The sequence below is a fragment of the Nonomuraea guangzhouensis genome (assembly GCF_019396345.1).
Lineage (GTDB): Bacteria > Actinomycetota > Actinomycetes > Streptosporangiales > Streptosporangiaceae > Nonomuraea > Nonomuraea guangzhouensis.
In genome coordinates this window covers 1-53907 of the sequence record NZ_JAHKRM010000031.1, presented here as the reverse complement: position 1 = coordinate 53907, position 53907 = coordinate 1, and the positions used below count along the sequence as shown (strand labels likewise).

The following is a 53907-nucleotide window of genomic DNA, read 5'->3' as shown; positions in this document are numbered from 1 at the left end:
TGGCCGACGAGATCGCCGACACCGCCACCTCCGGCCAGCCGGGGCTCAGCGGCATCGTCACCCAGCTGGTTGATTACAACTGGGGCGAGGACGAACCCGCACCGAAGATCGTCGTTCAGGATGTCGGCTCCCGCCAGGAAGTGACGGCGGAAGCGCTCGACCAGCTCATCCGCTCGGGCGCCATCAGCCCGGACCCGGAGCTTGAGGCGTACGTCCGCAAGATGTGGCGGCTCCCTGAACGCTCCCAGACGGCGCTTCCGACCCCTCCCGTCCCGGAGGCCGACCCGCAGCCGGTAGCCGCTCAGGCGCGCAAGCGGCGCCGTACAGCCCGAGCACGGCAGGCGCGCGCCGCAGCCACCGAGGAGGGCGTCCGACGGCAGCTCACGCTCGCCGAGAACGACTCCGGCATGGACCCGGCCGCCATCCACCAAACCTGGCAGGACGCACTCGACAAGCTGCTCGACGACTGGCAGGACATCTCCACCGACTGGCGAGACGACCTCGCCAACCAGATCGAGCAAGCCATCAAAGACGACGACCTTCAAGCCCTCGCTGAGATGAGCCTCGACAGTGCCGCCGCGGCGGCGCTCCTCACCACGGCCATGGTGGCGCTCGCCGGGACGGCAGCCGACCAGATGGCGGCCGAGGCCGACTCCCAGGGCGTCAACGTGGATCCACCGCCTGTCGACGAGGAAGCACTGGGCGCGGTCGCCGCAGTCATCGCCGCCCTGCTGGCCGCCTGGCTGGCCGGTGCGGCAGCTCGGGAAGCGCTCCGCTTGGCCGTGCCGGGTGCGGCAGCTGCAGCAGTAGCCGCCGCGGTCGTGCTGTTCCTGCTCAGCCTGTCGGACCGGTTCCTGCGTGACCAGCTCGGCGCCGCGCTATCGCAGGCGCAAGCCTCCGGTCGGTTCGCCGTGCTGCGGGAAGCGCCGGTCGCCGAATACATCGCCACCGAGGTTCTCGACCCTTCGACCTGCCCACCGTGCTCGGACATCGACGGGACCGTCTTCGACGACGTCGACGCCGCACAGGCCGCCTACGGCAACGGCGGCTACATCCACTGCCAGGGCGGCATCCGCTGCCGAGGCACAGTGATCGCGATCTGGAACGGCTAGGAGAGCACCAGTGAGGCTGAAGACCGCACGCCCACAGGCGCGCACCAACGCGGACTGGTACCGGATCAGCAACCTCGCTGACGGCGCGGCCGAGGTCGTCATCTACGACGAGATCGGCTGGTTCGGCGTCTCGGCCGGCGCTTTCCTGGAGGAGCTCAAGGCCGTCACCGCGGGCGAGATCAGCCTCCGGCTCAACAGCCCTGGTGGCAATGTCTTCGACGGCGTGGCGATCATGAATGTTCTCCGGTCCCACCCGGCGAAGGTGACCACGTACGTGGATGGCCTAGCCGCATCGATCGCTTCCGTGATCGCTATGGCGGGCGACCGGATCGTCATGCAGCCGCACTCGCAGATGATGATCCACAATCCGTGGGCTATGTGCATCGGCGACGCCGCCGACATGCGCGATGAGGCAGAGCGGCTGGACCGCCACTCCGAAAACATCGCGTCCGTCTACGCCGAACGCGCTGGCGGGACCGTCGCCGACTGGCGTGAGCGGATGGCGAGCGAGACCTGGTACTCCGCTGAGGAAGCCGTCGCGGCAGGCCTCGCGGACGAGGTGGGCCAGCATCGCGAGCAGCAGTCCGAACCCGACAAGGCCGTAGCGAACGCGTGGAACCTGTCGGTGTTCCGCTACGCCGGCCGCGAGCACGCTCCCGCCCCGCTCGCTACCGCGGTCGGCCCGCACAGCACATCCGTTGAAGAGGGCGCCTGGGACGGGCCGGCACAGGAGAAGAAGCTCCCCTCCCCCGTGCCGGTCGCGACGGCCAAGGCGATGTACGGCTGGTACGACGGCGACCAGGTCGAGGACGGCGCCGTCCCGAAGAGCGCCTGCAAGCTGCCGCACCACGTCGTGGACGCCGACGGCAAGCCGGGCGCCGCATCCCTGAACGGGGTGCGTAATGCGCTGGCCAGGCTGCCGCAGACCGACGGCCTGACCGACGCCGAACGGTCCACGATCGAACGCCACTTGCGCGATCACCTGCCCGACGAAGAGAACCACGCCACCCCGAGCGTGGTTGCCGTCGCGGCATCACAGACTCCCCCGGCCGAGCCGGCCGCGGGGCCCCAAGAAACCCAGGAGGAGGACAGCATGTCCACTCTGAGCGAGGGCCTGCGTGAGCGGCTCGGCATCACCGACGCCGAGCTCGACGACGATGCCCTGCTCGCTGCGCTCGACGACCAGCTCGCCGTGCTCACTGAGCCCACCACCGAGCCCATCGAGACCCCTGCTGAGCCGGTAGCCGCCAAGCTGCCGGAGGGCACGGTCGCGATCGACGAAGCCACGCTTGCCGAGCTGCGCGAGCAGGCGGCCGAAGGTGTGGCCGCCCGGGCGCAGCAGCGGGTCGAGGCCCGCGACCGGGCGCTCGACGACGCCATCAACGCCGGCAAGTTCCCGCCCGCAAGGCGCGAGCACTGGGCGCGGCTGTACGACCTCGACCCGGAAGGCACCCGGCAGACGCTGGCGAGCCTCGCCGACGGAGTCGTCCCGCTTCAGGACGTGGGCGAGCCCGGCGGCGAGCCGACCGACTCCGACGACACCGAGTTCGACAGCCTGTTCTCCCGGAAGGTGGGCTGATCATGGCCGACTACGCACCGGTCTACTACGGCGGCACTGAGCCTTTCACGATGACCGCCTCCGCCACCATCACCGGGGGCCAGGTGGTCTTCGCCTCCGGTGTCGGCACGGTCGCCCCCACCGCGGGCGCGAACGGCGCCTACGTCGGTGTGGCCGCCCACGACGCCACCTCCGGCACCCGCGTCACCGTGTGGCCCATCCCGGGAGTCGTTCACGAGACGACCACCCCGGCCGGCGTCACCGCAGGCGCCGCCCTCACCTCGTCCACCGCTGGCGGTGTCGACTCCGGCACGCTCGGCACGATCGCCGCGGCGGGCACCCTCATGGGCACCGCCGTCTCGACCGCCACCGCTGGCAACAAGGCCCGCTGGATCGGCCGCTAACCTCCCGAAAGGAGATAGGACATGCCTGGTACCTACCCGGCCGCGCCGCCCACCCTTTCGGGCGACCTGCTCAGCATCAGCCGGTTCCTGCAGTCGCCGACGCAGATCCGTCGCCGTCTGCGCACGTTCACGGACCTGAGGTTCGTGAGCGACCAGATTCTCACTCAGCGTTTCCGCAGCAGCGGCGGCGCCGTGCTGTACGAGGTTTCCGAGCCGATCGTCAACACCCGTCCTGTCGAGGCTGTCGGAGCGGGCTCCGAGTACCCCAAGGACGTCCCGCCGAGCGGCGCTGCGGCGCTGGCCGCGGTCCAGAAGTGGGGCCAGGCGGTCGACCTCACCGACGAGGAGATCAAGCGGAACGTGTATGCGGGCGACGCGGTGGACCGCGCCCTCCGCAAGCTGATCAACAGCGTGATCAAGCAGGTCGATTCGGTCACCGTGTCCGCGATCGGGTCGGCGATCACCGCCTCTGGTGCGGCCACAGCGGCGTGGAACAACGCCACCACGGCGATGATCCTGCGCGACATCGAGCTTGCCAAGGCGGCGATCCTCGACCTCAACCAGGGCTACATGCCCGACACGATCCTGCTCAGCAGCACGAAGTACGCCTACATGGCGTCCGACCCCAACATCTCGAACCTGAGGCGTCGGGAAACCACCGACAACCCGGTCTATGGCGGCCCGATCGACGTCATCGACGACTTGGCGGTCGTGGTCGCTCCTGTGTCCAGCCTGCCGTCCAACGACGTGTGGGTGCTCGACAGCAAGCAGCTCGGCGGCATGGCGGACGAGGCTGAGGTCGACCCCGGCTACACGGTGAGCGACATGGCTATCCAGGTCCAGACCGAGCGGCTCGCCCGCCGGGACGCCTGGGAGATGTGGGCCCGCCGCCTGACGGTGCCGATCGTGCAGGAGCCCGGCGCAGGCTACAAGATCACCGGCACGTGAGGTGGTTGCCATGACCCGCTACCAGGTGACGGCGCCATGCGTCGTCCACGTCCCCGCCATGACGCCGTCCGGGCCCGCGCTCGGCACCTACTACCAGGGCGCGATCCTGCCCGACGGCGTGCCGCAGGAGAAGCTCGACCACCTGCTCAACTCCGGCATGATCCGCGCCTTGGACGAGCCCAAGCCAGCCTCGGGCGGCGAGCGCGAGGAACCTGCGGAGAAGTCGGACGGCGCATCGGACGATCCGGCGCCACCGTCCGTCAACTCTGCTTCCCGTAAGGCCGATCTCATCGACTACGGCATCGCCCACGGTGGCGACCGCGACGAGCTGGAGACGCTCACGCGGGACCAGCTGCTGGACCGGTACGTCCGCCAGCAGTCGTAAGCGTGGACCGGCCGCGGCGCATCCCCCGTTGCCCGCGGCCGGTCCACCCCAAACGAGTAGGGGAGAGGTGGGCCGGTGGCTGAGTCGTGGCAGCCGACGCTTGAGCAGGTCGCCGACCACATCCCGACCCGTACCCGCGACGCGAACGCCCCCAGCTCGGACACGATGTTGGCGACGTTCAACGGCAGCACGACACCGACGGACGAGCAGGCCACCCGGCACATCAAGGCCGCCGTGGTCGAGGTGTTGGGCGCTGTTGGCGGCACCATCCCGGCAACGCCGGCGTTCCTCGCTGGGCTCGCGTCGGAGGCGGCGGCGTTGAGGGCCGCCGCCGACATCGAGCTCGCCTACCCGGACCGGGTCGCTGACGTCAGCGTGTTCGAGCAGCTCGACCAGCGGGCGAAGGACGTGCTGCAGCGGCTGATCGACGCCATCAACGACCAGGGGAGCGGGCCGGAAGGCTCGCTCCTGCCGGTGTGGGCGATGCCTGAGCCCGTCTGGTACGGCGACTACCCCTTGTAGGAGGCGACCGTGGCAGACGTCACCCTCATCTGGAACGAGCAGGAAGTGTTCCGGGTCCTGCACTCCTACACGGGACCGGTCGGCAAGCGGATGGCCCGCTACGGCGAGATCGTGAAGCTGGGTGCCCAGCGTCGGGCGCCGGTCTCCCCGGCAGGTTCAGGAGGGCGACCGCCCGGCCACCTCCGCTCCGTCATCCGGTGGGATCGTGGCCGCGACGTCACCCAGTACGTCGACATCTCCAGCCCCGCCCGCACGCCTCAAGGCGAGCCCCTGGGTCTGTTCATGGAGGTCGGCACACGGCCTCACGTGATCCGGCCGAAAAAGCCTGGCGGCTGGCTGCGCTGGTTCGACGGCGACGGCAAAATCCACTTCGCCCGCGTCGTCCACCACCCCGGCACCAAGGCGCAACCCCACCTTCGGCCGGCGCTCGAAGACCTGCGGCAGGCATGACGTGGCCTACGTCGCCGCCGTACGGCTCGTCCGGTCCTGGCTCACCTCGCAGACCACCCTCGTCGGGCCAGGCAAGCCGATCGCCTTGGGCGCGTTCCGGCAGCATCCCCGCTCGCCCGGCCAGGGCGCCTACGTGCTGTTGTCCCGGATCGGCCGCGCTGGGGACGTGGTCGCCGAAGACGTGATCGACAGCGCCCGCATCTCGGCCAGCATCTACGCGGGCACCGACGAAGCCGCCGAAGACGCCGCCGTCGCGTACGCCAACGCCGTGACGGCACTCACCGGCAGCCCCGCCGTGATCGGCGATGCGCGCTGCCTGGTGGCCGACGACCTGGTGGGCCCGCTGCTGGTCGACAACCACGACTCCGACCGGGAGCAGTGGCAGTACCTGGTCGACGCCACCTTCACCATCATCTAAGGAGCAACCTAGATGGCCACCTATCCCACCGTTGACATCGTGCGTTCGGGTGTCGCGGGCAGCTACACCACGGTCTCGGCGTCGGACCAGTTCTCCGCAGGCGTCAACGTGTTCCTCCATGTGAAGAACACCACGGGCTCCGCGGTCACGCCGACGTTCGTCACGCCCGGCAAGATCGCCGAAATGGACATCTCCGACCTGGTCGGTGGTACGACGCCGGCGACCACCGGAGAGCGTTTCTACGGCCCATTCCCGCCCAACCTCTTCGCTGCGGCCGACGGGATGGTCACCGTGACCTGGTCAGCTTCAGGAGCTGGTATCACCGCCTCCGCGCTGAGGGTCGGCTGAGCCATGGCACGCCGCCTTCCCAAGACAGAGAACGACGCTGCGGATCGTCCGCCGTACTACATCGCCACAGAGGCGCTGTACCTCGACGGCAGCCAGTTCAACCGGGCCCACAACCCCGGCGACCGCGTGCCCGCTGACCACGTCGAGGCGTACGGCTGGGCCGACAAGGTCCGCCACCCCGACGACACCCCCAAGCAGCCGCCCGCTGCGGCCCACAACGAGCCTGAGACCGCCGTAGGCCAGGCAACCACCGACAAGAAGGGTGACGCCTGATGGCTCGTGGAAACCCGGCCAACCTGGCATTGGGCCCCGGATACCTCTACATCGCCGTGCTCGGCACCACCGAGCCGACCGACCTGACCACGCCGTGGGCGACCGTGTCCGCCGCGTGGACCGCGCTCGGCTACACCGATGATGGATCCAAGGTCAACTACAGCGTCGACTCGGAAAACGTTGAGGTGGCCGAAGAGCTCGACCCGGTCGCGGTGGCGCTCACCAGTCGCGAGATGACGGTCGACTTCGCTCTGGCGGAGATCACCGCCGCCAACCTCAAGCGCGCCCTCAACGGCGGCACTATCACCTCGGGCGCTGGCATCGTGACCTTTGAACCGCCCGACCTGGGCGAAGAGGTGCGGGTTATGCTCGGCTTCGAGAGCGAAGACCACACCGAGAGGTGGGTGTTCCGTAAGGGGCTGCAGACCGGCGGCATGGAGATTTCGCGGGCGAAGGGCGCCGCCAAGGCGACCATCCCGTGTTCGTTCAAGCTGGAGCGGCCCGCCGCCGCCAAGCTGTTCAAGGCGATCATGTCGACGGCTAGGGCGGCCTGACCATGACCAGACGCTCCTACACCTCGGCCGGAGCCCAACAGAGTTCGGACGGATCAAAGCCGAGTTTCGAGCTGGACGGCGTCGAGTTCGAAGCCGAAGGCACGATCAGCACCATGGATTTGGCCGAGTTCGCCCGGCTCGCCACGACGGGTGTCGACTCCGGCAGCGCGAAGGGTATCGCCATCTTGGCCGACGTCTACCTGTCGCTCCTCGGCGAGAAGACGTACGAGCGGTTCCGCGAGCACTGTCGCAAGCACGGCACGGACGGCGGTGTCCTGGTCGAGATACTCGGCGGGATGATCTCGGAGGCGGCTGACCGCCCTACCAGCAGGCCCTCGGACTCCTCCGATGGGCCGCCGAACGACCCGGGTATGCAGACGGTCGTTTCCTTCAAGCGGGCCACCGTCGAGCAGAAGCCGAAGGAGCCGGAGTCGCCGGTGGTGTCCTACGGCTGAGCGAACTGCTTCTCGCCGACTGGTGCGACTTCGTCCACGCCCTGTGGATCGACTGGCGCACCAACCTGCTCCGGACCGAGGCACTGTTCGCCCTCGCCGGCGCGAACGACATCGAGGTTGACGCGCACGTCGAGTTCGACGAAGCCTTCAGCCCGCCCACGCCGGCATCTAAGCAGGACCCCGAGGAGAGGCGCAGGCTGATAGCCGCGCTCGCCGCCCAGTAGCAGAAGGTCGGCGGGGGGTGCTCATGCCCGGCACCCCGCTCGCAGAGGCGTTCGTCCGCGTCCGCGCCGACGTCAGCCGCTTCAAGCAGGACATTCGCGACGCCTTCGACGGGGTAGGCGACGACTTCGGCAAGCAGTTCTCGAAAGAAGCCGAGAGCCGCCTGCGGGACGAGCGGGGCCGGTTCACCGCGGCAGGCCGCGACATCGGCGACGCTGCCGGGGACGCCGCCGGCGAAGAGCTGGGCCGCCGCATGTCGCAGCGGGGCGCCGTGCGGTTCGGCGACGACGGCAACCAGTTCGTTCCGGTCGGGACGCAGATCGGCGACGAGACCGGCAAGGCTGCGGGCGAGGCGTTCGGCGCCCGGTTCACCAAGGACGCACAGGGGCGCTGGCACGACGAGCGCGGCAGGTTCGTGGCTGAGTCGACCGCAGCCGGCGAAGAGTCCGGCGACGGCTTCAGCAAGGGCTTCGACCGGAAGATGGGCGACGGGAACGGCCGTGGCAGACGCCACGGCCGCGAGTTCGGCGACGGCTTCTCCGACGGCCTGGGTGACGCGCTGCGCCGTCTCGGCGACATCGGCGGGCGCGTCTTCGACCTGATGCTGCCGTCGCTCGGCCGGCTCGCATCAGGCTTCGGGTCGGTGGTTTCGGCGGCCGGCGGCCTGCTGGCGACGGGCGGCAAGTGGGCGGCGGTCGGGTCGGCGGTCGCGGCGCTTGGTGCTGCCGCAGCGAGCGCCACGGTCTACACGCTGGACCTGGCCGCTGCGCTCGCCCCGGTAGGCGGGTTGATGGCGGCCCTGCCCGGCCTGCTGTTGACCGGCGCTGCCGCGCTCGTCACCTGGAAATTGGCCACGTACGGGGTCGGGTCGGCAATGGCCGCGGTCTGGTCTGGCGACGCCAAGGCCTTGGAGGAGGCGCTGGCGAAGCTGACGCCCGCCGCGGCTGCCTTCGTCTCCGAGTTCGAGAAGGCCAAGCCCGCGTTCAAGGATTTTCAGGCGGCGGCGCAGGAAGGATTCTTCTCTCAGCTCAGCGGCAGTTTGGCCGGGTTTGCGCAGGCGCTCGGCGCGCTCAAGGACCCGCTGCGGGACCTGGCCAGCGAATTTGGTGGCCTCGTACGCGAGACGTTGAATTTCGCCACCGCCCAGGAGACGGTCTCGCAGTTCTCCCGCATCCTCGGCAACACCGGCCAACTGGTCGGCGCGTTGTGGTCCGCTATGCAGCCGCTGCTTCGCGGCTTCGTCGACTTGGGCGTCGTCGGCTCCGACTGGCTGGCCAGCATGTCCGACAGCCTCACGAACGTCATCAGCCGCTTTGGCGAGTGGATGTCGCGGGTTTCCGCAAGCGGTCAGGCGTTCACCTGGATGGACGGCGCCGCAGCCGTGCTCAAGCAGCTCGGCGCCCTGGTCAAGGACGTGTGGGACATCCTCGACGGGCTGCTCGACGCAGCCAAGACGGCGGGCGGGCAGGCGCTCGGCGTGCTCGGCCAGCTCGTCGACACGTTCGCGCGGTGGGTGAAGTCGGCGCAAGGCCAAGAGGTTTTGGTCACCCTGTTCAAGGCGTTGAACGAGGTCGGCCGAGCGCTGCTGCCGATCATCGTCGCGCTGGGTGGTGCCGTCGCCGCGATCGCGCCCGTGGCCGCCAAGCTGGCGACCGCGCTCGGCCCGATCCTGGCGCAGGCGATCGCCGCCCTCGGCCCCGCGATTGCGGCTCTCGGGCCTGGCGTGATCGCTCTCATCAATGGTCTGGGTGCGGCGGTCGCGACTATCGCGCCCATCCTGGTGCCGCTCGGGCAGGCGATCGGCAACGCGTTCGCTCTGCTGTCGCCGCTCCTCGTCGCGATCGGGCAGGCGATCGCCGCTCTGCTGCCTGGCGTCCGCGACTTCCTGACCGCGTTCGCGACCGGGCTTGCCCAGCTAGCGCCTGCGATGGCGCCGATCGGTGCCGCGCTGGGCGGCATCCTGACCGCCCTGTCGCCTCTCCTGGTCATGGTCGGCCAGGTCGCCGCTGTAATCGCCCAGAACCTGGCGGCGGGCGTCCAGTCGATCCTGCCGAGCCTGCAACTGCTGGTCAGCAGCTTCGGGCAGGCGCTGATCGCGCTCACGCCGATCGTCCCGATGATCATTCAGTTGGCGGCGGCGTTCATCAACGCGCTCGTTCCCGCGCTCGCCCCGCTGCTGCCGCAGGTCGCCAACTTGATCACGCAGCTTGTGTCCGGGCTGGTGCCGGCACTCGCGCCGCTGCTGCCGATCATCGGCCAGATCGCCGGGCTGATTGGGCAGACGTTCGTGTCCGTACTCGGCGCGCTGATCGAGGTGATCCTGCAGATCCTGCCGCCGCTGTCGCAGACGGCGCAGATCCTCGGCCAAGCCCTACTGCAAGCCCTGCAGATGGTCTTGCCTCAACTGCCGCCGCTCGTGTCCGCGTTCCTGTCGCTACTGCCGGGGATCGTCAACCTGCTGCCGCCGCTCGCCGAACTGGCGGTGTCGCTGCTGCCCAGGACGTTCGAGGCGATCGGCCAGATCCTTCCGCTGCTGCCGGATCTGATCCGCAACGCGATCCTGCTGACCCAAGCCTGGTACCCGCTCATCCCGATCTTCGCGGACTTGTTGACCAAGCTCGCGCCGCACATCCCACTGTTCATCGAGATCGCGGCGGTGATCGCGACGAAGCTGATTCCGCCAATCGTCAGGCTGGCTGAGGTCGTCGTCGGCATGGTCAACACGGTCAACCGGACGTTCCAGCTCATGTATGACACGCTCGTCGGCCATTCGATCATCCCCGACTTGATCAACGGGATTGACTCGTGGTTCGGACGGCTGCCCGGCATGCTGCTCGGCTGGGTCGGCCGAGCGAAGGACGCCGCGATCGGCCAGTTCCAGAACCTGGTCGGCTGGGTGAGCGGGCTGCCCGGCCAGCTCGTGGGCGCGCTCGGCAACATGGGCGGGCTCCTCGTAGGAGCAGGGCAGTCGCTGGTCACCGGCTTCTACAACGGGATCATCTCGATGTGGAACTGGCTGGTCTCGCAGGTCCAGAACCTCTTCGGCGGATTGGCGGGGTGGGCCAAATCGATCCTCGGCATCGCCTCGCCGTCGAAGGTGTTTGCCGCGATCGGTCGTGAACTACCGGCTGGCATGGTGGTCGGCATGGACGCTGGCCAGCCGATGCTCCAGGCGGCAGCCTCGCGCATGGCTGACGTCACGGATGCGTTCACGACCGCGTCGTCGGCGCCGGCGTTCTCCGGGTCGTTCGGCACCGCGACCACGGGCGCTGCCGTGGGTACGGCTGCCGCCGGTGCTGGCGGGGTGCGGATCGAGAACATCAACGTGCAGGGTGTCCTCGACCCGCGTGACCCGGCCTCGTATCGGCGGATGGTCGAGGACATCCGGCAGGCGATTCGCGCCCTGGAGCGGGAGGTGTACGCGTGAGCGACCTCCAGCTCGGCCGGCTGATCCTGCGGGAGACGATGGCATTCACTGAGAGCGCCTACCAGGGCTGGTCGATGCACATCTCCGGCATCGAGGTGTGCCCGATGGTCAGTCGTGAGGAGGCGTGGGACCGCTTCGACGGCGTGCTCGGATCCATGGACAGCCTGGTGCCCGCGATCTGGGACGAGAAGGCCGAGCGCAACGGCTACTACACGATCTCGTCGGCGTCGGGTGAGGTGCTGGATCGCAAGCGGCAGGGCATCGTCACGATCGCCTGGAAGATCAGCCTGCAACGGCACGGCGCTGAGACGGACATCGACCTGGAAACGCGCCTGTCCGGCGCCGTACGGAAGAACGACTTCTCGCTCACAGGCGAGCGCTGGAGCGCCCCGCCGGTCGGCCACTACGGCTACTACACCGGGGCCACCGCGCCATCTCTCATGACCAGAACGACAGCCGACGGGACGATCACCGTCTACCGAGGGATCCCGTCCGGGGTGTCGCCGCGGTGGGGGTGCCGCCTGGACGACTACATGCGGGGCCGGGTACGGCTCCTGACCGACGGGCTGGAGCGGGTGGGAGCGTCCCATCGGCTGGCTGAGGACGGCTGGGAGCTCACGAATGGTCTCGTCCGGGTACGCCCACTGACAAGCGGCGGCAGTATCGAGGTGGCGTCGTTCACGGGCGGGGCGTGGCGGCCGAAGAAGTGGTGGGCCGACGTCGGCGGCACCCAGGTCGCCTCGTGGGACTCGGCGAGCGTGCTGCGCAACGACGTGGAGCAGTGCGTGGTGAGGCTTACCGCCGCCCGGTCACCGGTCGGCCGTACGGTGCTCGACCTTACGCTGCGTCGGGGTTCGCGCTTCGTGGAGGGGTACCTGCAGCGCGGCGACTCGGGCAGCCTGTCGGTATACCTCGCGACGTCAGAGACGCTGACGAACAACACGTCCTACTTGGTGAAGACGACCGACGACGCTGACGGCAACCGGGTGACGCTCGGATCCGCGAAGACGTACACGGCGCACGCGAGCGGCGGGCTCACGAAGACCAGCGTGGCAGCGATCGACTTCTATCTCGGCGTCGTCGCCGGCGGCGGCAGCGCGGTGTCCGGCGACACCGCCGTCAACCTGCGCGACCAGTTCATTGGCGCGCTCCCCGAAACCACCGCTGCGGTCAGGAGGTGAGCCGATGCCGGTCAACGAGGTCGTGATGGGGCTCGGCTCCTGGTCGCTCACCCTGGTGGAGGAAACCCCGCGCGACGTCCTGGACCGGCTCCAGTTCTTCGGCCACGTGGCGTTCATCCCGGGCAGGCTCAACCCCGCCGAGTACGGCGACCAACTGCTCACCATGGCCCGGTACGTCGGCGTGTTGACCGGCCGCGATTTCGACCTGGCCAAGAAGATCGACGGCCAGTCCACGGCGGTGTGGCTGGGGGACGCCGACGACAAGGGCGAAGTCATCGAGTCGCCCATCTCGATCAACAACACGTTCCCGAACGCCATCAGGGCGATCCTCGGCGCCGGGACAGCCGTCGTTGAAGGCACCCTGTACAGCGTGCCGGGCACCTACAAGAGCACGCACGTGTGGCAGTCCAAGCGCAAAGCGATCAACTACATCTGCAACACGATGAACGCTGAGTGGCGAGTGACGGGAGATTGCAAGCTCGACGCTGGCCTCATCTCCGACCTGTACGTCACCAACCCCACCTGTGTCATTGTGAGGGAGCGGCCGAACCGGCACACCGACGGCGCAGACCTTTCCTACCGGGGCTTGCGCGGCGACATGGCGCTCGCGACGGACGTGGATGACTACACGACCCGTGTCGTGGTCATCGCCGAAGGAGAGGGGCAGTCCACCGCGATCGGTTCGGCGGACAACCCGTCGGTGTTGTACAGCGACATTCGCGGCAACCTGATCAAGCGGGTGCGGCTCATCTCCGAGTCGGGAACCACGTCGGGGAACGCGAACGGCAGGGCGCAGGTACAGCTCAACCGCTACCTGTCCACGCGGAACGCGCTCCGGCTGACGACGGACGACTACGACGTGCGGGGCGCGTACAAAGTCGGCGACTACGTCTGGATCTACGATCCTGACGCCGGGCTGCTCGACACCAACAACGAGATCATGTGGCGGGGAGAGCGGATCAACCCGATCAAGCTCAGGATCGCGGGCTCGAACTGGCCGGTGCGGGAGGGGACGACGGTCGCCTACCGGCATCAGGACGGCACGTGGATCGACCTCACGCAGTTCGTGGACTTCGAAGGCGGCGAGACCACGGTTGACGTGGGAGAGTTGCTCAAGAGTTTGTCACAGGGCGGTTTGGAGCCGGTTGGGGATCGGCCGATCCCGGACAGCACGATCCCTGGCGCGGTGACCTGGGATCTGCCGTTTCTGTCCGGCGTCTACCTGGACGGGCTGGGCAACACGCGGGCGCGGATGCAGGTGTCGTGGGATCTGCCGTTGAACGTGGACGGCTCCACGATTTTGGATGGGGACCACTACGAGATCCAGTCCGGGGTGTCGCCGGCGACGGAGTGGCAGACGACGTTCGCGCCGTGGGGCGACTTGACGGCGATGGTGCTCGATCTCAGCCCAGGTGTCGACTACGACTTCCGCATCCGCGCCGTCGACTCGTCGAACAACCAGGGCGCCTGGTCAGCGGTCGAGACGGCTACCGCGAACCCGGACACGATCCCGCCTTCGACTCCAGCCGCGCCAACGGTGGCCGCGTCGCTGATCGCGATCCAGATCACCCACACTTTGGGGAAGGCAAGCGGCGGCACCTACAACTTGGAGCTCGACCTCGACCACCTGGAAGTACACGTCGGCGCGACCAGCGGGTTCACGCCCGACAGCACGACATTGCGCGGACAGGTGGCCGCGAACGCCGGGATGATGCAGGCCGGGATCGCAGCGGTGGGCACCGTCCCGGAGTCGAACACCAGCTTGCGCCAAGTAAAGGTGATCGCCGTCGATCAGGCGGGGAACCGGTCGTCGGCGTCGGCCGCCGCATCGGTGACCGCGCTCCTGATTGATGACGCGCACATCACCGACCTGACCGTGTCCAAGGTGACGGCGGGGACGATCAGCGCGAACTGGCTGATCGGCGCCTCCATCCGTACCGCATCAAGCGGCCAGAGGGTCGAACTGAACACGACCGGCCTGCACGGCTTCAACTCGGGCGGCACCGAGTTGGTCACGCTGTCCAACTCCGGATCGTTCACGCTTCGGTCAGCAACGTCAGGCGCGCGGATCGAGCTGGACAATGCCGGGTTCCGCGCCTACAACTCCTCTAGCCAGCAGACCGTGGACATCGCCTCCTCTACCGGCAACGTGACCATCGTCGGCCAGCTTTCCTCAGCATTCTCGGGCAGAAGGATCATCTTCAACCCGTCCGGAACCACCGACCCCGAGATTCGCTTTCTGTCCAGCACCGGGACGATCGCCACCAGTTCCCGCATCATCATGCAGGGCGGCGCGAGCCCCGGCAGTTACGCGTGGTTCAAGATGGAAGGCCCAACAGGGGCCGCGTCGAACGCCCACCTCCACCTCAGCCCTGGAGACGCTGTCGGCTTTACCGAGCTGGGCGAGACAGACGACGCGGACTACTTCCAGAACCAGGTCATCGGGATGGGCAACTCCTACACCGACAGACGGATCTGGTTCGGGGGCCGCATCAAACCCGCCAACGATTCCGGGGTCGGCTTCGCACACAGCGCCGTCATCCCCGGATCGGTGGATGTAGACGGCAGCTCCTTCACCATCTTCGACGGCTACTACGGCAGCGACCCCATGTACGCGATGTTCACTCCGACCGCTGGAAACCCTGTCGGGCACGCGGTCACCAACAACGGCGCGTTCGACTTCAGCGGACACGTGTCGGTCGCGCTGTCCGGCTCGGACCGCATCACCTACTGGAACATAAGGCTCTAGACATGTCCGACTGGGACATCATCCGGATCAAGGATGACGTGGCCGCAGGCAGGTGGACCATCGTTTACAACGTGCCCACCGAGTACGCGCCTGACGGCATCTTCTCTTTCTCCATGCCCAAAGATGCGTTCAACAGCGTGGCGGTGGCATTTGAGTACGACATCGAGAACTCTGGTCACGTCGACGACATGTTCGACCACCTGATGACCTACCCGATGCTCGCCGCCCCACTGGTCGGAGAGCCTGCATCGGACGGTTTCGGAGCGTTGATGAGGTCTGGCGATCCGGCCGGGAGCCCTTACGTCGATGCGAGGAACGCAGTAACGAGCAGCGCGGACTTGTACTCGCGACATCCTGCCGACCTGCGGTCAAGCATCAAGGCAGGGATCAGCGGCATGAAGGCTGGCGTGGCCCGGCTCCGGCCAGCACCGCAGGTGGAACTACATGAAGCCGGGCGACTGATTGAGGTGGCGGACCTGTCGGACAACCCGAAGTACATCGTCATGCAGGACATGGCGGCCCGGCTCCGACCCGAGAACATCGTGCAGGGCCGCAAGATCTTCCAACGGCGGCGCACGACGAAGATGGGGGATATCCGTGGAGCGTGAGCAATCGCTGTCCGTCCCGACGGACCTGGTGCTTGCCGAGGTGACTCGCCAGCGCAACACAGCGTTTGATGAGGTTGCGCAATGGCGAGCGCTCGCCCAGCAAATCATGGCCGAGCGCGACGAACTGGCCGCCGAGGTCGAGCTGCTGCGCAGCGGTAGCACGCCTGACGCCTAAGGCTTGTCCGCTGTGACCTGGCATACGGCGTAGGCCCCGGTGGCTTTCGACTCGCGGATGATCTTCCCATCCACCTTGATCCTGCACTCGATGACGCCCTTGTCTCCCGCGTTCTGCACCCACAGGTACAGGCGCGGCTGGTCGCCGTCGTACACCAACTCCTTGGCGTACGGCAGCTTGACGCCCGACTCCTGCTTAATCTCGAAGTCCCTGCTGTAGGTGATGTTCATCGCGGCCGTGGCGCCGTCCGTGCCGACCGCTTCGAGCGTCACCTTGTGCCCGCCCTGCTGCTGTGCGCTGGTCGCCTGACCTGGCTGTGGCGATAACTCCAGCCCCGTCCGGGCAGGCCCGACAGGCGTCGGGACGGCGGCCGAGTACAGGACTGACGAGATGGCTCCCGTCCACGACAGCACCCAGAACAGCAGCCACGCCCCGGTCAGGAACCAGCCGAGGATCGTCCCCGCCAGGGCCATGCCGCGCCCGTCCGTGCCGTCCCGCCTGATCTGGCCGAGCGACACATGGCCGAAGACGACGGCCAGGATCGACGTGAACCCGCAGGTGATGAAGCCGGTAAGGCCGAGCACCAGCGCGGCCACAGCTAAGCCGTTCGTCCTGCGTTCGCGGGTCGGTGGCGCGTACGGGGATTGGCCGGGCTGCTGCGGGTAACCCATGACGACTCCAGATGGCTGGGACTCGTGAGGACGCCTGCCGGTCGCCACTCGTTTACTTACACGGCTTGTCCCGATTCGGACGCTTTGCGTTACAGGACAGCCCCTGATCGTGCCGCCCGTCTCGTCTGAGGGTGCGAGCGGGCGGCACCCACCTACACCACGGCGAGGAGCACTGTGGCCGATGAGCCCACCCCATGGGAGCTCCACCGAACTGTGGAAGCTCTGCGGCGGACCGTCGAAACGGGGTTCAACGCGCTGAACACGCGATTGGACCGAGTGGTCACCAACGACCTGTTTCAGGCACACCAGGCCGCGGTCCAACGCCAGTTTGACGACCACGAGAGCGAGATCGCCGCGTTGAAGGCGGAGCGGGACGCTGAGAAGGCTCAACGCGCCGGCGACCGCAAGCTGATTGTCACGGCGGTGTTCACGGCGTTCGTGTCCCCCTTGGTGATCCTCCTGATCCAACTGTGGCTGACCAGCAAGGGATCGTGAGTCGATGGGCCGCCATGAACACGACGAGCTCGACGAAGACGACGCCACCGAGGAGCCGTCGCGGCATCGGGCTTGGTGGCTGCCTCTGGGCGCCGCAGTCGCGTTCGCGGGGTTGATGGCTGCGGGGATGGCTGCGATCGGCGACGTCCGCAGCCAACTCCGGAAGGCGGAGTCGGACGGGCAGGTGTTGGCCGAGCAGGTAAAACGCCTCGGCGGCGTGCCGCTCGTGTCGCCATCCGCTGGCCCTCAGGGAGAACGCGGGCCTGTCGGCCCCGCCGGCCAGACGGTCGTGGGGCCCCGCGGCCTGACCGGTCCGAGCGGTCCGCCTGGGCCCGCAGGACGAGACGGAAAGCCGGGCAAGGACGGCGCCGCCGGCCCGACCGGACTCCAGGGAATCCCCGGCTCCAAGGGCGAGCCCGGTGCCACCGTCACCGGCCCTCCAGGAGCCAAGGGCGAGCAGGGCGCCGACGGCAAGGACGGAAAAGACGGCGCCGACTCGACCGTTGTCGGGCCCAAGGGCGAGACTGGCCCGCCGCCGGCCTCCTGGACATTCGCGATCGGCGTCATCACCTACACCTGCACGCCTGACGAGCCCGGATCCACCAAGTACACGTGCAAGCCTCAGTGAGGGAGCGACCTTGAAAACGGTTCAGGCCAAGCACTACCACAAGGGCCGCATCGCCCCCATTCGCTTGATCGTCATGCACTCCATGGAGTGGGCGGAGACCGCCACCACCGCGGAAGACTGCGCTCGCATGTTCGCCACCATGAGCCGGGAGGCGTCCGCTCACGTGACAGTGGACAGCAACAGCGTGGTGCGGTGCGTGGCCGACAAGGACACGGCGTGGGCGGCCCCTGGCGCGAACGCCGACGGCCTCCAGGTGGAGCTCGCGGGCTTCGCTAAGCAGAAGCGCGACGACTGGCTGGACGACTACAGCAGGTCCATGCTGAAGCAGGCCGCGGCTGTGACGGCGGGATGGTGCAAGCTGTACAAGATCCCTGTCCGGAAGCTGTCCAGGGCCGAACTGAAGGCGGGCGGGAAGGGCTTCACGAGCCACGCCGACGTCAGCGCGGTCTACAAACGGTCCGACCACAGCGACCCCGGAACCGGCTTCCCGTGGGACGTGTTCCTCGACCTCGTACGGGACGCCATGGCCGGCGAAGACGACGGTGACGACGACGTCGCGATCCCCGCATGGACCCGCCGGCTGACGTGGCCGCCCACGACGAAGGGTGACGACGTGAAGGTGTGGCAGCGGCAGATGCGTAAGCGCGGCTGGCGCATCGACGTGGACGGCTGGTTCGCCGAGGCCGATGAGGACGTGTGCAAGGCGTTCCAGAAGGAGAAGGGCATCCCAGCTACCGGGGCGGTGGATCGGCGCACCTGGGACGCGGCGTGGACCGCGCCTATCACCTGATCGTGGACCGTATCTGGCTGGACCACTTCCCGTACCAGTCGTTCCTGCCGCGGCATCCCGAGCCCGCGGAGGACGAGCCCGGCGATCGCACGCCGGGCCTGATTGACGAGAGCAACTGAACGAGGGCCCTGCCCTCACCTGAGGCGTGCCACCCGATGTGGTGCGCCTTTCGCATGTCCCCTGATAGAGAGAGCATCCTCGATGGGCACCATCAAGTCTCTGGCCGTCTTCGTCGCTCTGGCGCTCGCCGTGGGTCTCGGCGGCCTCACGTCGTCGGCTGCCGCGTTCGCTGACGTGCCGAGCCTGGCGATCACGCAGGTCGGCTACAACGCGTACGGCAGCGACACGATCTACAACAGGAACCAGGAGTTCGTGGACGTCAAGAACGTCAGCAGCCCGGCTGTGGACGTGAACGTCGCGGGCCTGGTCGTCGCTGACCAGTGGGCCAAGAGCCACGAGGGCGACAACGACCGGAACTGCAACACGCTCAAGGTCACCTCGCTGGCTGGCATCACCACGGGCGCGGACGGCAGCGTCATGCTCGCGGCTGGCCACACGGTGCGCGTCTACAGCGGCCGAGGCGTCCCCGCAGTGTCTGCGGGCGGCTCGGTCCACACGCTGTTCATGAACTCCCGCTGCGGCTATCACGGCCACATCTGGGGCAACGGCGGAGACACCGCCTGGATCACGCTGGGCGCCAACGCGGAGTCGTTCGCGTTCGACTTCGACAACGGCTACACCGTCAAGCCGTAGGAGGCTGGCATGCAGTTCAAGCTCTTCGGCCGGGATCCTGCGGCCATCCTGTACGGTCTGCAGTCGCTGCTGGCTGTGGTGGTCGCGTTCGGCGTGATCACGGGTGATGCCGCTGATTACACGATGACGATCGCGAACGGGGCGATGGCGCTCATCGTGGCGCTGACCACACGCCCGTTCGTCGTGGCGGCGTTCACGGGCGCGGCCCAGACGATCCTGACGGGCATCGTCGCGTTCGGGATCGACGGCCTGACGTTCACCACGGAGCAGCAGGGCGTCATCATCGCCGCCTTGTCGGCGCTGCTGGGTCTGATGCTGAGGCCGAATCAGACGCCGAAGGAGACGGCGGTCACCAGCGCCTGACCGTGGACTAGGACAAGGCACGGGAGCTAGGGCGCCATCTGGAGGCACGTCCGCCTCTGCTGCGGGAAACCAGGACACGCCAAAAGGGCTGGGTCACCTTCGGGTGGCCCAGCCCTTTTGGCGTGTTCCAGAAGTGCGCCGCACTACATTTATCCGCGATTTGGCGACGGATTTCATCGCTGTTACATGCCGAATCTGCGGATCTCGGATTTCTTGCATAGTGGCGCGACGGTTTCGCTTGCCATATAAATGGCCTTCGGTTAAGGATGCTCTTCTACGGATTCGCCGTAGAGCAAAAAGGAGGCGGCCCCTCGCTAGCACCGGGGGGCCGCCGCAACTCAAGGTCACCTCGGAGGCCACCTTGAGCAATACCACGTTACCCCAGCAAGGCTTTCACCTGTACGAGCACGAGCTGGGGGCGACGCCGATCTTCCAACAGATCGCCAGTCAGTCGCCTCTCGTCGCCCTAGCGGTGGGGGTGATCATCCTGCTATTCCTTTTCGGGGTGATCTACCCCGCTGTGTGGAGCAAAAAGGCGGCACGCCGCAAAGCTGCTCTTGCTGTGATCGAGAGGATCTTGCGTCGCCGCCGCTAGCTTTGATCAGACGGTGCGAGCGGGCAGCGCCGGTTGACCTCCTCTCGTCTGCTTCGGTGGGCGAATGTCAGTCGTAGGGCTGATGCAACGAAGCGCCGTCCGGTTCCCCATCTCGTGAGCCGGACGGCGCTTCTCTGGCGTCTCTACCCGTCCACGGCGTACGGTGTCAGGGCCGTCGCCTGCAGACGGGAGCCCACCTGTCCTTCGGGGCGGGTGGGCTTCTTTGCGCGTTCAGTTAGATCGGATGAGCCGGAGCTGTGGCGGAGGGCCTTGCGGCTCGGATGCGCCACCCTGCACGGCTACCATCGTGAGTCCGAAGGCGAACTCGCTCAGCATCTCAACTGGGATGTGCAGGTCACGCGCTATCTGCCGAGGGCTGATGGCCTTAGCTCGGAGCGCGCGAAACACCTTCTCCAGCAGTTGAGAGGTTTCACGATCCATGCCGTCCGGTTCGGCCGTCTTGTAACCGCGTTTGCCCAGCTCGATGCAGGTCTTTCGGTAGTTCCAATCGCTCAACATGCCGAGATCGTGTAGCTGATAGGTCAGGCCAAGGGCCGACACCTTCCAGATGTGCTTGCCCCTGAGAATCTGGTCAACGAAAGGCGACTTCGGCATGTGGGCGATCACGCTCTCCGCAGGCATCAGAAAGTGCCGTGCGAAGGCGTTGGCCTCTTCCTCGGCCTGCGGGCGGTCCACAGGGCGTTCATCAAAGTGCAAGATCAAGTGGCCGAGCTCGTGGGCAGCGTCGAAACGGCTTCGCTCGGCCGTCTTGCTGGTGTTGAGGAACACAAATGGGACCGGCCCTCGGTAGAACGAGAACGCGTCGACGTCTTGATACTCGTGGGCGAGGGAGAAGACGCGGACGCCGTGTACTTCCAGCAGGTGAATCATGTTGGAGATAGGGGCAACTCCCAGCCCCCAGCGGGACCTGACCATTGCCGCGGCTGTGGCCGGATCCGGCTTGCCTAGGGTTGGAAGGTCTGGTTTCGGCAGTCCGAGGCGCGCTGTCAGCCAGTCGTGGAACTCCACTGCCAGGTCGCTGGCTGCTAGAGCCATGTTGCGATGCGTGGCCCGGAGTTTGCTGCGCGCCCTGAAGGAGACCGCCTGCGGAGTGATGGGGTCGGCCTCCTTCGCGTAGAAGAACGCGGTCGGAAAGTTGAGCGCCATGGCGAGACGCTCAACGACCTCCTCGTATGGGACCTGCCGGCCGTTCTCGTAGTTGGACAGGCTTTGAGCGCTGACGCCGACCAGTTCGGACAACTCCACGTGGGTGAGTCCTCGCCGGCGTCGAGCGAGTGCAATGCGGGATGGTGTGACCATGATTCCCTCGATGGTGCTTGAGCGGTGGGCGGGGAATCCTCGGGTTAGTGCTCGTCGATGTTGACCTCGAACGTCGGCCCGTCATCCTTGCCTGGGATGTAGTCCACTACGGCCTCGAACTCGACCTCGGGCATGCAGATCCGGTCGCCCCACTCCTCGACGCGCCCTTGTCTGTCAAGGCCAGTAGGGCGTGAAAACTCGCAGTAGACGATGACCTTTCCTTGGATCTCGACGCGCCGCGTAAGTAGGAACCACGACTTGAGGCCGTCGAGATCGCCGGCGTTCACCGTGGCCTCGTCAGGCTTGTCGGGTAGGTCGAAGAGCGCTTCCGGGAGCACGAGGTTTCGTTCCACGAGGCTCTGCTTGGCATCGCCGAGGGGACGGAGCGTCTTCGGGTGCGGGCGCCCGGGTTGGCCAGTGCGAGCGTCCCCACGGGCAATGGTGATGGCCAGGGTCTTGTCGGGATTGACCGTGAGCGACATGTTGAGGTGGTTGAGGCGCTTCCAGCCGAGTTCCCTGATGAGGACCTCGCGGCTGGCGCTAACACGTGCAAGGTAGTCGCGCGTGCCAGGGCCGGTGGTTGGATCGTTCGGGGTCGAGGTCCGCCTGTCGGCTTCTCCCGCCTTGATCATGTCGTGGAAGTACTCGATCTTCAGACGCCCCAGTGCCCATAGCCTTGACGCGGGGTCCTCGTCGTCGTTGCGGGCGGCCTCGATGCCCATTGCACCTCCAATGGATCTTGCGCTTATAGAAATGCTCCCACACTTGAGGGTCTAAATCTATAAGTTCAAGATCTGCATGGCCCGCTTGGGCACAGAAGAGCCCGCCGCTCCCATCTGGAGCGGCGGGCCGTTTCGTGCTGTCCGGGGTCAGCAGTTCGTGAAGTCGGCGCGGGTGCTGTTGTAGGGGCAGGAGTCGATCAGCTTGCCGTCCGACCGGCGCACGTAGGCGGTGTCCTTGTCGTTGTTCCACACGTACGCCTTGCGGTTCCAGTACACGCCGCTGGTGCCGTCGTTGCCCGTCCCGGTGCGCAGCGTGTACGTCTTGCCGGGCTTCAATGCGACGCCGGACTGGAACGCGTACCGGTAGCCGGTCTTGTCCGAGATCGCCCACCCGCCCAGGTTGATCGCCTTCGTGGTGGTGTTCTTGATGACCACGTACTCGCCGTTCAGCGAGGCATTGGAGCGTAGATCGCTGCCGGGGCTGTCGTAGTAGACCTTCACGATCTGCACGGCCGGGGTCGCGGCCTGGGCGGCCGGCGTGAGGGTGAGCAGCACGGCTGCGGCTGTGCCGACAGCGGCGAGGGCGGGGACGGGACGCATCTTCGAGTCCTCTGCGTGGGGGAGTGGAACGTGACACCGGGTGAGACGTTAGGCACGGCGAGTTGGTTGTCGCGAGGCTGCGTCCGCTTCTGGCCAACACCCGGCCCCGCCTCTCTGATCGCACACGCGTTCGGTCTAGGATCGCTTCGCATACGCTCACCTGGGGAGAACCGCCATGGCCGATTACACGCCGCCCGACGACCTGATCAAGTTGCGCCGTGACTTCCTAGCAGCCCAGAAGCGGCTGCCCGCAGCAGCAGGGCAGGCGTGGTTGACCCTCCAGGGCAAGTGCCGCGAACTGGCCGTAGCGATCCAGGAGCACAAGTACTGGCGCGAGGTCGACGACCCCAAAGCAGCCCGCAAGGCGCTGGAAGACGCCGTCGGCGGCGAGTAACTGGGGAAGCCTGCAATGCCGAGTCGCCCCGCCCACCAGAAGCGTGGACGGGGCGTCTTCGTGCTGTTCGGATCGGAGGCTGCGGTGACCTAGGCCGCGCCGTCGGGTTCGGGCCCGTCGTAGGAGGCGGCCCTGAACAGAGCAGCGAATGCGCCGGGGCCGCGCTTGATGTCGAGCCACGCCGACAGGGACGCGACGGATCCGCTGATCATCGCCGTTGTGATCTGGACGTGGAGTTCGTCGGATTCCCGCTCGCCGATCTCGCCGAGGAAGGCGCGGTAGCGCCCATTCACCGACCGGGCGTAGGAGCCCATAGCGGCCAGGAACCTGTCTGCGGTGGGAGGGGTGCCGGCGCCCGGCCCGTGTCGGGGAAGGCGGCTGAGAGTCTCGCAGGTGAGCTGGCCGGTGGCGTCGAGGAACGCGAACTGGTCTGTCCCGTCGGGGATGGGGATCCCGAGGTGGTGGGCGGCGTGGCGGGCGATGGCGGCGGCCTCCCGGTCGGTGGCGCCCTCCATGATGACGCCGAGGTTACGGGTCGTGGCCGCCCCTTTAGGGTCGGGTGCCGAGTAGGAGCGGCCGGCTGTGGTGCGCCGGTTGAAGCCGTACTGGGTGCGGACCACCTCACCGCCTTGCAGCCCGTACTCGCGGTGGGAGCCGTAGTGGAGGCAGTCGTGGGCGTAGGCGCGCAGCAGGTCCAGCGCGACCAGCCCCGCGGAGGGGATCGCCGGGGAGTACAGGTCGCCGTAGCGGGTGACTACCGCCCCCATCTGCAGGTGGCGGTACCCCTGGTCAGGGTGGTGGAATCCGCCGAAGGCGCCGTCGCGGGTTGAGCGGACGCCCACCCACACCCGGTCGATCGGCAGCAACTGGTCCAGGCCCAGAGCCTCGTACCGGGTGGCCATCGCGCCGAACCCAGCGTGAAAGACATCCCAGGCGTCGCCACCGAGGCGGTCGAGCAGCCACGGCAGGAGCGACCAGTGCATGCCGGGGTGGGACTGGTGCAGTGCGGCGGTCGCCCGGTAGGCGGCGAGCTGGTCCAGGAGCGCGGCCTGATCGGCGGTGTCTCCGGCGAGGTGCTCGTTGGGGGCCAGGCATGCTGCCGGGCGGGCGGGTCTTACGGTTTGGCGGTCTGCTGGATCAGGAGCCTGTGTGACTCCTGCAGCCCATCGGGGAGTTGGTGCGGCGAAAACCACTTCGCCTCCAGGATTTCAGCAGGATCGATCTTGAGTGTGCCGCCGATGAACACGGCCTCGTAGGCCACTTCCACCCGCAGCTTGTATCCGCTCTTGAGATGGATGAGGCGCCCTGCCTTGACGTGCAGGCCGGTCTCCTCGTGCACCTCACGGACGATGGTGTCCTCGAATGTTTCGCCCTTGTTGGCGTAGCCGGTCGGGCATCCCCACTGCCGGTCTGGGGGCCACATGCGGTGCCGCAGGAGGAGCACGTGCCCCTCCTCGTCGCGGACGACACCAGTCACGCCGACCATGAATTTGGCGTGCCACAGCCACAGCACACGCCACTGAAGTGGGCCGCGGATCAGCCGCCACAGCCGGGCGACGAGGTTCTTCATGGCGCTCCCCTCGGGTCATCCGCGGCACCTCTCGGGACTGGCCGCGGAGTTGGCGGATCGCACACTGCCATGTCCGCGGGCGTTTCGGTGATGATTCGGCGCGCTCACACGGTCGCGTCCTGCTCGCGGAACATCAATGCCGGGCATCCGACGCATTGCCGCGGCGTCAATGTGCCCCAGGCGGAGCCGGACGTACGCTGAGCTCGTGGTCGCTATGAGTCGAGCACAACGGGCTGACCTGGCTCGCCAGGCCCAGGCCATCCGCCGGGCATGCGTGGATCAGGGCATGGGGGCGGGGCAAGTAGCCGCGGCCATTCTTCAGCTGCTGCCGGACATCCTGCCGCTGGAGGCGTGGCGGTGGGCGCGCGGCTGGTCCCGGCCACAGGCGTTAGCCGCGTTCCTGGCCCTGTACGAGGCCGAGGGGCGGCCTACACCGCCGGTCACCACGGCGATGCTTTGCCGGTGGGAACACGGCACTGTGGCCATGTCACGCGACTACGAGCACATGCTGTGCCGCCTGTACGGCATGTCGCCGAATCAGTTGCGCCCCGGCGCCGCGACAGCCTCGGCGCCCGCAGAAACGCCACGGCATCCGAGGTCTGTTACGCGCCGCGACGGCGCGGTTACAGTAAATGGTGGAAGTTATGACGGCGAGGGGATCAATTCAATGCGGCGTCGCACCGTACTCGCAGCCGGGCTGAGCATCCCACTGGCGGCACTCCAACGCGTCGATGACGCCCTGGCGGTGCCCCCACGATCAGACTCCGCCGAGCTGGCGCAGGCCGCCGCGCGGCTACGGGCAGCGCGGCGCCAGTTCGACCGCAGCGAACTCGCCGACCTGGTGGCCGCTTTGCCTGGCTTGCTCGCATCGGCAACCGCGGCGGCCGAGCAAGCCGACACCCCTGCGGGATGGGCGCTCGTCTCGGCGACCTATCGTCTGGCCACCGACACCCTCTCCAAGGTCGGCTCCAAGCCGTCCGCCCGGATCACCGCCGATCGGGCGGTGCTGTACGCCGCCCGGTCCGGCGACCCGGTGGCCGCGGCCGCCTCGGATCGGACGCTGGGCATGATGCTGCGCAGCGAAGGGCGCCCCGCCACCGCTGCGGCGGTGATGTCTCGGGGGATCGACAATCTGGAGGCGACCGGGCTGAGCACGACCGCCCAGGCCGCCCTGTACCTGCGGTTGCTGTCCGCGAGGGCGTACACCTACGCCTGGGCGGGGGACCGCGCAAGGGCCCTGGAGGGGATCGGAGAGGCTGAGCGTGCCGCCGCCCGGATACCGGCGATGCAGCCGACCGCCGCGCCGTTCGCGCGGCTCTATCGTGTCGACATCCACTACGCCTTGGGTGATGCCGGGACGGCCCTGTACGCCGCTCGGGGCCTGCGGGACGACATGTACCGGACGCCTGAGCGGCGCGGGCGACTGCACACCGACCTCGCCCGCGCCTGGTGGCAGTGGGGTAAGCCCGAGGAGACCGCTGCGGAGTTGCTGGCGGCGTACGGGCATGCGCCGGCCGAGGTGACCGACAGGCCATCAATCCGGACGATCGCCGCCGAGCTGGTGAAACAGCACCCCCGGGTGGCCGGCGTACGGCAACTTTCCAAGGCGATCAGCCCGCGGACGGCCGTCACCGTCTGAGGCGGCGAGAGGCTGACCCGTCAGGAAAAGCGATCACTTCGCAGAGGTCGGCCAAGTCGACGTACTCGGCGAGCTGGTGGAGGTTGAAGCAGTCCGCCTCGTAGAAGCGGCGGTCGTTCACAACCTGCGTGACGCGCAAGCACGGGCGCTTGTCCAGCACGACGACCTCGACCTCGATGCCGTCGGGTCCGCGCCATGTTGCCACGCGAACAGGCTAGCCGAAACGGACATGCAGCTCGTAACGCGGACATAAAAGCGCCCCGGCCGCAGGGATTCGGCCGGGGCGCATATGTGGACACCCCCAGGCGGGGTGCGGGCGTCAGAGATCAGCAGTGGCATCCGCTACAGGAAGGTGGCGTCGGCTCGCAGCCGGAGCCGGACCCGTTGAGCAACATCCTCGGGAGACCGGTCAGCGTTCGGCGGGTTGCGGAGTACCCTCTCCACGCCCTCCTCCCAGAACTGGCAGAGCAGGTAGGCGATGACGCCCTCCAACCCGGCCGCCACGGCGATGTCGGCCTCGGCGCGGAAGATGGCGTGCCAGTCCGGGTCGTTCACGACGCTGTGCTGCTCGCCATCCCAGATGCAGCCCTCGGCGATCTCCGCCGCGAGCTGGTGTGGCAGATGGATCAGGTCGGCCTCCGTCAGCCCCAGATCGCCGGCCAACGCCATCATGCGCAGTGTCGCCTCCGGCGCCGCGGTCTCGGTCATGGTGCTCCCTTCGTGGGCGGTGGGTTTGATGTTGGCGAGCCAGGCCATGGTCTGGTCACGGAGCTGCGGCGTCGGATAGGTGTAGAGGACGCCGACGTCGCCAGCCATGACGGTGAGGTTGTCGACCTCGCGCTGCAGCCGGGCACAGTCGACGGGCAGGCCGTTGCTGGCGGCGTGGTCGTCCCAGATCGACACAGTGCACACCCGGCCGCCGGCGTCGACGATGTGCAGCTCGAAGACCTCGCTCATGGCTACCGCCCTGCCTCGGGAGCGGGCGTCCGGTCGTAGCCGAACGCGAGCACGCACACGTGCAGCGCGGGCGGCCTCCCGTCCAGCAGCGCAAGGCCCACAATGGTGGCACATGCGAGAGCGGCCACCAGGGCGCCGCCGACGATCAGCAGCGCCGGGCTGGCCGCGCTGATGGCTAAGGCGAACATGCCGATGAGTAGGGCGCCGATCTTCATTTTGGTCTCCTTGGGGGATGGTCCATGGGTTGCTAGTGGGCCGGGGCGTACAGGCCGTGCCCGACGCGGGCGATGCGCCCCTTGTCGGCGAGGGGCTTGAGCTGGTTGCGGACCGGCCCAAGCTTGACTTCCTTGCCGCCGTCGGCGTTGACCAGATCCAAGATCTCCTCAGCACCTACGGGCCCTTCGGCTTCGCGCATGGCGGCCACGATGCGGTCGCTGATGGTGGTCGGCCGGGCAGGGGCGGGGCCGTCGTCGTCCAGCTCGTCGAGGTCGACCCCGCCGCCGCTCTTGCCGCCCTGCTGGCTCAGGAGGAACTCCTCGCGGAAGGCCTCGCACAGGGCGCGGAGCATGTCGGGGTCGTGCCGGTAGGCCCACACGTCGCCGGCGGCCTCCCCGTCGGCTTCGCCCAGTTCGGTGGGTGGCTCGTCGCCGTAGAGCGCCAGGATCTCGGGGTCCAGGCCGCGGGTGGGGGCGATGCTGCCGACGCGCAGGTGGCGCATCTGCGAGGTGGGGTTGTCGCTGCTCAGGTGGTAGGCCATGCCCTGCGTGCCGGGCGCGCCTTCGTCGAGGTCGTCCTCCCACGCGGCGTCGAACTGTGAGCGGAGGACCTTCTTGGCGAGGTTTTTGGGGATGGGCAGGAGCTGCTCACCGGTCGGCAGCAGACCGTCCGCCACGAGCTGCTTCATGATGGACGACGACCACCTGAGCAGGACCACTTCGCCCTCTTTCATCATCGCCCTCAGCGTGTCGCTCCCGCCCAACTCCTCCAGGTGGGACGCTTGGGCGGCGAGCCGGATGCCGACGCCCACGGATCGGCCGGTCCGCCCCAGCTCCTTGATGAGGCGGGTGGCGATGGCCCTGTATGGCGCACCCTTCTCAAGCAGCCGGTTGACCTCGTCGAGGGTCACGTGCAACAGCGGGTCCTCGCCGAGCACGAATGAGTTGCGGCCCATCCGGCTGTAGCGCTTCATGCGGGCGTGGGCCACATTGACGGCGGCGATCAAGAGCAGGATCGCCATCTCCTGGCTGTCGCCGTACAGGGCAACCTGCGTCTTGGCCTCGGGGACGCTCTGGCCTTCCTTGAGGTCGCACAGGAACGAGCAAATGCCGTTGATCTTTTCGGCGATCAGGTCCTGTTGTACCGCCCTGCTTTTCCCGGCCCCGGTCGTGCCGAAGAGCAGAAACCGCTGTGCCGAGCCGGTGATGGGGTCGAACAGGCGCTTCTTGCAGGGCTTGCCGTTGTGGTGGTAGCCGATCGTGATCCGGCCCCACCGGTCCATCGTCAGGTCTTGGCGGGTCGCTGCTCGGACAACCGCGAGCGGGTTGCTCGGGTAGATCGTGATGAGGGCCCGGCGCAGCCCGTCGGTGTCCACGGCGACGCGAGTGGGGTCGGTGATGTCCAGCGCGGAGCACAAGTTCTTCAGGTTGTAGTGGAGGACGTCGCCTGGGTCGGTTTCCACCTCCAGTTCGATGACGTCGTCGAGGGCGGCGAGCGCGGTCACGAGTCGCTCTTTTCGGTGGCTTGTTTGGCGACGGCGGGTTTGCCGACGCGGACACCCACGAGGCGGGTTCCGGGCATCGCCTTCGGGGCGATGGTCTTCTCCCACACCTTCTTCAGGTCGTCCTTGCCCGGGTCGGGCTTGCCCATGGTCAGGAGACGGACGCCCGCGCCCCGGCCAGGAACCGGGTCGATCGCGATCTCGTCCTCGGGAATGTCGGTGAGGGCCGACAGATCCCGGACGGAGATGCTCGGAACCGGCTTGCCCGGGATGGTGGACCGGATGATGGCGCGCATGGACCTCTCGCCGGTCCTCTGGATGTCATCGAGAGCGGTGCCGGAGGCGACGCCGTCCTCGATGGCGGCCTTGGCCGCCCACCACTGGGCTACCGGGTCCTGGGAGACGATTCCCGCCTCGTCTTCGACCGTGGCCAACTCGGCGGACGACACCGCGGCGGCTTGGGTCAGTGCCGGCCAGAGCATGCGGCGGGCGGTTTCGGCAGGCCGCGCCACCCACGTGCCCACGATCCACAGGAGCAGCCCCCCAGCCTCGACAGGGCTGATGCCGGGGATGACGTACTCGCCGAGAAGCAGGCCGGCCAGGCTGACCCCGGGCATCAGGTACAGCACCGTCGCGACCGTCTTCTGCTGGCCGTCCTGCCGCCACAGCCGCAGCGTCCACAGGCCGCCCAGGGTGCACACCGCGTCAGCGATCAGCGAGTAGCCGGTCAGGTTGCTGGTGAACAAGCCGCCCGCCGCCGCGCAGGCGCCGGCGAGGGTGGCCGCCCGCCCGGCTACATCGCTGACGACTGCGAAGCAGCCGCGGGCACGCTCGAAGACGGGCCACTCCGGCACCTGCACGTCGATGGGCGCCAGGGGTGCGGGTTTCGCGGGCCGGGTCACGACTGCCTCCTCTCGGTGTGGTTAGCGGTTGCTGTAGAACTCGGCTTCGGCCATCGGGACGGGCATGGCCGCGATGGTGTCGGCGACGGGGCCGTAGTCGGTCTCGTGCGCGTTCCAGGTCGTCTCGAACAGGACCGCCAGGTCCCGCTTCCCGTCCACCAACTCCTGGGCGTCGGCGAGGATGGCCTTCATGACGGCGGCGGCCTGGCGGTGCTCGCCGGTGGTGTCGGGGTCCACCGTCAGCTTGGCCATCTGGTCGGCGATGCGGAGGACCGAGTCGGCGCACTCCTCGATGTAGTCGAAGGTGCCGTCGATGTGGTCGGCCACCCGGCTGAGCTGCCAGGAGGCGACGGCGAACTGCATGCGGAGCACGGCGTAGCGGACGATCGTGTAGATGACGCCGCCACCGTCGCCGCCGTTGGCCGGGACGAGATCGCCGCCGCTGCTGTGAACCAGCTCGGTCATGGGTTGCTACTCCTCGTGGTAGGGCCGCTCGGCCGGCTTGATGTGGCCCATGTCGCGGGTCATATCGGCCGTGGGCTGGTGGCGGACGGCAGCGTTGGCCGCAGCGATCCTCATGACCTCCGACGCGAGCGGCAGCCCTTCGGCGATCGCGAGCGCCTTGCCCCGGACGTCTTGCGCCTTGTCGAGGAGGACCGCGACGTTCGGGATCAGGATGCCGGGCACCTCCAGCTCGCACAGTTCAGCGTGCAGAGCCTCCAGCCGGGCCGCGAGCACCTCGCACATGGCGGCGGAGCGCTGGGCCGTGTCGGCTCCGGCGAGGATCTCCTCCGCCGTCTCCTCGCCCGCCTCGGTCACATCGCGGATGGTCAACTCGGCGTCGCGGAACTGCGCACCGTGCACGGGGATCGCGGCGCCGGCGAGGCGGGGAGGGGGGACGGCCACCGGGACTCCTTGCTTGACGTCGTTGTCGGTCTTCGGCGCGGGCTGCTGCCCGGTCTCCCGCGCGCTCGACGGCTCGGGTTCAGGCCCGGCCTTCGTCGCAGCCGCAGGCGAGAGTGCGAGCGTTCCTGCTGCGAGAACTGCCGACTTCGCCTGCGGCGGCCGAGGTCGGCGATGCACACGGACGCTGTCGACGGTGGCCCAGCCTCTCCGGTCCGCCCCGGGCGGGGGCCGCATCCTCCCGAACCCGGGAGGTGGAGGAGGCGGAGGCGTCGTGCGGGAGCTTCGGGAACCCGACGTGCTGGTTTCCGTGCGCTTGGTGCTCCAGCGCCTCCCCCGTACGTAGTCGCTTGCGGACGGCTTCCAGGTCATCCTGACCCGCGCCCTGCTCGGGCTCTTGGCGCCGGTCCTGCGGCTGGCTCTCCAACGCTTCAACCACGCGGCGCTGCCTCTCCGCGCCCGCCTGCTCCACGACTTCCTGCGGCGCTTGACGACCGGCTTGAGCTTGCCGCGGGCAGCCCATCGCTTCCGGCTGGCGGTAGCCTTCCCGCCGCCGGGTCGACGCTTCGACGCCTTCCACGTCAGCTTGCCAGCCCGGGTCTTGCCGGGGCCCTTGCGTTTCGGCATGCCCTTTCCCGCACCCTTCGGCCGACCTGACGTCCAGCCCTTCGGTCCTGCGGCGCCGTCCCTGCGTTTAGGGGCCTTCCACCGCAGCTTGTCCGGGCCCTTCTTGGGCGTCTTGGGAGCCTTTTGGAGCTTCGGCGTCTTCTTGCTGGCGTCGGGCTTGGGCGCCTTGGTGCCGGCCTTCTTCGGTTTCGGCGTCTGGACGCAGGCGCCGTCCGAACCGAGGCCCTCCTTGCCGGGGCCGCGCTTGCGCCGCTTCTGCTTGCTCGGGTCCGTCCAAGTCTTCTTGCCGTCCCGGTCGGCCTTCGGTGCCTTCCTGTCGGACGGCCTCGTCTTGTTGCGGCCCGGCCCGTGAGGCGAGCTGCTGTGTGCATCCCTGGGCGGCCGGTGCTTGCCGCCCGAACGCCGGGTCTTGCCGGAGGAGCCCAGCGAGCGCAGCAGCGACCCCTCCGACCCCGTGGCCCCCTTCGATGCGCCGCGACCAGCCGCCTTGGCGGTCGCCTTGTCCGCCGTAGCGCGGGCCTGGTCGGCGAGCGCCGAACGATGCCGGGCCCGGTGCCACATGCCGTTCACCGCGGCGACACCGAGGGCGGTCATCACCGCCACGGCGACCGCGAGCGTGTCCCGCACGGTCGGGTTGTCGGGATCCTCCGGCGCAGGTGGGGCGAAGCCGCCCTCCTCCTCGCCGACGGCGGTGGACTCGACGGTCGGGAGGGCAGGCATGGAGAACGCGACCGGCGGCCGCATGTCGGAGACGCTCGGCAGGGTCGGCCACAGGCCGGCTGGGGCCGACTGTTCGCCGTCCTGCTCTTCGCCCGGACCGACATCCCGGAATGCAGAGAGGCGGAGCTCGGGAGGCAGCGGCGGGAGCGGCACGGAAGGGCTCTCCGAGCGTGGCCGAAGGTGAAAAATCCTGCCGTTGGCGTCATCGTCAGCCATGATCCGCTCCTCTCTTTGCATCGACGGAAAGTGACCGGTAGCCTCGCGCGCACGCGTCCGCGCGCGTCCGCGTCCGCGCGTCCGCATAATGCGCGCGCGAGGCGCATTCCGGCGGGATGAAGATGAACATGAACATCACGCGCTGTAGTGCTGGCAGTAGTTGCTGAGCGTCAGCGCAAGGTCGTTCCAACCCACGTCGTCGTCCTGGTCGCCGGCCACTGCGCGGGCCCGGTCCCACCACGCCAAGGCGATGGTCCGCAGGCTCGCGCCCTCCAACGCGGCCAACCTCAAATCCCAGTGGTAGCTCTGGTTCTCTGCACGCCGGGTACCGGTTACGGCGAACCGGGAGCAGAACGTCTGCAGCGTCACCACAAGGTTGCTCCACCCGCTGTGGTCGCCTTGGCGGGCCTGAGCCGTGGCGATCGCTCGCGCCTGGTCAGACCAGGCGAGAGCAACGCCCTTCGGGCCAAGCGCGGCGTTCTGCTCCCGCCGCACTTCCCAGTGCTGGCTCCTGTTGCTCACGCTGGACTGCGCACGCCGCTCTGCGCTGGCCATCGGCCGGTTCATGCCGACCTCCTCTTGTTCCCGCGCTGGACCATGTCCATGAAGCTCGCTTCCTGCTCAGGCTGTGTACGCGGCGCCGCCCGCCCCTGCTGCCGCGGGGGCGGGCCGATTGCGGGGTTGTCTCCACGGGTGAGCGCCGCTTGCTCCTTGGCCTCGGCGGCGGCCTGCCGGCGGTCCGGGATCTCGTGCCGATTCCTTCGGTAGCGCGCCTCCAGCTTGAACGTCAGCTTGGCCGCTGCCTCGATATGCTCCTGAATCTCAGCGAACGGGCCCGCCACCTGCTGGTGGCGCCACCACGCCTCGAAGGTGCCGTACTCCTCGGGCGGGTTCGCCTTCCACATCGCCTCGGCGTCCCGCCGCATAGCGCCCACGAAGGCGGCGTACGCCGACAGGTGCTGCCGCAGTTGGCCGGTGAACGACTGCACCATCTCGATGCGGTTCAAGCTGTCCCCAGCCCACGCGTCCGACTCCTCGCTGCTGTCTCGTCCGGACGACGATCTGCTCATCAGGGGTTCCTTTCGGTGAACAGGTGCAGGAAGCCCATGACGAGGGCGTTCATGAGGTGCCTCCGATCCAGGCGAGGCTCGGCTGGGCGGTCCAGCCGTGAGGAACGTGGAGCCGGCCGATTGCCGCGAGGGCGGCGTCTCGGTCGCTAGGGCGCCCGCGGTAGGCGCGGGCGATGAAGGGCCGGTCGGTGGTGTCGGCGTCCACGCACCGCTGGTAGGCGGCGGCCAGGCTGCCGCCGAGGTGGTGGCGGGTGCCGTAGGCAACCAGGTCTGTGCGTGCGCCGGGCATGTACGGGAGTCTCGTCACCTCCGTCGGCAGGGTGATCCGGTGCAGGCTCGCGGTCAGGCGGGCGGCCACGTGGTCAGTGATGCGGGGGACGGGCTGGCTACCGTCGCCGCGCAGGAACGCGATCCTGGCAGCGAACAGGCCGTCTTCTGGTTCGAGGTCGAAGAACACCTGCACACGCACGTCGGGCCCGTACAGGTTCACGGTGTGGATGCCGACGCGGGCGATCATTGCTCCGCTCGGCTGGTGATCCTCCAGCCAGGCCAGGCCCTCGAAAACGGCGCGGGTCACGTCCCGGTAGGGCTGGGCGTCATGAGTGGGCGTGCCGTCTCCGCATGCCCAGTCGCCGACCGCGGAAAGGACCTGCGAGGCGAGAGCACAGTCCTTGGTCATGACTGCTCACTCCCGCACGGCGTCTTGCCGGCTACGGCCTGGCAGCCCGGGCAACGGCGCGAGAAGTTGACGCCGTGCGTGGGGCACTTGGGGAGGTCTTCCAGAAGGTGGATCTCGCCACAGATGGGGTCCTGGTAGCGGGTCATGACTGGTCTCCGTTAACGGTCGCGGGAAGGGGGGTGGTCGCGACCGGTTCCGCGACCTCAAGAGGCGGCGTCGGGGTGCCGCGGTCGTCGAACGTCCAGCCCTGTTCGGTCATCTGCTGCTGGCCTTCTTGGATGCAGCCGAGCGCCCACGTTTCGGAGAACCCGGTCCACTTCGCGAGGACCCGCTTGGAAGGCGGGTTGAGCTTCTTGGCGCGGCCGATGTAGAAGCGGATGGCGCGGCGTCGGTCCTGATCATTGGGCTTTTCGCGGTCCGCGACCGGTCGCGTGTCGGTCGCGTCCACGTCATCGTCGGGGGCGCCGTTGGCGACCGGTTCGGCGACCGTTTCCACGACCGGGAGCTGGTCGCCGTCGTGGTCGTGGGACTCAAGCGCGCCTGGTCGCGACCACGGCACCAGAGCGGTTAGCCAGGAACGGCTGTCGCGAACGATGGGGACGAGGTCGCCGGCGACCTCAAGCGGCCTGTGCTCGCCGCCGCGACCGGTCGCGGCTTCGGTCGCGGACCGGTCGTACTCCGCGACCGGTTCGAGCTCCTCCGCGCGAAGCCGGGTCGCCGTGTTTCGGTCGAGCGCCGCGGCCAGCTCAACCGCCTCGCTGTGCCGGACGGAGCCGGTGATGGCCGGGTGGTCGAGGTCGCGCCACGGTGCTCGCGCACTAGCGAGGATGACGGACAGGTCCTCGGCGCCGCCCATGGTCCGGAGAAGGTCCAGCAGGATCCCCTGCGTGCGCGGGTTGGTGGCCAGGTCGGTGTGCTCCGTGGCCAGGTCGAGGAGCCGGTCGCGCTTGGCCAGCGCTCGCGTCACCTTGCGTTCCTTAGCCTTTTCGGTTCGGAGCTGATGGACCCTCTTCGCGGCTTTAGCGGCCCGCTTGAGCCGGCGGTGCGCGTCTACCTCGGACGCCGTGCGGTCACGGGCTTCGGCAAGTCCCAGCCAGACGAGCACGCGCTCCGGGGTGATCCGCCAATGCACGCCCTTCTTGCCCCGCTGGCGGCGGCGCTCCAGGCGCATGCCGCGCTCCCACATCCATGCTGCGACCAGAGGCGCTGCGAGCCGGAACACTGCCTCGGCAGGCTGCTTCGCATCCATGCTGGACAGCACGGCGGTCAGACAGGCCAGCGCCCACACCGCGATGCCGTCGAGGCCGGCGGATCCGTGCTCGCGCATGTTGCGCCGGGCACGTACCGCTTCCGTCACCATGGACAGCTCGATGAAGGCGAACAGCGCGGCCTGAAGGAGCCCGTCAAGCTTGAGCACATCGCGGGTGAAGCGCCACATGCCTTCTGCGGACACGCCGGTCGCGATCGTGGCCACGCCCCGGGTCAGCCAGTCCTCCAGCGTCGCCGGCGTAGCGCTCCTCGGCCGCCCCTTCCAGATCGCGTACCCGGCGAACACCACGGTGAGGGTGACGCTCAACGCGCACACGCCACCGACGAGCCACACCACCCAGGCAGGCGGCAGGTAGGGCGTGAGATCGAGGTCCATCAGTCGGTCCTGTTCATAGTGAGGTTCGGGGGGCTGGTACTTCGTCAGCCGCCCGGCAGGGGAAGGTGTCGGGCGGCTCACGGAACATCAGCGGGGCGTGGGGCTACCAGATGAACAGCGCCTGCCGGGCGCCCTGGGCGTCGGGCTCGCACTGGACTTGGCCGTCCCACCACGCGACCTGCACCTCGTGGGCGGACTCGTAGGAGTCCTCGTGGTTGCTGTTGTCGTCGGTGCGGTAGGAGAACGTCTCACCAGGCAGGCCGCCGAGTTTGGCGAGCGTGTCTCGCAGGTCGGCGAGTCGGCCGATCGGATAGAAGCTGCCCTCGCCAGCCACGCCTTCGGGGTGTTCGGCAGGGTCGAGAAAGAACAGCGCGAGCGCCGCTCCCTCGTCGTTCTCGGCGCATCGGGTGTAGTAGTCCCACCAGGTGGCCTGCAGTTCGGTGGCCGGCGTGTACGAGGTCGGCTCGTTGCCGTCGTCCCTGGCGAGGAAGACCGGCGTGTCGGCGCGCATCTCGTAACCGTCGAGTTTGGCGATGGTCAGCTGCAGCTTTTCGAGGCTGAAGATGGGATAGAAGTCCTTGTGGCGGGCCATGGGGTCCGTGTCTGTGGTGCTCAAGTCGTCCTCCTGTGGGTGTGAGGTGTGTGGTTGGGCCCCGTCCCGGGCTGGAATGGCTGGGGACTTGCCCCCAGCCCGGGACGGGTGGGAAGCCCGGCCACCGCGGGGTGTTTCGCGGGGGCGGTGCGGTAGCCGGGCGGGTCTCATCGGGAGCCCTCGAACTGCTCACGGAAGTGGTCCAGCGCCACCTGGTGGGCGGCCAGCTCGGCGTTGACGACGGCCAGCAGATCCACCGCTGCGGCGAATCGTGCCCGCGCAGTGGCCGGGTCGAGTGACCGCCAGAACGCGTCGATACGGTGGTGCCGGTCGTAGAAGGAGAGCGCCTCCCATGCGGCGAGGTCTTCTGCCGGGGTGCGGGAGAGCAGGGTGGCGGTCACCGTGTCCTCCCACAGGAGCAGCCGCTGGAGCAGCGGGAGTCGGTACAGCGGCTCTCGTCGAACGCCCAGCGCTGGTCGAGGATCGACGAGGAGCGGCGGAGGTTCTCGGTGTGCTGGATGCTCGCTCGTACGTCGGCGTCGACCTTCGCGAGCGTGGCCTTCATCTGTGCGGGGCTCATGCGGTCACCTCCAGCAGCCGGGCTGTGAGCGCGTCCACGTCGAACGTCTCGGCTTGGCCGATGAATGCGATGTGGTCGAGGAACATCTGGATCACGACGGCGTCGGCGTGGAACTCGGTGGCGCCGCTGTAGGCGAGCAGTTGGACGGTGACCCAGCCGTTCACGGTGGGGTGCGGCCTGACTGTCACGTCGTTGTCGCCGACCCTGCGCTCCATGCCTCTCGTGAGCAGCGATCGGTCGACCTGGTAGCGGGTGACCGTGTCGTACTCGGTGTGCTCCACGGCCATCTCGATCAGGTGCGGGGTGGTGGCGCGGTAGATGAGCGTCGCCGGGTGGGCGGGGTTGACCGGGCCGGTCTCCCAGAGGGTGAAGGGCCACTGGTGCGTGATAGCGGGGTCCATGTCGCTCCTCACCAGTCGCCGAAGGTGCAGACAGGGCCGCAGCCGCCGTTGCGGTGGCCATCGGAGGCGAAGTGCCGGTCGATCTCCGCTGCGCGGCGAGCGTCCTCGGCCTGGCCGCGGTGGGCCGCGTTCTGGTGTCCGGGCCGCGCGTCGGCGCCGTTGTGGAGCTCGTCGCAACGCGGGCACTCGCCGGGCGGCTTGCGGCGGCCGAACGGGAGCCGGTCGTGGTTGTGGTCGACGAGACCTTCGGCGGCGCGTTCGGTCCGCCGCTCGTCGCAGCGGGGGCACTGGCCGGGGCCGACCATCGCGCCGTACGGCAGGTTCGGATGGTTGTGGCGAGTCTTGGTGCTCATGCGGCACCTCCGTGCCGGTGGTGCCGGTAGGTGGAGAGGTCGGTCACCGGCGCCAGACGCGGCGTCGGAACGAAGACTTGCTGAGGCTGCTCGGCAGGGGCGGCAAGACCAGCGATGGCGAGGAGATTGTCTGCGGTCCTGCCGTATCCCCTCGATCGCCACACGTCCGCGGTTGCCTGGATGACGTCCAGTTCGTCCGCAGACAGGGTGGTGGTGAACGCAGGGTGTGACATGATGATGTGGCTCCTTGAATGCATCGATGGAGCACACGGAGCGGCCTCGGTCTTGGCGGATAGGGGCCGCTTCCGCATGCTGGAGCGGATGTGATTGTCAGGCGATCTCTTCAAGATCGTCAGCGACGATCTCGAAAAGGTCCGCGAAGAGGTCGGCGCCGAAGATTTGCACGATCCCTGCAATGAACTTCGCGGACATCGCAGTCCTGCCGTTGAGCACCCGGTACACAGTCGTGGGGTCAACGCCGATTTTCTGAGCGAGGCTGGCATCAGTGTCCAAGCCCGCCAATCGCCTGTAGGCGTTGAACTTGTCGGCTCGTAACACGAGGGTTGCCATGATCACTCCATAGCTGGTCTTCACCGATGCAGTCACCTTTCACTGGCGTCTGCGTAGACGCATACGACGCTAACTCAAAGACTGCACGGACGCAATGATTTGATGCGGTGCGGCTGGAAAACATTGCATGCGTGCATATACGCTGTCGTGCATGGCCGAGTCGTGGTGGCAGTACGTAGAGCGCGTCAGCGAAGGCGCCACACAGGTCGCGGTTGCCGCAGCCGCAGGCGTCGACAAGGCGACCGTCTACCGATGGAAGGCGGCGGTCTCGTTGCCGAAGCCGGAGATTGCGATTCGGCTCGCTCGCGCTTACGACCGACCCGTTGCGGAGGCGCTGGTTGCCTCGGGCGCCATAACGGCAGAGGAGGCGTCGCTCACCGAAGTGGTCATCGAGGCAGATGTGCGAGACCTGGACGATCAGGCGCTCGTGCAGGAGATCAAGCGACGCCTGGAGAGCGCGCACCACTAGAGGTGGCGCTGCGGGGTACTCGCCATACGTGACCCGGTCCATGCTCTTAGTCAAGTGACTGCGTGCATGCAATGCAGTGCAGTACCGATGCGGCATCAGTGCAGTTATTGTGTTTGTCGAAGCACTATGGGTGCAGTCCTCGGTCGGGTTACGATCCTGGAGCACGCCCAGCCCTGTACGGCCCATCGAGGGAACCGCACATGGACGTTGTAGACCAGTGGACCGGTCGACGCGCAAGCGCGCTCCAAGCTGCACTGCGGATGACCTACGAAGAGTTCGCCGAGGCCCTCCGCGTCGGCAGGCGCACTGTGGCGAGCTGGCATGCAGACAAAGCCGACCACTCGCTCTCAGCCAGCGCGCAGCGTGCCCTGGACTCCGCCTACGAGGACGCTTCGGATGCAGTTCGCGCTCGCTTCATGCATCAGTTGGCGGCCAGCGAGGAGGGACACGGGGAAGGGCCGCCCGTCGTCCCTCTTACTGTTGCGATCGCCGTAGTGATCCGAGGCGATGAAGCTCTGTTGGTGTGCCGGCGTGCAGCCGACTCGGACACCATCACATGGCAATTCCCCGCGGGCGTTGTGAAGCCTGGCGCCGCAGCCAGTGTCGTGGCCGTACGGGAAACACTCGCGGAGACAGGGGTTCACTGCTCGGTTCGCCAATACCTCGGGAGGCGACTGCACCCTGGGACCGGCGTATGGTGCGAGTACTACCTCTGCGATCACCTTGCGGGTGAGGCAGAGAATAGAGACGCAGACGAGAACGTGAGCGTTGTCTGGGCGCGCTGCAGAGAAGTCACGAAGTTCATCCCGTCCCACCTGATCTTTCGCCCGATACTGGAAGCCCTCGAAAAGGAAGACCCACGTGAGCGATCAGCTTGAGGGCCGACCGGCCATCGCCGCCGCCATCATCGTTCAGGACGGCCGTGTCTTGCTCGCTCGCAGACGCGTTCGAGAGGGCGAACTGTCGTGGCAATTCCCCGCCGGCGTTGTCGAGCCTGGCGAGTCCGGTGAGCAGGCCGCGGTGCGCGAGACCCTCGAAGAGGTCGGCCTTGGAGTTGAGGCAGTCAAGAACCTAGGCGAGCGGATCCACCCGGCCACCGGCCGCCGCATGATCTACGTCGTGTGCGAGGTCCACAGCGGAACCGCCCTTGTGGCCGATGCAGACGAACTGGCGGAGGTGGAGTGGTGCGACAAGGCCCGCGTCGGCGAGCTGGTGCCGTTCCCGTTCTACGGCCCAGTGCAGGAGTATCTCGACGCCTCGCTGAGTTAGCCCAAAGGGTCAGGTTCCGCTAGGAAAAGTGAGCCCCGACGCGACCTCGCGTCGGGGCTCATTGCGTCTCAGGCGGCGTCGGTTTCGCGACGAGCCAGGATCGTGTTCACGATCGCCTTCGGATGGACTCCACCTGAGAGCATCCCATCTACCGTCGATGACTCCATGGGGTCGATGTCTCCGACGTGATCGCAGACGTAGTCGTAGCAGTCGTCCTCGTCGTTGAAGTCGTATTTGCGCCCTGACGCGCCAGCGTCGGGCCGATCGTGTCGATCGGAATGGTGATGATCTGTGTTGGTGGATCCGTAGGTGAGATGTGTAGGTGGGGTCAACTGAGACAACCACCAGTGGTTAACTGAGCCAACCAGGGTGGTTATCTCATTTGACCACCCTGGTTGGCTCATTTGACCACCCCTCTTGGCGAGCCTCGCGGCGACGCCGAGACGGACCGCGGTCTGCTGCGCGATCGGCGGCAGCGAGTGGAGCGTAGGCTCCTTGCCGCTCTTGGCGTCGACCATCGGCAGATGCTCCTGCGACCGAGGCAGGCAGAGCTGGTATTCGTCGGCGTGGCCGCTCTCCGATCCCTGCCCGCATGATCTGCGCCACAGGAAGCCGAGGTATCGCATGGTGGCCAGCGCGTCGATCACGCTGGGCTTAGAATGCCCGGTGATCGCCATGAGCCGCTTAACGCCGGGGAACACCTGTAGGCCGCGCTTGTTGCTGAACGTCGCGGCGGCGAGGCCGACGTGCTTCACCGAGGGCTGGACGACCACATACCGCCAGGTGCGCAGCCAGTCGTAGGAGTAGCGGATGGCGAATAACGCAGACGCTGGCGGGTCTTGCTGTTGAGGCTCGCTCAACGACACTCTCCGATCTCTCGCAGGTGTCCGAGAGACCACAGACCATTCGCCATGGGGGGCAGCACATCGCGCAAGCGTCTTGTACGATGATTCTTGGAGTGAGGTTCTGGAATCTCTCGGAGCTTCGACGGACCCCGGCCTGGTCGCCGGGGTTTCGTCATTTCCGAGCCTACTCCGCCCCGAACACGTGTACCCACAAACGCGGCAGCCCCACACGTTTTCCGCGTGGAACGCACAAGGCGTCAAGTCAACGGTCGGCTTCTGTCTCTCCAGAGAGACCCAATGGTGCCTGATCGCCTTCTATCCGCCCTGCATGTTCCTTCGTATCGTCCACTTGACTGATCCATTTCTCCTGCTCTTGGCGAGGGCGCTGCATGGGGTTCAGGGCACGGTGGACAGAAGAGCAATTCGAGGAGTGGTTCCACGCCCGGTTCGATCAATGGATCGCCGAGCGGTTCGGGGAACTACTCAAGGCTGAGTTAGGTCAGCGGATGCCGGAATGGGCCGACAGGGTGGACAGCCGCTTCCAGGAAGGGTTCGACACCCAGTTCGTTGCCCGATTCGACTCACGGTTCAAGGACCGCATCGGGGCGTGGCAGGACGGGGAGCTCAAGAAGGGCTTCGACACCTGGGTCGAGCACTGGTTTGATCATCTATTCACGGTGTGGGCCAACACCTGGGCGGATGGCGCCGACTTCCGTGAGCGCTTCGATCAGCGCTTCGATCTCCTGTTCAAGGAGAAGTTCGAAGAGAAGCTCGACGAAGTCGTCCAGGCCCGAGTCGCGAACCGGGTCCACGACCTGATCGATCTGCGTATTGAGCAGTGGCTGACATTGGTCCGCAAACGGCTTCTTGCCCCCGACGAGATCACTGCTGACGAACCGGGCGACGAGACAGTCGACCATGAACAGCCGCCAGACGTGCCAGATGGACAAGCCGCACCCACGGCCACGGCCGGCCAACTCGCCGAATACTTGGCCAAGAAGCCAGTGGGAGTGCAGCAGATTCGCAGGCTCCTCAGGGGCAAGGAGATCCCCGGCCAGCGCCCGGCGACCTACCCGCTGGACGAAGCAGCCAGCGCTTTGCTCCTGAGGAAGGGGCGACACACCAAGGGGCCCAAGCGGGACGCGGACACCACCGAGAAGGGCGAGAACAGCGCAGCGCCTTGACGGCGCTCAGCGAAGTGAGAGGCCCGGCCCTCGCCTCCCCCTCCAGGCAGCGAAGGCCGGGCTGTCTAAGGGCGCGGACTTTGCCGCCGTGGGACGCCTGCGGCAGCTTCCTTGCACTCAGCGCAGACCGTTTCGCTCCTGTGCCACCACTGGAAGACGCCAGAGAAATTCATAGTCCGCGTGATCCCGCCGCATAGGGCCCTCGCCGCACGGCCAGGGATCAGACCGTCACCGTTCTGACGCAAAGAGACGACGTGCGGCCATCCGTATCCCCACGGTTCCCCAAGCACGTAGTCGTCAGAGACGATCACAGTACGTCCGGGAGATGGTGGTAGCCGTCGGCGGCGACCTCGCAGGCCACTCGGTCGATCTCCATGTCGCGCTCAGTCGAGCGGATAGCGCCGGTCGCCAGGCGTACGACGGGGATGCCACAGTCCGTGCAGGGCGAGGGCGGGCCGACCGGTTCGAGCAGGCCGACGTCGTCGCGCCAGGTGACGTGGCCGAGGATCGCGGGTGCGGCGGAAGGTGTATCCGCCGGCCCGGTTGGGCTCGTAGGGTGATGCATAAGTCGGACCTCCGTCGTCCGATGGGCCCGTCCGGCGCGCGAACGCCTGGCGGGCCCTCTGTATTTGGGGCTAGGAGGAGTCTGCCACGTCAAGGTGTCTTAAACCATGTCTACGTGCATCGTCGTGCATCTAAGTGTCCCTATGTATACCCTGATACGCCCTACGATCCTTGATCGCATGCACCCGAGCAGATCGAAATGGCGGCAGGCGTACGCGGTCATTTGCGACCAGATCCGCACGGGCGAGCTGGCGCCCGGTGACAGGGTGCCGACTGTCCACGAGCTGATTCAGGCGTTCGGCATGTCCAACACCATCGCCCAGAAGGTGCACAGAGCTCTACGCGAGGCGGGCCTGGTGGAGACGGAGTCAGGCACCGGAAGCTACGTGCTTGAGGGTGCCGCCGAGAAGCTCCAGGCCGCGCAAAGCGAAGACGGCGACCAGTAAGGCTCGACCGCCGGGCATGTCGGCAGAGATGCTGCGAGAGGTCGTCGTGTGGTGGCAAGGTTGCCTGATCGCACCTCCCACAACAACTAGAACGCAGTTTCTAGTTTGCTCTTTTGGTGTGATCTGTCCACGTCCACACTGGTATGGGAATCGGCATGCAATCCCGAGCGCTGAACAGGGTAAGAGATACGGTGAGCTCGTGAGGGGAGTCGGCATGGCGCACGTCCAAGACGTAGCCGCGTACATCCTCAACAAGCTCGGCCCCATGACGGCCATGAAGCTGCAGAAGCTCTGCTACTACGCCTACGGCTACCACCTCGCGTGGGAAAGCCGGGCGCTGTTCCCCGAACGCTTCCAGGCGTGGGCGAACGGACCCGTCTGCCCCGAGTTGTACGCAAAGCACCGCGGCCGATTCCAACTCAACAAGGGCGAGATCAAAGGCGACCCCAGCCAACTCGACGCCGGCGAAATCGAGTCGATCGATCTCGTCCTCGCAGGGCTCGGGACCAGGTCGGCGCACGACCTTTCCCAGATGACTCACGGCGAACTGCCGTGGGCAGCTGCTCGCCAACGCGCCCACGTAGGGCCGCTAGACCGCAGCACCGAGGAGCTGTGCGACTCGGACTTCGAGGAGTTCTTCGGCGCCCTGGTGACCGCCGATGGCGAAGAGCTCTAACAAGAAGCTCTCCGCCAAGCACGCCGTACCGCAGCACCGGGACAAGCAGTTCATCTCGCCTCGTTCTGTGCTGCCCGACGCGGAGAGCTCCGACAAGCGCATCTCGTGGCGGTTCCGCCACGTCGACCATGACGGACCCTGGGGGTTCGACAAGGTGGACGGGCCGACCCTCTGCTGGATCATGGAACGTCTCGCGCAGTTCGAATCCATGACCATCAACGAACTGTTCAACAACGGCGGCTACCCAGGCAAGGACTACGACGTCGAGGCGCTCCCCACGCCGAAATCCCGTGAGCGGCTGATCGAGCTTGGCCTGTCCGACATGACGAAGGTCTGGGCGCTCCGGCTGGAGGGGGAACCGCGCCTGTATGGCTTCCTCTACGGCAACTGCTTCCACGTCGTGTGGTGGGATCCCCTCCACCAGGTCTGGCCATCCAACAAGAAGCGCACGTGACCCAGCAGACACGATCGGCCCCGCCGCCTTCTGCAGGCGACGGGGCCGCCCTGTGCGTGATGGAGGCATGACCCGCGTGGCCGTCGATCCATCGGGGCTGAGGCTAGCGGCGCCGGCCTCGTCCTGAAACTGGCCTGGAATCCCATCCGGTGTAAAGAACCCCACCTGTCGGGCTGAGCCCCATCCGCCTCGGGGGAGCGGACTCTACCGGGACGGCATCAAACGCGACGTAGCTTCACGATTGGTGGGTCGTTCCCTTTGCCACTTCTGGCACCTTGACGATCGGTTATTTGTCAAGTGCATGCAATCTCAAAGTATGAGAGATTTCCCTATCTGGGTGGATAGGGTCCGCCTGGGGGTGGATCCTGCTGATAGGGGCCCTGGTCGCGAGCACTAGGCGCGCTTGTCCGGCGTGTAGTCGACGACCCGGAGGGCACTCCGCGCATCCGGATCGTGGCCCGGCCACGTATCCAGGTGTGAGGCGTGACGGCGGGGCCCGACAGCAACCCGCGCTGGGTGGCCACCCCGCCGCCACGTCCTCTTCTTTATCATCTCTGCGCAATAGGCGCGCCTGGTCGCACCTAGTCGCGCATGGACACGCCTTGGCGCGCCTGGGCGAATCCCGGCGCGAGGGGGGCCGACTGGTCGCACTACGTTCAGTTCCATGATCGAATTGGTGCCGGATGAGCACAAGTGGCGTCAAGTCATGGAGATCATCAAAGGGCGCATCCTGGACGGCACCTACCAGCCGCGGGCCAAGGTGCCCGGCATCAGGTCGCTGACGCAGGAGTTCGGCGTCAGCCAGAACACCGCCAGACACTCGCTCAACTCGTTGGAGGAGCAGGGGTATGTCCGGCAGGTGTCGAGCATCGGGACGTTCGTCCGGCCGGCCGAGGACTGGCCACAGGACCGCCCGGACGCTACCTGACCGTTTGGGCGATGAGGAACTGCCCGCACAGGGCCGCCGCCAGATCGTCCAGGGTGGGCAGCAGAAGGTAGCTCTGCAAGCCGGCCGCGGCCTGGGACGCCGTGGGCGCGACGACGCGGGTGGCGGTCCACATGCCGGTCGGCCGCTTCCGTATTCGCCAGCGAGGGTAGGTCTGCTCCAGAACGGCGAGCTGGGCAGCTTCGTCGCGTGGGATCGTCGGCCACATGTTCGGCGCGTGTCGTGCCGTCGTGCTGTTGATGGTGCGTCCCCCTCCTCGCTGCTTTCGTGGTGCGAGCGTTTCTCCGTCGGCGTCCGTGACGGTGCCGTCACATGATGCGTGCTGGACGTCGGAACGGAAAGAGGTATTCCGATTGGGTGGTGACGGTCGATCGGCCGTCGTATTCATCGCCGCGCTGGCGCCTCGGCCCGCCGCGCGAAGCGATGGGTACGCTCCGTGCCCATCGGGGATCTTCGTTTGCGTTCGCGATGGATTCGCGATGGATCCGTGTGAAGAATCTACGTTGCTTGGTGCTGGCTGATAAGGATTGATAATCTGACCTGCGGCGATGCTTGTATGTGCAGGTGGGCAATTAAGCCGATTATTCTTTGCAAGCAGGAAGTCAGGAGTTCGAATCTCCTAGGCTCCACCACTTCCTTCGTTCGTTCGTGTAGGTGGGTCGTGTGCCGCCCACCCGTTGCCCGTCTGGGTGGTTGGCCGTGGCAGCCCGCCCCGAGCGGTCCTCGCTATCGCTCGGGCTGTTCTTCCTTGGCCCACAATCGTCTTCGTAGGGGCGCTTCGCGCTGGGGGCTCAGGCGCTTCTTCCAGTCGGGCCGCAGCCCCGACCCCTGGAGGACTTCGCTTCGCTCAGACGTCTTATCTTCTTGAGCGCAGGCTTCGCCTGCGCCTTCTACGTGGCCGTTATGACGGTTAGCCGGAAAGTGCCTGCTGGCTCTGCGGCTCCCAGGTCAGACGCTTGAGCTTTGTTCTGCCGCTGGCCAATGGAGATCTGGTCTGCTCCTACCGTTAGCGGGGGTGACTGAGAGAGCATGATGGCGTGCTTTCATACTTGGAAAGATAGGTTGGTCGGTGTGACCGCTCAGCCTGTGGAGCCCGTTGCGCGCCGTGATCCAGGTGAGGATCCGGCCGCGATCTTCGAGGCGCTTCCGCCGTCGCACGGTGCTCGGTTTCGGGCGGAGTATGACGAGGCTTTGGCGGCCGCGTACGACTTGGCCCGCTTCGAGCAGGTGCAGACGCTGTTGCGTCAGTGGCGCCTGCGTGCGATCGCTTACGCCCGCCCGGGCTATGAGGAGGCCTTCCAGGACGCTCTCCAGAACCGTACAGAGATGTTCACCCGCTACACCCCGCCGGAGTGGGAGAGCCGGGTGTGAGCTACAAGTTCGATGGCTTCCACGGGCGCGCCCTCTACGAGCTGAACGGTCTTCGCGACGGCCCGCTGTTGGAGCCTCTTCTTGAACCCGTGACGAGGAGACCCAGACCTTGCGCATCATCGACCTCCTCTCGGCCGGCTGACCTCTGTTCACAGGTGGACGAGCATGGCTCGACACGCAAGGCCTTAACCAGGCGGGCCGCGTGCTCTCGGCGTACCTGGTCGTCGGTGAGGGCTGTCGTGTCGTCGAAGGTCTTGCCGTGTGGCCAGCGGAAACGGTTCGGGTCGGACTGCTCGGCCATGCGAACTTCATGGATGAGTCTGGAAGGCGCCCGGTGGCCGAGGAAGTCTCCGGCCTGTCGCCAGGTCATTGTCGCGGCCCTCGGAACACCTCACTCATGCGCTCAGCCCGCTATCTGCGCCCAAAGCATGTCTGCCTGAGCGGACACCGCCACACTCATCCGGTATGACTTCGGTATGACCGGCCGGATACAATGAGGCACATGACGAAGAAGATTGGGATCAGTCTCCCCGACGAGACCTACGCATGGGTACAGGCGAAGATCGAGCAGGGATCCGCCGAGTCCGTGTCCGGGCTCATCGCCCAATCTCTCGACCGCGACCGCAAGCGCGAGGAACTTCGCGAACTTCTCGAAGAGTGGAGCGTCGAGGTCGGTCCGCCGACGGCCGAAGAGCAGACCTGGGTGAATGAGGCAGTAGCCAAGGCTCACACCGCAGCGGCCAAGAACTACGGCGACTCCGCCTCTGCCGCATGACCGGCTACACGTTGGACGCCGGGGCGTTGATCGCTGTCGAACGTAGCGACGAGCGGATCTTCAGGCTCTTGAAGCGGGCCCTCGATGATGGGTTGGAGGTGCGTGTCCCCATCGCCGTGGTGGGCCAGGTATGGCGCGGTGGCCCCAAGCAGGCACGCCTCGCACGTCTCCTGCGCTCCGTCGAGGTCGAGGGATTGACACTCGATATAGCGCAGCGCATCGGCGTACGCATCGGCCGGTGCGGCCACCCCGACGTCATCGACGTATCCGTGGCACTTTGCGCAGAGGACCATGGCCAAGCTGTGATCACTTCCGACCCCGGCGACATCGCTGCCGTCGGGCCAACCCTGGAGATCATCACCATCTGAAGCGCTCACTTCTCCGACCCGCGAACAAGCCGACCGAAGACAAGCCAAACAGGGCAATGATTAGTCGATAGACCACGTCGCGGGGTGATCGTCGTCCCCTGGGCGTGCCATAAAGGGTGATCAGCAGAGGTCAATCACGGTCACTCGCGGACTGCCCGCCGCCCAGGTCAGGGCTATTTCCCTGAAGATTCGGCCGTTTGCAAGCAGGAAGTCAGGAGTTCGAGTCTCCAAGGCTTCACCACATCCTTGTGTAGGTGGGCCGTGTGCCACCCACCCTTGCCCGTCTGGGTGGTTGACCGTGGCAGCCCGCCCCGAGCGGTCCTCGCTGTCGCTCGGGCTGTTCTCCCTGAGGCGCCTTCGGCGTACAACGGTCTTCGCAATGGGGCGCTTCGCGCTGAGGAGGCAAAGGTGCTCCTTCCAGTCGGGCCGCAGCCCCGACCCCTGGAGGACTTCGCTTCGCTCAGACGTCTATCAGAGAAGGCGCAGGCTTCGCCTGCGCGTTCCACGTGGCCGCTATATGGGGTGAGCTGGAGAGTGCTTGCCGGCTCTGCGGCTCCCAGGTCAGACGTCTAGGTTTTCGATCTTCCTAGAAGCTGCGGATGGGACTCGGCGTGCGAAAGGGCACCGCGCGGGATCATTGACCACGCCCGATCGGCGCGGTGTGTCAGAACCGCCAGTACGCGGCCGTGGCATCGTCGTGAGCCTTGCTCCGCGGCCACCGGGAGCCGTCTGGGTCGGTGCGCTCGGCCTTACGTACCTGGTTGATCAGTTCGTCTGGGTCGTCGGCAGCCAGGATGTCCATGAGCTGTCGCCGGGTGGCGAGTTGGCAGAGGTCGACGAGTCGTGACGCCCCGTCGCTGAGCAGCGCCGCGGCTCTTACTGAGTGGATCGGCACGGTTCCTGTGAGAGCGTGTTCGGCTGCCAGCGGGTCGGTAGAGGCCACCCAGTAGCCGTCTTCCTTGTTCCGGTGTTGGAGCAGGGCTTCTTGGAATCGATGCCGCTCCTTCCCATGCGCCTTGGAAGGGGAGGGGTGATATGTGAGGTGTGTCCGCAGGTCCGCGGCGACATCGTCCAGGCGTTCGTCGGTGATCACGATCGGTTCTGCTGCCGCGTCCACATCCAGTACGAGCACCGAGTCGGACAGGACCAGCCACTCCAGAGCTGTGTTCGTGCGGCGGAGCGCGACCACGGTTGCCGAGGGTGATCCCGGATGTGCGAGGTCGCAGGTTGACGAGTGCAGTGACGCCACGGCCTTGATGCTCTGGGCCAGCGCGTCGGTCAACGAGCCGTCCTCGGTCCCGAGTGCGCCGAGCAAGGAAGTGCCGAGTGTGCGCGTGTACCACGCCACGCTGTGATGGCATCCCGTCTGAAGATCTGGAGGGTAGCCGGCACCGTCCAGGACGACTACGCCGTTAGGGATGGCACCGACAAAGTCCTCGTTGGCGCGGTCGGCGCTGGCTGCTTCCGTGGCGAGGGCCAGGCGCACGTTCGTCACTTCTCCTCATGCCGGCAGATGGGACTTGCCAGTTCGGCTGACGGGGCGAATGGCGGACCGTCGGTTGGGCACACCTCGCGGGCTCACCGTGCCAGCCCGGTAAGCAGGGCGGCCCACAGAAGGTGGGCTTCCGTGAGTTGTACATGGTGAGTCTCAGCGACGACATTCTCCTCTCCCTGGATGACACGCCGAACGAAGCCCAGCCCGCCGGACTGGCAGAGTTCGTAGTAGATGGCGCGGCAGTCGCACGTCCAGGCGATTACTCGGCATCGACGATCGTCGCGAGGGGGCAGCCATTCAAGTCGTACGCTCGCCGACTGCGGCAGCGGCGGATGAGGCGCCAGGCAGGAGGTCATCAGCATGATGCCGTCTGCGATCCCGTGCTGAGCGTGGCCCACACGGTCCTGCCGTGTTCATCGCCCCAGACGCCCCAGTCGATCGACAGGCTGGAGACGAGAAGGAGCCCGCGACCGCCTTCGCTATCCGGGGAGTGCCTGAAGACCAGAGGAGAAGACTGGCCGCCTTCGTCGAGTACGCCGAGCCAGAGATGGTCTGGATGAGCTTGGACGCTTACCAAGAAGCGGCTCCCAAATCGTCCGCTGGCGGTGTGGCGTATCGCGTTGGTGGCCAGTTCGCTGACGATGAGCTCGGCCGCGTCGACCGCTGACCAGTCACGGAGTAGTGAAGTGATGAAGCGCCGGGCTTCCGTGACCGAGGGAGCGGAGCCGAGGAAGTAGCGAGAGAAGCGCCAGGCCGACATGGGTAAGTCCCGGGAGTACTACCTGGTCAGGCCGCCTTGGCGGCGGCAGGGCGGATAGTCTCGGCGCAAAAGTTGCGCCCGGTGCGCCCGTTCATCTGCCAGTAGAAGGCGGCCAGACCGACCGGGACGACCTGCACGCACTCGGGGATCTGCGGGAACGTCTCGCTGGGGAATGTCATCACGATCATCGGGTTGCGCCGCGACAATCCTGACCTCCTCAACCCCGCCGCCCCGATGCGGGAGCGTGGCCTGCCCTGCAACCCCAGAACCCCGCGCGCCCGCCGGGCAGGCCATGCCCTCGCCCGGCAGGGGTCCGGGGACGGCAGTCCCCGGGGCACCAGACCCCAACTGCCCCTTCCGGAAGAACTTGGCGGAAAGAAACGTGCTGACCGGCGGCACGACACCTCTGTCCGAACGGGTTCGAGTGGAGTCGTTCAGGTCTTCCTGTCGGTGAGGGCGTATCCCCGAAGGTCATCGAAGGAGGGTCGGGAGCGCAGCCTCACGGGGTTGTCGCGGCCCGCTCGGACTCGCTGCGGAGGACACAGAACTCGTTGCCCTCGGGGTCGGCGAGAACGGCCCAGCCCGTGCCATCAGGGTTGCGGCGGTCGACGACGAAGGAAGCGCCCAGCCCCAGTAGGCGGTCGACCTCCTCTTCGCGCGAGGTCTCCGGACGCAGACAGAGGTGAAGCCGGTTCTTGACCGTCTTGCGCTCCGGCACCTGGTTGAAGTGCAGCAGCGGTCCCTGCGGGAGCAGAACCTGCGTCTCCTCATCCCCGGGCCTGTCCTCGGGATGCATGAGGCAGCCGGTTACCTCGCTCCAGAACCGGGCGAGTTCGTAGGCATTTGCACAGTCGATCGCCACGTTCTGCACTACCGAGACCATGCAGCCATTCTGTAGCACCAAGATCGGGATCGAAGACGGAATCCGACAACTCAACCTGAACACCGACGCGAACACCGACAGCTTCATCTGCAACCGACACCAGCCATCCGTCCCTCGGGTGGGGCCACTTCAGGCCGTCACAAATAACGTTGAAGATCGCCAAGTGGGGCCAAATCAAACCGTCAAGTGGGGCCAGATGACACTGTCCTAGCCAGGTTGGCCGTGGCAGCCTGCCCCGAGCGGTCCTCGCTGTCGCTCGGGCTGTTCTTCCTTGGCCCACAATCGTCTTCGTAGGGGCGCTTCGCGCTGAGGGCTCAGGCGCTTCTTCCAGCCGGGCCGCAGCCCCGACCCCTGGAGGAATTCGCTCCGCTCAGACGTCGATCTGAGAAGGCGCAGGCTCCGCCTGCGCGTTCGGTCGGTTGAGGTTGATCTCACCGCCGATGGCGACGTGTTCCAGCTCCATCGCCAGGTCGAAGCCGCGGGCGAGGTCTTCCAGCCGCTTGGCGGCCGTGACATCCTCCATGGCGACCACGGGCCGGGCGTTGGTCGCTTCCTGCTTGAGAGGGGTTGCCAAGGTGATCGTCCCCGTGCCGAGGAACGTCCCTTCGGGGGCGGGTCCGGTGTGGCGGATCTGATGGATGCGTCCGCGCGTCAGTCCCGCTTCCTTGGCGATCTGGGCGTAGGACATGCCCTGGGCGTGGAGGTCTTGGATGACTCTGCGTCGCAGAGGCGGTGACTACCAACCTGGATGGACCAAGGTGAGCTTTACCGACAGCCAAGGACGCGGCTGCATCACCGCACACTGAGCCCCCGAAATCGCCGACGGACCTGAGCAAGCCGTGCCATCGGGAGTCGCATGATCACCATTCGGGAGAGTTGATACGGGTGAGGTTATGATCGCGGTTGCCGATGGGCCGGTGCACGATGGCAAGCTCAGGCCCAGACCAGGGGGCGCGCTCAATCCCCACTTTGCGCTCATGCCGTAAATTGTGCGTGTATTGGACGGCAAATGGCCCCTCTGACGCTGTACACCATGGAAGCCAACACAATGCCATGCAAGATGTGCAGTGAGCAGCCCATCCGGGAGTACAACGGGAAGAATGGGCTGGAGAGGGCCCCGCTCTGCAGAGAGCACGACGACGAGACCAAGTATCCCAAGAAGTGGTGCGACGGTTGTCCTGAGCGCACGACGCTTCTCACGGTGGGCAAGGAAGAGTACGTCGAGATCATCAAATTCACCGTGAAGCCCACGACGATGATCCAAATCTTCGGTCCGTGGACGTTCTCCGAACTTTCCTTCTGCAAGCCCTGCTCAGTCGCGCAGACATGCCGGGCCTGCTGCACCCCCGCCTACCTGGTGGAGTCCAAGACCCTCTTGCGGGGAGCCAAGCTGCTGGCTGAGAACGACGCCCGGTGCGCGTTCTGCGCCTCCGGCCCCGCCTTCGACGTCGAAGCCTGCGTCAAGGACGGGCTCGCCTGGATCCGTTCGTGGTTCGAGGGCAAGAAGGAGAACTTCCCCAAGGAGATCCCGAATTTCAGCGTCAAGGTGGTGCCCGCGAGCGTCATCATGGCCGAGGGCCACGGGCTGGGTGAGAAGGGCACCCTGCTGGGCCTGTGCAAGGCTCAGGGAGTGGGCAACAAGTTCACCAGCTACACGATCTTCGTTCTCAACGGGATGCGCAAAGCAGCCTTCATGGAGACCCTGGTCCACGAACTCACCCACATCTGGCTCTACGAGAACAAGCTTTCCAAAAAGCCGTATGTGGAGGGCTTCTGTAACTTCGTCTCCATCAACTACCTGCTGTCACTCGGCAACGACGAGGACGCCGGGCGCCGCAGAAACTTCATGATGGCCAACCCGAACGCCTTCTACGGGGGCGACATGAAGGCCTACCTGCTGCAGGCGAAAGCATCGGCATTCAACCCGTTCGCACATCTGCGGGGCGCTCAAGACATCAAGTGATCGCTCCGGCGAGGGTCTGGGTCGCGCTACCCGGCCCTCGCCTCCCGGGGGGACGCCTTTCCGCATTACCGCGACTGCATACCTTGGTCGCGGTCAGGCAGACCAACGGCCGATACGTCCCCTGCCACCCCTGACCATACTTGGGCTGCAGGTCCGCACACAGGGGAAGCCCGATGAACCGAAATCGAATTAAGCATCCCGGTTACGCGGGACGTTCAGAGCCATCCGTGCTTCCTGCATGAATTGGTCAATCAAGTCGCGCCGCGTCTTCAGTGCATCTCGGATTTGTATTGTTATTTCTTGCGCCTCTTCAGGGTGGCGCGCCAAGTCGAATAGCGTAAGGCTCACCAGTTCGGCGTCCTTGAGTGTGAGCCTGTTGGTTGCTACTAAGAGTGCGTCGTCCGTCAAATGGTGAAGCTCGATTTCGCGCTTCGCACGCCAGAGGCGGTCAAATGCCTGGAGCAGCTCGGTACGTTCATCCGTAGCGAGTGGCGGAATTACTTCATCAAGACCTACTATTCGCCTATCGGTTACTGTCTGCCCAGGCGGCGGGTCAGGCAACTCCCGGATCACACAACGGTACAGTTCATCGTCAGCCCGGACGAGCTTGAGGTACGACGCCCTCCGGTCCCGCTGCCAGCGCCTCAGGTCGTCGCGCAGCCAGTTACCCTGCTGAAGTAGTGATTGCCGCCAGGCGCCAACAAGCACCCCGATCACAACGCCAGCAAGACCGACAACGGTTGGCACTAACTGCATCCACATGACAACCACCTCCGGGACCTTGATCAGGAAGAGGTCGGGGCTCATCCAGGGCACACGAGCCGTGAAAAGCCCTGCGAAACGTTGACGACCAGCGGATGCCGCAGCAGCAGGTCAACGACGCGATCCCAGAAGCCGCCCAGGTCAGCGCCCGCCTGCCATCAGATCTACGACATCTGCTCGTCACCTATTGCACTACAGCAGAGACGTACAGCAACACTGTCTCACAGCATCACATACCGACGGCCACCCTCCGCACTCACCGAAGCACTCACCGAAGCACTCGCCGAAAGGTGTCCGTGGCCATGTAAAAGTCCCCACAGGTGGCCAGTTCGAGGTCACCACTGATGGCCGGTTTAGGTCCCCGCTTCTTCTTCGTGCTGTTCGCGTGTCGTGAGGAGGGGTGTGCCCTGAGCGGT

Annotated in this window: 69 protein-coding genes (1 of these 69 only partly in view); 37 read left to right on the top strand and 32 right to left on the bottom strand. The window is 66.7% G+C overall.

Going from position 1 to position 53907, the window contains the following annotated elements:
* The 17 genes from KME78_RS47545 to KME78_RS47465 all read left to right on the top strand — a co-directional run.
* On the top strand, nt 1–1112 hold the 3' portion of the coding sequence (locus tag KME78_RS47545) for a phage portal protein family protein (protein WP_219536586.1). It extends 964 nt beyond the left edge of the window; 1112 of the gene's 2076 nt are visible here — the last part of the coding sequence; its start codon lies off the left edge, out of view; its stop codon occupies nt 1110–1112.
* Between the two features lie 10 nt (nt 1113–1122).
* Nucleotides 1123–2691, top strand: coding sequence for a head maturation protease, ClpP-related (locus KME78_RS47540; RefSeq protein WP_219536585.1), 1569 nt, complete (start codon nt 1123–1125; stop codon nt 2689–2691).
* Between the two features lie 2 nt (nt 2692–2693).
* Nucleotides 2694–3074, top strand: a complete 381-nt coding sequence (locus tag KME78_RS47535; protein WP_219536584.1) for a capsid cement protein — start codon at nt 2694–2696, stop codon at nt 3072–3074.
* A 21-nt stretch (nt 3075–3095) separates the two neighbouring features.
* Nucleotides 3096–4022 carry a phage major capsid protein gene (locus KME78_RS47530; protein ID WP_219536583.1) on the top strand — a complete coding sequence of 309 codons (927 nt, stop codon included), beginning with the start codon at nt 3096–3098 and terminating at the stop codon, nt 4020–4022.
* A gap of 10 nt (nt 4023–4032) precedes the next feature.
* Nucleotides 4033–4407 carry a hypothetical protein gene (locus KME78_RS47525; protein ID WP_219536582.1) on the top strand — a complete coding sequence of 125 codons (375 nt, stop codon included), beginning with the start codon at nt 4033–4035 and terminating at the stop codon, nt 4405–4407.
* Between the two features lie 75 nt (nt 4408–4482).
* Nucleotides 4483–4929 (top strand): hypothetical protein, encoded by a 447-nt coding sequence (locus KME78_RS47520; RefSeq protein WP_219536581.1) that lies wholly within the window; start codon nt 4483–4485, stop codon nt 4927–4929.
* 9 nt (nt 4930–4938) lie between these two features.
* The gene (locus KME78_RS47515; protein ID WP_219536580.1) at nt 4939–5379 is read left to right on the top strand and encodes a hypothetical protein; all 441 of its coding nucleotides are present in this window, start codon (nt 4939–4941) and stop codon (nt 5377–5379) included.
* Between the two features lies 1 nt (nt 5380).
* Nucleotides 5381–5797 carry a hypothetical protein gene (locus KME78_RS47510; RefSeq protein ID WP_219536579.1) on the top strand — a complete coding sequence of 139 codons (417 nt, stop codon included), beginning with the start codon at nt 5381–5383 and terminating at the stop codon, nt 5795–5797.
* A gap of 12 nt (nt 5798–5809) precedes the next feature.
* A complete protein-coding gene (locus KME78_RS47505; protein ID WP_219536578.1) occupies nt 5810–6145 on the top strand; it encodes a hypothetical protein in 336 nt (111 codons plus the stop codon).
* A gap of 3 nt (nt 6146–6148) precedes the next feature.
* The gene (locus tag KME78_RS47500; RefSeq protein ID WP_219536577.1) at nt 6149–6418 is read left to right on the top strand and encodes a hypothetical protein; all 270 of its coding nucleotides are present in this window, start codon (nt 6149–6151) and stop codon (nt 6416–6418) included.
* Nucleotides 6418–6972, top strand: a complete 555-nt coding sequence (locus tag KME78_RS47495; RefSeq protein WP_219536576.1) for a phage tail tube protein — start codon at nt 6418–6420, stop codon at nt 6970–6972. The genes KME78_RS47500 and KME78_RS47495 overlap by 1 nt, the downstream gene beginning before the upstream one ends.
* A 2-nt stretch (nt 6973–6974) precedes the next feature.
* Entirely contained in the window at nt 6975–7427 is a 453-nt protein-coding gene (locus KME78_RS47490) for a hypothetical protein (RefSeq protein ID WP_219536575.1), read from the top strand.
* Between the two features lie 247 nt (nt 7428–7674).
* The gene (locus KME78_RS47485) at nt 7675–11076 is read left to right on the top strand and encodes a phage tail protein (RefSeq protein WP_219536574.1); all 3402 of its coding nucleotides are present in this window, start codon (nt 7675–7677) and stop codon (nt 11074–11076) included.
* Entirely contained in the window at nt 11073–12257 is a 1185-nt protein-coding gene (locus KME78_RS47480) for a hypothetical protein (protein WP_219536573.1), read from the top strand. Before KME78_RS47485 ends, KME78_RS47480 begins: the two co-directional genes overlap by 4 nt.
* 4 nt (nt 12258–12261) lie before the next feature.
* Entirely contained in the window at nt 12262–15006 is a 2745-nt protein-coding gene (locus tag KME78_RS47475; RefSeq protein ID WP_219536572.1) for a phage tail protein, read from the top strand.
* 2 nt (nt 15007–15008) lie between these two features.
* Nucleotides 15009–15614, top strand: a complete 606-nt coding sequence (locus KME78_RS47470; RefSeq protein ID WP_219536571.1) for a hypothetical protein — start codon at nt 15009–15011, stop codon at nt 15612–15614.
* Nucleotides 15604–15789 (top strand): hypothetical protein, encoded by a 186-nt coding sequence (locus KME78_RS47465; protein ID WP_219536570.1) that lies wholly within the window; start codon nt 15604–15606, stop codon nt 15787–15789. The genes KME78_RS47470 and KME78_RS47465 overlap by 11 nt, the downstream gene beginning before the upstream one ends.
* On the opposite strand, the gene KME78_RS47460 is transcribed toward KME78_RS47465, so the two are convergent.
* The gene (locus KME78_RS47460; protein ID WP_219536569.1) at nt 15786–16460 is read right to left on the bottom strand and encodes a DUF4190 domain-containing protein; all 675 of its coding nucleotides are present in this window, start codon (nt 16458–16460) and stop codon (nt 15786–15788) included. The two genes, KME78_RS47465 and KME78_RS47460, sit on opposite strands and share 4 nt — an antisense overlap.
* Nucleotides 16461–16634: 174 nt before the next feature.
* On the opposite strand from KME78_RS47460, the gene KME78_RS47455 reads away from it, so the two are divergent.
* The 6 genes from KME78_RS47455 to KME78_RS47430 all read left to right on the top strand — a co-directional run bounded on the left by KME78_RS47455 (nt 16635) and on the right by KME78_RS47430 (nt 20084).
* A complete protein-coding gene (locus KME78_RS47455) occupies nt 16635–16955 on the top strand; it encodes a hypothetical protein (RefSeq protein WP_219536568.1) in 321 nt (106 codons plus the stop codon).
* 4 nt (nt 16956–16959) lie between these two features.
* Nucleotides 16960–17583 carry a collagen-like domain-containing protein gene (locus KME78_RS47450; protein WP_219536567.1) on the top strand — a complete coding sequence of 208 codons (624 nt, stop codon included), beginning with the start codon at nt 16960–16962 and terminating at the stop codon, nt 17581–17583.
* Nucleotides 17584–17593: 10 nt separating this feature from the next.
* Complete coding sequence (locus KME78_RS47445; protein ID WP_219536566.1) at nt 17594–18373, top strand: peptidoglycan recognition protein family protein; 780 nt, start codon at nt 17594–17596, stop codon at nt 18371–18373.
* 201 nt (nt 18374–18574) lie between these two features.
* Nucleotides 18575–19126: a hypothetical protein gene (locus tag KME78_RS47440; RefSeq protein ID WP_219536565.1), complete on the top strand. Its 552-nt coding sequence runs from the start codon at nt 18575–18577 to the stop codon at nt 19124–19126.
* A 9-nt stretch (nt 19127–19135) separates the two neighbouring features.
* The gene (locus KME78_RS47435; protein ID WP_219536564.1) at nt 19136–19489 is read left to right on the top strand and encodes a hypothetical protein; all 354 of its coding nucleotides are present in this window, start codon (nt 19136–19138) and stop codon (nt 19487–19489) included.
* A 361-nt stretch (nt 19490–19850) separates the two neighbouring features.
* Nucleotides 19851–20084, top strand: coding sequence for a hypothetical protein (locus KME78_RS47430; RefSeq protein ID WP_219536563.1), 234 nt, complete (start codon nt 19851–19853; stop codon nt 20082–20084).
* Between the two features lie 231 nt (nt 20085–20315).
* Here the strand turns inward: KME78_RS47430 and KME78_RS47425 are convergent, their stop codons facing one another.
* The 3 genes from KME78_RS47425 to KME78_RS47415 all read right to left on the bottom strand — a co-directional run bounded on the left by KME78_RS47425 (nt 20316) and on the right by KME78_RS47415 (nt 22726).
* On the bottom strand, nt 20316–21404 hold the full coding sequence (locus tag KME78_RS47425; RefSeq protein ID WP_281429081.1) for a helix-turn-helix domain-containing protein: 1089 nt from the start codon (nt 21402–21404) through the stop codon (nt 20316–20318).
* Between the two features lie 44 nt (nt 21405–21448).
* A complete protein-coding gene (locus KME78_RS47420) occupies nt 21449–22126 on the bottom strand; it encodes a hypothetical protein (protein ID WP_219536561.1) in 678 nt (225 codons plus the stop codon).
* Between the two features lie 147 nt (nt 22127–22273).
* Complete coding sequence (locus KME78_RS47415; protein WP_219536560.1) at nt 22274–22726, bottom strand: lamin tail domain-containing protein; 453 nt, start codon at nt 22724–22726, stop codon at nt 22274–22276.
* A 175-nt stretch (nt 22727–22901) separates the two neighbouring features.
* Here KME78_RS47415 and KME78_RS47410 point away from each other — a divergent pair, with 175 nt between their 5' ends.
* Nucleotides 22902–23120: a DUF8825 domain-containing protein gene (locus KME78_RS47410; protein WP_219536559.1), complete on the top strand. Its 219-nt coding sequence runs from the start codon at nt 22902–22904 to the stop codon at nt 23118–23120.
* An 89-nt stretch (nt 23121–23209) separates the two neighbouring features.
* Here KME78_RS47410 and KME78_RS47405 read toward each other — a convergent pair whose 3' ends face one another.
* Nucleotides 23210–24103 carry a hypothetical protein gene (locus tag KME78_RS47405; protein WP_219536558.1) on the bottom strand — a complete coding sequence of 298 codons (894 nt, stop codon included), beginning with the start codon at nt 24101–24103 and terminating at the stop codon, nt 23210–23212.
* A 131-nt stretch (nt 24104–24234) separates the two neighbouring features.
* Entirely contained in the window at nt 24235–24690 is a 456-nt protein-coding gene (locus KME78_RS47400) for an NUDIX domain-containing protein (protein ID WP_219536557.1), read from the bottom strand.
* 214 nt (nt 24691–24904) lie between these two features.
* Here KME78_RS47400 and KME78_RS47395 point away from each other — a divergent pair, with 214 nt between their 5' ends.
* Nucleotides 24905–26329, top strand: coding sequence for a hypothetical protein (locus KME78_RS47395; protein ID WP_219536556.1), 1425 nt, complete (start codon nt 24905–24907; stop codon nt 26327–26329).
* Here KME78_RS47395 and KME78_RS47390 read toward each other — a convergent pair.
* The 17 genes from KME78_RS47390 to KME78_RS47310 form a co-directional block, all read right to left on the bottom strand.
* Nucleotides 26319–26534 carry a transposase gene (locus tag KME78_RS47390; RefSeq protein ID WP_219536555.1) on the bottom strand — a complete coding sequence of 72 codons (216 nt, stop codon included), beginning with the start codon at nt 26532–26534 and terminating at the stop codon, nt 26319–26321. The genes KME78_RS47395 and KME78_RS47390 overlap by 11 nt on opposite strands.
* 137 nt (nt 26535–26671) lie before the next feature.
* Nucleotides 26672–27286 carry a hypothetical protein gene (locus KME78_RS47385; protein WP_219536554.1) on the bottom strand — a complete coding sequence of 205 codons (615 nt, stop codon included), beginning with the start codon at nt 27284–27286 and terminating at the stop codon, nt 26672–26674.
* 2 nt (nt 27287–27288) lie between these two features.
* Nucleotides 27289–27501: a hypothetical protein gene (locus KME78_RS47380; protein ID WP_219536553.1), complete on the bottom strand. Its 213-nt coding sequence runs from the start codon at nt 27499–27501 to the stop codon at nt 27289–27291.
* Nucleotides 27502–27533: 32 nt separating this feature from the next.
* Complete coding sequence (locus tag KME78_RS47375) at nt 27534–29006, bottom strand: hypothetical protein (protein WP_219536552.1); 1473 nt, start codon at nt 29004–29006, stop codon at nt 27534–27536.
* Nucleotides 29003–29905, bottom strand: a complete 903-nt coding sequence (locus tag KME78_RS47370; RefSeq protein WP_219536551.1) for a hypothetical protein — start codon at nt 29903–29905, stop codon at nt 29003–29005. Before KME78_RS47370 ends, KME78_RS47375 begins: the two co-directional genes overlap by 4 nt.
* 21 nt (nt 29906–29926) lie before the next feature.
* On the bottom strand, nt 29927–30370 hold the full coding sequence (locus tag KME78_RS47365) for a hypothetical protein (protein ID WP_219536550.1): 444 nt from the start codon (nt 30368–30370) through the stop codon (nt 29927–29929).
* Nucleotides 30371–30376: 6 nt separating this feature from the next.
* Nucleotides 30377–32371 carry a hypothetical protein gene (locus KME78_RS47360; RefSeq protein WP_219536549.1) on the bottom strand — a complete coding sequence of 665 codons (1995 nt, stop codon included), beginning with the start codon at nt 32369–32371 and terminating at the stop codon, nt 30377–30379.
* Between the two features lie 135 nt (nt 32372–32506).
* Complete coding sequence (locus tag KME78_RS47355) at nt 32507–32938, bottom strand: hypothetical protein (RefSeq protein WP_219536548.1); 432 nt, start codon at nt 32936–32938, stop codon at nt 32507–32509.
* Complete coding sequence (locus KME78_RS47350; RefSeq protein WP_219536547.1) at nt 32935–33441, bottom strand: hypothetical protein; 507 nt, start codon at nt 33439–33441, stop codon at nt 32935–32937. The genes KME78_RS47355 and KME78_RS47350 overlap by 4 nt, the downstream gene beginning before the upstream one ends.
* A 49-nt stretch (nt 33442–33490) precedes the next feature.
* Nucleotides 33491–34120 carry a hypothetical protein gene (locus KME78_RS47345; RefSeq protein ID WP_219536546.1) on the bottom strand — a complete coding sequence of 210 codons (630 nt, stop codon included), beginning with the start codon at nt 34118–34120 and terminating at the stop codon, nt 33491–33493.
* Nucleotides 34121–34262: 142 nt separating this feature from the next.
* Nucleotides 34263–35765, bottom strand: coding sequence for a hypothetical protein (locus KME78_RS47340; RefSeq protein WP_219536545.1), 1503 nt, complete (start codon nt 35763–35765; stop codon nt 34263–34265).
* Between the two features lie 103 nt (nt 35766–35868).
* Nucleotides 35869–36381, bottom strand: a complete 513-nt coding sequence (locus KME78_RS47335) for a hypothetical protein (protein WP_219536544.1) — start codon at nt 36379–36381, stop codon at nt 35869–35871.
* Nucleotides 36382–36524: 143 nt separating this feature from the next.
* A complete protein-coding gene (locus KME78_RS47330; protein ID WP_219536543.1) occupies nt 36525–36758 on the bottom strand; it encodes a hypothetical protein in 234 nt (77 codons plus the stop codon).
* Nucleotides 36755–36937, bottom strand: a complete 183-nt coding sequence (locus KME78_RS47325; protein WP_219536542.1) for a hypothetical protein — start codon at nt 36935–36937, stop codon at nt 36755–36757. The genes KME78_RS47330 and KME78_RS47325 overlap by 4 nt, the downstream gene beginning before the upstream one ends.
* On the bottom strand, nt 36934–37338 hold the full coding sequence (locus KME78_RS47320) for an SsgA family sporulation/cell division regulator (protein WP_219536541.1): 405 nt from the start codon (nt 37336–37338) through the stop codon (nt 36934–36936). The genes KME78_RS47325 and KME78_RS47320 overlap by 4 nt, the downstream gene beginning before the upstream one ends.
* 8 nt (nt 37339–37346) lie before the next feature.
* Nucleotides 37347–37691, bottom strand: a complete 345-nt coding sequence (locus KME78_RS47315; RefSeq protein WP_219536540.1) for a hypothetical protein — start codon at nt 37689–37691, stop codon at nt 37347–37349.
* Between the two features lie 330 nt (nt 37692–38021).
* Entirely contained in the window at nt 38022–38261 is a 240-nt protein-coding gene (locus tag KME78_RS47310) for a helix-turn-helix domain-containing protein (protein WP_219536539.1), read from the bottom strand.
* Nucleotides 38262–38412: 151 nt separating this feature from the next.
* Between KME78_RS47310 and KME78_RS47305 the strand changes: the two genes are divergently transcribed.
* From KME78_RS47305 to KME78_RS47295, 3 genes are all read left to right on the top strand, one after another.
* The gene (locus tag KME78_RS47305; RefSeq protein ID WP_219536538.1) at nt 38413–38730 is read left to right on the top strand and encodes a helix-turn-helix domain-containing protein; all 318 of its coding nucleotides are present in this window, start codon (nt 38413–38415) and stop codon (nt 38728–38730) included.
* 200 nt (nt 38731–38930) lie between these two features.
* Nucleotides 38931–39608 (top strand): NUDIX hydrolase, encoded by a 678-nt coding sequence (locus KME78_RS47300; RefSeq protein ID WP_219536537.1) that lies wholly within the window; start codon nt 38931–38933, stop codon nt 39606–39608.
* Complete coding sequence (locus tag KME78_RS47295; protein WP_219536536.1) at nt 39592–39999, top strand: NUDIX hydrolase; 408 nt, start codon at nt 39592–39594, stop codon at nt 39997–39999. Before KME78_RS47300 ends, KME78_RS47295 begins: the two co-directional genes overlap by 17 nt.
* Nucleotides 40000–40067: 68 nt before the next feature.
* Here KME78_RS47295 and KME78_RS47290 read toward each other — a convergent pair whose 3' ends face one another.
* Entirely contained in the window at nt 40068–40859 is a 792-nt protein-coding gene (locus tag KME78_RS47290; protein WP_219536535.1) for a hypothetical protein, read from the bottom strand.
* Between the two features lie 374 nt (nt 40860–41233).
* Here KME78_RS47290 and KME78_RS47285 point away from each other — a divergent pair, with 374 nt between their 5' ends.
* Nucleotides 41234–42028 (top strand): hypothetical protein, encoded by a 795-nt coding sequence (locus tag KME78_RS47285; RefSeq protein WP_219536534.1) that lies wholly within the window; start codon nt 41234–41236, stop codon nt 42026–42028.
* Between the two features lie 307 nt (nt 42029–42335).
* Here KME78_RS47285 and KME78_RS47280 read toward each other — a convergent pair whose 3' ends face one another.
* Complete coding sequence (locus KME78_RS47280) at nt 42336–42593, bottom strand: hypothetical protein (protein ID WP_219536533.1); 258 nt, start codon at nt 42591–42593, stop codon at nt 42336–42338.
* Nucleotides 42594–42771: 178 nt separating this feature from the next.
* On the opposite strand from KME78_RS47280, the gene KME78_RS47275 reads away from it, so the two are divergent.
* The 4 genes from KME78_RS47275 to KME78_RS47260 all read left to right on the top strand — a co-directional run bounded on the left by KME78_RS47275 (nt 42772) and on the right by KME78_RS47260 (nt 45096).
* Nucleotides 42772–43038, top strand: coding sequence for a GntR family transcriptional regulator (locus tag KME78_RS47275; RefSeq protein WP_219536532.1), 267 nt, complete (start codon nt 42772–42774; stop codon nt 43036–43038).
* 214 nt (nt 43039–43252) lie between these two features.
* Nucleotides 43253–43714 carry a Panacea domain-containing protein gene (locus KME78_RS47270; protein ID WP_219536531.1) on the top strand — a complete coding sequence of 154 codons (462 nt, stop codon included), beginning with the start codon at nt 43253–43255 and terminating at the stop codon, nt 43712–43714.
* Complete coding sequence (locus tag KME78_RS47265; RefSeq protein ID WP_219536530.1) at nt 43698–44168, top strand: hypothetical protein; 471 nt, start codon at nt 43698–43700, stop codon at nt 44166–44168. The genes KME78_RS47270 and KME78_RS47265 overlap by 17 nt, the downstream gene beginning before the upstream one ends.
* Nucleotides 44169–44832: 664 nt before the next feature.
* The gene (locus KME78_RS47260; RefSeq protein WP_219536529.1) at nt 44833–45096 is read left to right on the top strand and encodes a winged helix-turn-helix domain-containing protein; all 264 of its coding nucleotides are present in this window, start codon (nt 44833–44835) and stop codon (nt 45094–45096) included.
* Here KME78_RS47260 and KME78_RS47255 read toward each other — a convergent pair.
* Complete coding sequence (locus tag KME78_RS47255; protein ID WP_219536528.1) at nt 45089–45322, bottom strand: hypothetical protein; 234 nt, start codon at nt 45320–45322, stop codon at nt 45089–45091. The two genes, KME78_RS47260 and KME78_RS47255, sit on opposite strands and share 8 nt — an antisense overlap.
* An 863-nt stretch (nt 45323–46185) precedes the next feature.
* Here KME78_RS47255 and KME78_RS47250 point away from each other — a divergent pair.
* The 3 genes from KME78_RS47250 (at nt 46186) to KME78_RS47240 (ending at nt 47628) form a co-directional block, all read left to right on the top strand.
* Complete coding sequence (locus KME78_RS47250; RefSeq protein WP_219536527.1) at nt 46186–46485, top strand: DUF6247 family protein; 300 nt, start codon at nt 46186–46188, stop codon at nt 46483–46485.
* Nucleotides 46486–46987: 502 nt separating this feature from the next.
* A complete protein-coding gene (locus tag KME78_RS47245; protein WP_219536526.1) occupies nt 46988–47260 on the top strand; it encodes a hypothetical protein in 273 nt (90 codons plus the stop codon).
* On the top strand, nt 47257–47628 hold the full coding sequence (locus tag KME78_RS47240) for a PIN domain-containing protein (protein ID WP_219536525.1): 372 nt from the start codon (nt 47257–47259) through the stop codon (nt 47626–47628). The genes KME78_RS47245 and KME78_RS47240 overlap by 4 nt, the downstream gene beginning before the upstream one ends.
* A 664-nt stretch (nt 47629–48292) precedes the next feature.
* On the opposite strand, the gene KME78_RS47235 is transcribed toward KME78_RS47240, so the two are convergent.
* The 5 genes from KME78_RS47235 to KME78_RS47215 form a co-directional block, all read right to left on the bottom strand.
* Nucleotides 48293–49123: an integrase gene (locus KME78_RS47235; RefSeq protein WP_308127407.1), complete on the bottom strand. Its 831-nt coding sequence runs from the start codon at nt 49121–49123 to the stop codon at nt 48293–48295.
* A 355-nt stretch (nt 49124–49478) separates the two neighbouring features.
* Entirely contained in the window at nt 49479–49883 is a 405-nt protein-coding gene (locus KME78_RS47230) for an ATP-binding protein (protein ID WP_219536524.1), read from the bottom strand.
* 26 nt (nt 49884–49909) lie between these two features.
* Nucleotides 49910–50062: a hypothetical protein gene (locus tag KME78_RS47225; RefSeq protein WP_219536523.1), complete on the bottom strand. Its 153-nt coding sequence runs from the start codon at nt 50060–50062 to the stop codon at nt 49910–49912.
* 320 nt (nt 50063–50382) lie between these two features.
* Complete coding sequence (locus KME78_RS47220) at nt 50383–50766, bottom strand: VOC family protein (protein WP_219536522.1); 384 nt, start codon at nt 50764–50766, stop codon at nt 50383–50385.
* A 370-nt stretch (nt 50767–51136) separates the two neighbouring features.
* Nucleotides 51137–51493 (bottom strand): sigma factor-like helix-turn-helix DNA-binding protein, encoded by a 357-nt coding sequence (locus KME78_RS47215; RefSeq protein ID WP_281429084.1) that lies wholly within the window; start codon nt 51491–51493, stop codon nt 51137–51139.
* A 306-nt stretch (nt 51494–51799) separates the two neighbouring features.
* On the opposite strand from KME78_RS47215, the gene KME78_RS47210 reads away from it, so the two are divergent.
* On the top strand, nt 51800–52729 hold the full coding sequence (locus KME78_RS47210) for a hypothetical protein (RefSeq protein ID WP_219536521.1): 930 nt from the start codon (nt 51800–51802) through the stop codon (nt 52727–52729).
* 189 nt (nt 52730–52918) lie between these two features.
* Here KME78_RS47210 and KME78_RS47205 read toward each other — a convergent pair whose 3' ends face one another.
* Nucleotides 52919–53536: a hypothetical protein gene (locus tag KME78_RS47205; protein WP_219536520.1), complete on the bottom strand. Its 618-nt coding sequence runs from the start codon at nt 53534–53536 to the stop codon at nt 52919–52921.
* Nucleotides 53537–53907: the final 371 nt, after the last annotated feature.

Bases quoted from the DNA above. Each gene is read 5' to 3' on its own strand.
- KME78_RS47535 (WP_219536584.1), top strand. From the start codon at position 2,694: ATGGCCGACTACGCACCGGTCTACTACGGCGGCACTGAGCCTTTCACG.
- KME78_RS47530 (WP_219536583.1), top strand. From the start codon at position 3,096: ATGCCTGGTACCTACCCGGCCGCGCCGCCCACCCTTTCGGGCGACCTG.
- KME78_RS47525 (WP_219536582.1), top strand. From the start codon at position 4,033: ATGACCCGCTACCAGGTGACGGCGCCATGCGTCGTCCACGTCCCCGCC.
- KME78_RS47505 (WP_219536578.1), top strand. From the start codon at position 5,810: ATGGCCACCTATCCCACCGTTGACATCGTGCGTTCGGGTGTCGCGGGC.
- KME78_RS47500 (WP_219536577.1), top strand. From the start codon at position 6,149: ATGGCACGCCGCCTTCCCAAGACAGAGAACGACGCTGCGGATCGTCCG.
- KME78_RS47495 (WP_219536576.1), top strand. From the start codon at position 6,418: ATGGCTCGTGGAAACCCGGCCAACCTGGCATTGGGCCCCGGATACCTC.
- KME78_RS47490 (WP_219536575.1), top strand. From the start codon at position 6,975: ATGACCAGACGCTCCTACACCTCGGCCGGAGCCCAACAGAGTTCGGAC.
- KME78_RS47485 (WP_219536574.1), top strand. From the start codon at position 7,675: ATGCCCGGCACCCCGCTCGCAGAGGCGTTCGTCCGCGTCCGCGCCGAC.
- KME78_RS47475 (WP_219536572.1), top strand. From the start codon at position 12,262: ATGCCGGTCAACGAGGTCGTGATGGGGCTCGGCTCCTGGTCGCTCACC.
- KME78_RS47470 (WP_219536571.1), top strand. From the start codon at position 15,009: ATGTCCGACTGGGACATCATCCGGATCAAGGATGACGTGGCCGCAGGC.
- KME78_RS47460 (WP_219536569.1), bottom strand. From the start codon at position 16,460: ATGGGTTACCCGCAGCAGCCCGGCCAATCCCCGTACGCGCCACCGACC.
- KME78_RS47450 (WP_219536567.1), top strand. From the start codon at position 16,960: ATGGGCCGCCATGAACACGACGAGCTCGACGAAGACGACGCCACCGAG.
- KME78_RS47440 (WP_219536565.1), top strand. From the start codon at position 18,575: ATGGGCACCATCAAGTCTCTGGCCGTCTTCGTCGCTCTGGCGCTCGCC.
- KME78_RS47435 (WP_219536564.1), top strand. From the start codon at position 19,136: ATGCAGTTCAAGCTCTTCGGCCGGGATCCTGCGGCCATCCTGTACGGT.
- KME78_RS47425 (WP_281429081.1), bottom strand. From the start codon at position 21,404: ATGGTCACACCATCCCGCATTGCACTCGCTCGACGCCGGCGAGGACTC.
- KME78_RS47420 (WP_219536561.1), bottom strand. From the start codon at position 22,126: ATGGGCATCGAGGCCGCCCGCAACGACGACGAGGACCCCGCGTCAAGG.
- KME78_RS47415 (WP_219536560.1), bottom strand. From the start codon at position 22,726: ATGCGTCCCGTCCCCGCCCTCGCCGCTGTCGGCACAGCCGCAGCCGTG.
- KME78_RS47410 (WP_219536559.1), top strand. From the start codon at position 22,902: ATGGCCGATTACACGCCGCCCGACGACCTGATCAAGTTGCGCCGTGAC.
- KME78_RS47405 (WP_219536558.1), bottom strand. From the start codon at position 24,103: ATGCACTGGTCGCTCCTGCCGTGGCTGCTCGACCGCCTCGGTGGCGAC.
- KME78_RS47400 (WP_219536557.1), bottom strand. From the start codon at position 24,690: ATGAAGAACCTCGTCGCCCGGCTGTGGCGGCTGATCCGCGGCCCACTT.
- KME78_RS47395 (WP_219536556.1), top strand. From the start codon at position 24,905: ATGAGTCGAGCACAACGGGCTGACCTGGCTCGCCAGGCCCAGGCCATC.
- KME78_RS47385 (WP_219536554.1), bottom strand. From the start codon at position 27,286: ATGAGCGAGGTCTTCGAGCTGCACATCGTCGACGCCGGCGGCCGGGTG.
- KME78_RS47380 (WP_219536553.1), bottom strand. From the start codon at position 27,501: ATGAAGATCGGCGCCCTACTCATCGGCATGTTCGCCTTAGCCATCAGC.
- KME78_RS47365 (WP_219536550.1), bottom strand. From the start codon at position 30,370: ATGACCGAGCTGGTTCACAGCAGCGGCGGCGATCTCGTCCCGGCCAAC.
- KME78_RS47360 (WP_219536549.1), bottom strand. From the start codon at position 32,371: ATGGCTGACGATGACGCCAACGGCAGGATTTTTCACCTTCGGCCACGC.
- KME78_RS47355 (WP_219536548.1), bottom strand. From the start codon at position 32,938: ATGAACCGGCCGATGGCCAGCGCAGAGCGGCGTGCGCAGTCCAGCGTG.
- KME78_RS47350 (WP_219536547.1), bottom strand. From the start codon at position 33,441: ATGAGCAGATCGTCGTCCGGACGAGACAGCAGCGAGGAGTCGGACGCG.
- KME78_RS47345 (WP_219536546.1), bottom strand. From the start codon at position 34,120: ATGACCAAGGACTGTGCTCTCGCCTCGCAGGTCCTTTCCGCGGTCGGC.
- KME78_RS47340 (WP_219536545.1), bottom strand. From the start codon at position 35,765: ATGGACCTCGATCTCACGCCCTACCTGCCGCCTGCCTGGGTGGTGTGG.
- KME78_RS47325 (WP_219536542.1), bottom strand. From the start codon at position 36,937: ATGAGCCCCGCACAGATGAAGGCCACGCTCGCGAAGGTCGACGCCGAC.
- KME78_RS47320 (WP_219536541.1), bottom strand. From the start codon at position 37,338: ATGGACCCCGCTATCACGCACCAGTGGCCCTTCACCCTCTGGGAGACC.
- KME78_RS47315 (WP_219536540.1), bottom strand. From the start codon at position 37,691: ATGAGCACCAAGACTCGCCACAACCATCCGAACCTGCCGTACGGCGCG.
- KME78_RS47310 (WP_219536539.1), bottom strand. From the start codon at position 38,261: ATGGCAACCCTCGTGTTACGAGCCGACAAGTTCAACGCCTACAGGCGA.
- KME78_RS47305 (WP_219536538.1), top strand. From the start codon at position 38,413: ATGGCCGAGTCGTGGTGGCAGTACGTAGAGCGCGTCAGCGAAGGCGCC.
- KME78_RS47300 (WP_219536537.1), top strand. From the start codon at position 38,931: ATGGACGTTGTAGACCAGTGGACCGGTCGACGCGCAAGCGCGCTCCAA.
- KME78_RS47285 (WP_219536534.1), top strand. From the start codon at position 41,234: ATGGGGTTCAGGGCACGGTGGACAGAAGAGCAATTCGAGGAGTGGTTC.
- KME78_RS47280 (WP_219536533.1), bottom strand. From the start codon at position 42,593: ATGCATCACCCTACGAGCCCAACCGGGCCGGCGGATACACCTTCCGCC.
- KME78_RS47275 (WP_219536532.1), top strand. From the start codon at position 42,772: ATGCACCCGAGCAGATCGAAATGGCGGCAGGCGTACGCGGTCATTTGC.
- KME78_RS47270 (WP_219536531.1), top strand. From the start codon at position 43,253: ATGGCGCACGTCCAAGACGTAGCCGCGTACATCCTCAACAAGCTCGGC.
- KME78_RS47265 (WP_219536530.1), top strand. From the start codon at position 43,698: ATGGCGAAGAGCTCTAACAAGAAGCTCTCCGCCAAGCACGCCGTACCG.
- KME78_RS47260 (WP_219536529.1), top strand. From the start codon at position 44,833: ATGATCGAATTGGTGCCGGATGAGCACAAGTGGCGTCAAGTCATGGAG.
- KME78_RS47255 (WP_219536528.1), bottom strand. From the start codon at position 45,322: ATGTGGCCGACGATCCCACGCGACGAAGCTGCCCAGCTCGCCGTTCTG.
- KME78_RS47245 (WP_219536526.1), top strand. From the start codon at position 46,988: ATGACGAAGAAGATTGGGATCAGTCTCCCCGACGAGACCTACGCATGG.
- KME78_RS47240 (WP_219536525.1), top strand. From the start codon at position 47,257: ATGACCGGCTACACGTTGGACGCCGGGGCGTTGATCGCTGTCGAACGT.
- KME78_RS47230 (WP_219536524.1), bottom strand. From the start codon at position 49,883: ATGTCGGCCTGGCGCTTCTCTCGCTACTTCCTCGGCTCCGCTCCCTCG.
- KME78_RS47225 (WP_219536523.1), bottom strand. From the start codon at position 50,062: ATGACATTCCCCAGCGAGACGTTCCCGCAGATCCCCGAGTGCGTGCAG.
- KME78_RS47220 (WP_219536522.1), bottom strand. From the start codon at position 50,766: ATGGTCTCGGTAGTGCAGAACGTGGCGATCGACTGTGCAAATGCCTAC.
- KME78_RS47210 (WP_219536521.1), top strand. From the start codon at position 51,800: ATGGAAGCCAACACAATGCCATGCAAGATGTGCAGTGAGCAGCCCATC.
- KME78_RS47205 (WP_219536520.1), bottom strand. From the start codon at position 53,536: ATGAGCCCCGACCTCTTCCTGATCAAGGTCCCGGAGGTGGTTGTCATG.